The organism is Psychrobacter sp. T6-1, from assembly GCF_052258445.1.
Genome location: NZ_JBQQFC010000001.1, coordinates 1 through 57,671, shown reverse-complemented (window position 1 = coordinate 57,671; position 57,671 = coordinate 1). Strand labels below are relative to the sequence as shown.

Genomic DNA, 57,671 nt, shown 5'->3' with positions numbered 1-57,671 from the left:
CAACGGCATTATCCATATATATTCACCTCAACTTGTCGTAGGTTAAGCTCAACTGCAACTTTCTCTAAGTCAGCGGATAACGCTTTTAGCTCATTAATGGATAATGACGACATGGGATGCATAGCCTCCTGATCTGGATGTTCATGACCATATAGGGCGCAGATCAAATGCTCAGGGGACCTATTCGTTAGTAGTGAGCGTAATTGATGTCTAAGCCAGTTGTCTTGGTGACTAAAAAAGTGTTTTATCTGATAGCGAACCTTACTAGGTTTAATACCGGTAAAGCCTTTGGGATTTTGGCTAAATAGCTGAATGAGTGGCTGACTAGAGTTCAAAATTTTATTTATAGGAAATTGGTCATTGGGATATATAGAATTATGCATGACCGCAAATTGCTTGATATATTTAATATAATTTTGAATCGCTGTGATTAAGAAATCACTAAGAGGAATAAGCCTTCCCTGCCCTTGTCCCTGACGCTCTTCTTTATCCGACACCCATAACAGCCTTTGCCTAAAATCAAATTGATTTAAAAGCCCAGGCGCATGCTTTACGGGTCTAATCCCAGTCTGAATAAAGATGATGTGCCATAACCAGACACCATAAGCATTAAACTGCTCAATATAACGGTCCTGCCTTATGCTTACGTTCCGCTTTAATCGACCGTTATAACTCTCAGTTGCTTCAGCAAGCTCATCAAAAAATCTTTGGCAGATATCAATATTTAAAGTCATGTCACTACCAATATATTTTTTATAACGATTGCTTTTCGTGCTAGACATACTAAGCTGTCGTAGCTCACCTTGGCTGTCCGCAGTACAGTATTCGGTCAATAGTTGTATGGCGCTGTAGTAAGTCTTCTCTAAGCTTATTGTCTCAATACTGGTGTAGTACAAGGGCGAGCTGTGTTTCACATCAACTCCAGTAATCATGTCGGCATGTAATGGCTCTTGCAGCTCATTCTTTATAACTGTATATAAACAAGCGTCAATATGCTGATTTGATAACACCGGTAGCTCTAGTTGCACTTTCAAGCTTGCCAGCACTTCAGACACTTCATCGCCATCCACCGAAAACTTATTTTCAATAACTGCTTGTAGCCTCGCTGGCAGAGGTAATTTAAATTCATTATCATGGCTTTGACGATGTGGCAATAAGTGGCTTCTACGATTTGAAGTTACGTTAATAGTATTACTCATAGCATAACTATCAGCAGCCGAACCGCTTTCATGACTCAACCACTTGCGCTGACTTTTATCCAATGCCAGCTCATAAATCACGTCTTGGACCTTCCGACCACTTAGCATTGATAGTAATATAACGGCATAAACCCGACGCTGTTTATAGCTGACAACGCCAAAAAGCTGCCACACCCGAGCAAATAACATCTGATAGCTCAGTAGACTTAGTTGACGTAAATTAGTAGGAAAATGAAACTGGTTACGGCGGGCATGTCGATATTTATTTTTTAGCTTCCATTGCTGCAATTCTGAGGATTTAGCGGTTGTACTGGAAGGCTTAAAATCATTATCTAAGAGCGCAGGCGGGTCATCATCAGCAATATTCTCAGCGTCCGATACGTTATCATTTTTATGGGGTCTACCAAATATTGTGACTCGTATTGGCTCATCAGCACTATTAAGGTATCGCTTATTAGTGTGTTCTTTACTAAGCTCATTGTTTTGTGAGCTGGTATAGGTTTTACTTACAAACGCTTTGTTCTCTGCAACTACTTCATAGGCAAGTCTTATTTGACCAATTTTACCAGCCAACTTTTGATTAACCACTTTGCCTGACTCTTCATCACTTCTTATCTTAGCTTCATATACGCGTAATGCTGCTAGTGCCTTCGTCAGTGAAACATGTTGAGCATGGATATCAATCAGTTTTTTAACAATCTCAGCTTGTGGGTTATTAGGCTTCAACCCCATCCTTAGACGCACACTTAGCTGACCGACTTTTACAGAGTGTTCATCCTTACGTATAGCAATCATAATGATTATTTGCAGATATGCACTCATAAACTGCCATGCTTCATCATCCCTACGTGCTTGACCATACCTCTGGTAAAACAAGACCAGCATATAAGTGACTGCCCAATTCTCAATTTTTTTCTCTTTGACGACTTTCCTGGCGATAGCTTCACATTCAGACGATGTAAATACTGGCATATCTAGGCTGGCTTGCTCACCAATATGTAGGCAGAGGCCTGGATTAATATAAAGAGTATTAATAATCAGACTTTGTATTTTTATAAAGTACGGTGAATCAAGTGGCACTAGACGATCTAAAACCGTTTGTAATTCGCTGTTATCAAACTGCTTTATATTCATTAGGGTGCACCACTCAACCAGCTCATACTTTGAGGAATACCTAGAACTCGATCTTCTAGTGCAAACTTACATTGGCGATATTCATAACTACTCTGGCTAATACCTGCAAAATGGCAATACTCCTTTACAGTCAGTTGCCTAACCCCCATGAGCTGGCATATCACACTTTGAGGTGCAGTGCATTTAAGTGCTTTAAACAAATCAGGATGGTGAATACCTTTCAAGAACATCAAGTTTATAACCTCCATCCATGCGAGCTGCTGAACATCTTTAATACTTTCAGGGATTATTAAGCATGGGTGATCGCTATCATTCTCGAACCTTAAAACCTGATCGACTCTTTGGAAATCATTAAAGAAATAAAAAGCATCGTCCCCTCCATCAACCAAGCGCAGGGGTGGACGGTAGAAATTATCCAAAAACTTCATATTGATATAAGTCGTTTTAGGTCTCAATCTCTGCCAAACACATAAAGCGGCTTTAGCATACGGATGTACATACAAATCATCCTTACTAGGATTGGCAAGTTTTTGCCCAACCTTAAGTTTATTATTTTTCATTAATTATAAAATAATAGTGAATATAATTCATGTTATCAAATAATCACTTAGGTGTCAAACGCTTTAGTATTGTGGAGCTTAATATCATAAAATAATCGTTATTATTAAATAGTTAGAATTATTACAGGCACGAAAAAACCTCTTAAGACTATAAAGAATATAGCTTTAAGAGGTTGTTGATTTTTATACTTTTATTAGCTGAGAAGGTTAAACTTGGAGTTTTATCCTATCGTCTATTTGGACTGCATCGTCGTGAAGATACGTCAAGACAAGCAGATCATCAACAAGGCTATCTATCTGGCGCTAGGCGTGGGACTTGATGGTAAAAAAGAGCTGCTTGGTATGTGGCTCTCAGAGAATGAAGGGGCTAAGTTCTGGCTGGGTGTTCTCACTGAGCTACAAAACCGCGGGGTACAAGATATCCTCATTGCCTGTGTCGACGGCTTAAAGGGCTTCCCCGATGCCATTAACACTGTTTATCCAAATGCTCAGGTTCAGCTTTGCATTGTTCATATGCTGCGTTATTCAATGAAGTTCGTACCGTGGACGGACAAAAAGGCCGTAGCGGCTGATTTAAAGGCAATTTATGGTGCGGATACTATAGAGATAGCAGAGGCCAACCTTGAGCACTTTGATGAAGTATGGGGTAAAGAGTACCCGCATGTCATCAAGTCTTGGCGCAATAACTGGGAGGGCTTAACGGTGTTCTTTGGTTATCCTAAAGATATCAGAAGAGTGATCTATACCACCAATGCGATAGAGTCGCTAAACAGTGTGATTCGAACGGCGGTGAATAAGCGTAAGGTGTTTCCCTCTGATCAGGCAGCGTTTAAAGTGGTATATCTAGCAACACAGCAGGCATCCAAGAAGTGGTCGATGCCGATTCGTAACTGGACGTCTGCTTTAAATCGCTTTATGATTATGTTTGATGATCGTATCAGTAAGCATTTAATCTAAACGGCAGTTACACAGAATCTGGGATGGGTTCGGAGAAGGTTCTGGTTGATGCCATGGTCTCGAGCGATACTGGCAATTGATCGACCTGAACCTTCAGCTTCTTGTACTAAAAGTTCTTTAAACTCAGCACTGTAAGTTCTTCGTTTGGGTTTGTTAGGTGGTTGTGTTGTCATGTTAGTGTCCACGATTATTAATCGTGGACACTATCTCGCATTTTTTAAGTGAGGAAAAGATGGGATGGTCGGATGCTTACCTTGAACTATAGTATATAGATGCCTCATCACCAGACAACAATCCTTCAACAGCTTCTGTTACATAGGCCATGGATTCCAGTGGTAAAGCTTGCACACTCTGCATCCCTAAAAATAACCCTTTAGTATCATGAGCTTTTGCAAGTTGACTAACAAGCTTGTGTGTAGCTACTTTTATCAAATCTGATTCAGATTCTCCTGCTGATATATTTTAGCAGTTAATCTCTATTTCTAATTGTTCTTATTTTTCGGGGGGATTACCGCTCCTTTAGTAACACATCATCATCGATATGATCATCAGCAGAATTAAAACCTGTGAGATAGATCATATTGTCAATAAAGATCAGTCCTAGTGTCTGGGAGACACTTGCCCGAAGCGCAAGACGTAAGGCTATGGCTATAGTGGAATATGATTTTATCATCGAGACCTGAGATACGGGTTTGATGCTTACTAACGAGTACAGGCTCAAAGCTGCCACCGCGGTCTCTTGGGGTGGAGATCTCAAGCTCGCCTGTGTCGCTACGGACTCTCTTTTTAGTGTGCCCATTGCGCTTATTAGGCTTGTCTGCCTTTTCATGCTTGGGGTAGCCGAGATGCTCTTCCATTTCTGCTTCTAGGGCAGTATCGATAAAAGATTGCATGAGCTGCTTCTGGAAGTCTTTGATGTCATCGAAGCTTTTCATACTGCTGGCCATTTGTTCAGCCAGTTTCTTAATGTCAGATTGGTTAGTCATTGCTTATTCTCCTGTTAGTGGATTATAAGCAGTTACACAGTTTTTAGGAAAGGCTCTGTTATTTTTTCCTTAACTTAGCACTAATGAGTTTACGCCGATGCTCTTGCGCAGCGTTATAGCGATGAGCTTTCGCCAGCTCGATCTCTTCATGAGTCTGAATTAGATCAGACCGCATGATGAGCGCTTCATCCATATTGATCGTATCGACAGTCATAGCATTACCTATGAGAATTGAACGTAATACTTTATTTGCATTACTCTCAGCAAGACTTTCAATCACAGCAACGCATCTATCAACGTCTGCCAACTGTAGCTTGATGAACATCTGAGCATCGTAATAAGACTTAGAGTATCCCTTACTCACTGCCACACACCATAACGCCACTAATGCCTCAGGGCTGGCGACGGGTACATCAACCATACCAAATATCTCTTTAGATATAGGCTGATTAAATGTAAGACCTTTAGGGGTGATTTGGAATGAAAATGCGAGAGGATATTTTTTAGTCTCATCACTATCATCTTTGACAGCAATGATTAACTGTTGGTAGGCATTCCATATAAAATCAATTCCATGCTCTTTAAGGACGCTTTCAAGTTTACAGCAGTCATTTTCAGAGATCATGAAATTAATATTGGTGGTCGCACGAGGAGGTGCATACTCTGAGTATGCAACTGTGCCAATAATCACATACTCAATGTTTTCTTCTGACAGAACATAAATGAGCTGTTTAAATAATTTTTGGTATTTATTCATTCGGCTATCTGATTCAAACAATCTTAGAAATGCCATTGACTCACTCATATCATATCTACCCGCCAAGTTTTATATCAGTTATTGTCAGTTGTTAGTCATCATTTTACAGAACTTCTAATAGGATTATTTTCTCGCTTTATCATCACATTAAACCATGCATCTTTACAGTCGGCTCTTTTATCGGCCGACAACAATATATCGCATTCAATCACTTGCGGTATTTTAGCAACAATGGTTGCCCAACGTGCTTCATTCATATCACAAAAGAAGCGCTCATTATCTATTCGCTCCCCTTCACCATATTTAAATGATAAATACATCACTCCATCATCAGTTAAGGTTTCTAACAATGACTGTATAATGCAAGGTAGCTCGAAAAAAGGTACGTGTAGCAATGAAGCGCAAGCCCAAATGCCAGTGAACTTATTTTCCCAAGCCTGATTTTCAATACTGCTAAAATCTAAGTGAACCCAAGTAATTCTGCTCGACATATGATGTTGCCGAGCCCACTGAATTAACTCGGCGCTGGCATCTATCGCTGTTACTTCATAACCTTGTTTAGCAAAGTAATTTGCATCCCTACCTGAGCCACAGCCCACGTCTAAAATACGTTGCGTATCTCTTTGAGGGAGCTGATTAATAAATAGCTCGTATAAATCATGCATATCTATGCTTACCGTTTGCATGGCAAATTCAACGGCATTTTCATCATAATAATTAAGAGTACTTTTGGAGACTTGTTTGGTCATAAAGTGGCATATCTATTTGTCAGGCTCTAAGCTGTGGTAGTGCATCAGGATTAATTGGCCGCAACTTTATGCTTGGTTGTGGCGACCAGACCAAATCTTCATGTTCTACCGCTATTTGATAAGCCCACTGGCTAATCGTCTCTGAGCGTTGCTGATTGGTTATAAAGCCTAGGGTTTTTGCTTGCTGTTCAATCGTATAACCGTATTGCTGATTGCGTTTTAACCACTTCTCATAAAATAACTCTTCAGCAAGATAATCACGTTTGCTGTTGTTGCACCTATGATCAGTGAGTACAAAGTTGTGAGTGGTATCAATGGGGTATTTCGACCAAGGAATGAAATGATCGACCTCGATATTATTTTTTAAAGCTTTATGGCAATAGAAGCACTGCCCTTGTTGGGTGTCAATCAATATGGACTCTAATACTTTTAAGTTTTGTCTTGATTGATGAAATAGAAATTGTTGCAGGTCAATATCATCGCTAAAGTAAGGTTGATTGTGACGGTTTTTACGCACAAACTCAGTCCAGTATTGTTGGCAGAGTTTATGGATTATCTGACTGAAACGGTTAAAGCAATATGCGATTCCAGGCATCAATACTATCGCGTTTGCTTTAGGATTATAAACATATAAAAATTCGCGACTGACCTTATCTTGGGCACTTTGTAAATACTTTGCAGGATTGTTCTTAATGGTCTGAGCAACCTCTTTAATCGTTGACTGCCACTTTTTAATACTACGCTTTCGAGCTACACCTATGCTGGTAGTTTTAGTCTCTTGTTGCAACTTCAGTATGCTAGTAATAACCTTAGCTTGACCCCCTACATTACTCTGTTTCAATACAGAGTCATCATCTTGATATGAAAACGGCAGCGTTTGTGTCCAGTAAAGCTGTACAAACTGCTCAGCTAACTCTTCATATGACATACTGCGCTCGCTATTATCACTAATAGCTGATTCTATAGAAAGGTTTGTAATCGCCATTAATAAAGCGAATTTATAAGTAGAGGTGTAAGAGCTAGACTCAAGTAACCATTGAATGCGTCTTAGAAAGTTAAGCTGAAAATCGGCTGTAGGCACTATGAGTATCCTTTAAAACATATCAGTATAATATAATTTTGCAAAGCCTTCATAGGCATGGCGACTGGCACTTTATAGAATCTTATAAAGCTATTCATCTTACTAAAAATTAAATTGAACGGTAACTATCCTGAGTATGTCGGAAACATTTTTACTTGAGTCAGGCAGCTTAATTCTATTTATTAGGTGTCTTAAGTTTGGGAGGGTTACCTCTTCACGACGATGCAGTCCAAATAGACGATAGGATAAACACTGCTCAGTGGCCGGTTCTGCCAAGCGGTGATGTCGTCTAATATATTATCGGTGACTCTTGAAACTAAGCTGCTTGAGATGTCGACATCGTAGAGCTCTTTAATGCTCTCTACAATCTCGGTGGTGGTTTGACCCTTGGCGTATGAGCGAGGATAAGCAAGTGTGTGGGGCACACTTGCTCGAAGCGCAAGACGGAAGGCTATGCCTGTAGTGACGATATGATTTTATCATCGAGACCTGAGATACGGGTTTGATGCTTGCGCACGAGCGTAGGTTCAAAGTCACCATCACGGTCTCTTGGGGTGGATATCTCAAGATCGCCTGTGTCACTGCGGACGGTCTTTTTAGTGTGCCCATTGCGCTTATTAGGTTTATCGGCTTTCTCATGCTTAGGATAGCCGAGATGATCTTCCATCTCAGCCTCTAAGGCAGTGTCGATAAAAGATTGCATGAGCTGCTTCTGGAAGTCTTTGATGTCATCAAAGCTGTTCATGCTACCAGCCATTTGCTCGGCCAGTTTTTTGATGCCAGATTGAGTAGTCATTGCTTATTCTCCGGTTAGTGGATTATAAGCAATTACACAGTTTTTAGGAAACCCTCGGCTAGGCAACGATTTATACAAGAAACCTATTTATAAAATCTTTTTATATCAAATCAATCTTTCTCATTGAGACCTAACATTTTCAATAGCACTCATTAATCTGCGATTCGTTTCAAAGGTATCAATGAACATTATAGAATAGCTAGAATCTAAAGAATCGATAGTTTGCTTTAGCTCTGTACTCATATTTATTACATCCCAAAAGGGATGGATAATAACAAATGCTTCAGAGCTAGCCGTGCTAGAGTTATGTAGTACAACCGGAAGGTTTAATGGGCCTATGCTGACAATTTCACTTTTATATGGATCTAATCGTTGAATATCCTGTGCAGCATTTTTGGCAAGCTCAGGCCAGTCTTCAAGCTCAGGATAATTAGTAAAATCTCCATCCAAACCTACTCGATGTGTACGATCAAATAAGCATCTTAGGAAACTAAGCCCTAACCGCCAATCTAGTAGACCATGATACCCCCTATTGCCATAACGTTGAATACAACGATAGCAGGAGCGATGACATTCTTCACGATGCGTACTTTCAAAAAAACCACCAACCATCGGGTCGGATAGATTGTTTAACATCGAGTCTATAAGCTCTACAATCAGCGGAGGTCTTTCCTCTATATTTTTTGTTAATCTTTGACAGAAGCCCGCACCATTTACCAACATATCAGCTATCTGCAACATGGGCTTTTCTTCACGAAGTCTAGGCTCAAGAGGTTCGAACTCATCTGGTGATATATCTAAAGCTAGAGAAGCTCTCTGAACTATAAGCTGTGTTGCGCTAATAGCTGCAGCTCTCAAGCTTGTCCCTGAGCGTTCTGATTGAGACCCAAGTCTATCCATAGATAAACCATTTGGAATAGACAACATGCTAAGATTTAGAGCATCTGTGCGCTTTCTTGAAAACAACTTTACTTCTTGTACTTCAGGTAATTCAGGTTGTATCTGCCAATATGTAGGATGTTTTTGAGCTTTATCCAATAATATTGCTTGATTCGGAATCCCATTAATAGTTAGCTTAGAGATCCCTTGGCAATACACTTTATTTTGAACTCTTTGGACAACCTCATAGCTTTTGGGACTTCCATCTAAATCTAAAACACCTCTATTTCTTCTGATAATATAAGCTTCCTTACCACTGGCAAGCGACAGGTTTGTTCCTGCGATCTTTTGCATTTGCATAGGTGCAATGATTGCTCCTGTTTCCCGACGTATCATAGGTCGGGGTGGCTCGGTGCCGTCAGATACCTTCGGTTGAAAATCTGTTCTAAAAGCTCTCGGTGAATAGTAGACGCTAAAAGCTTCTTGTGGAATTATTTGTTTGCAATCATCACATTCGATTTTATTATCATTTTGCTTAAGCAGTTTTAGGGCTCCACAAGCGGGACAGTCGGCAATGCTAACTTTATCATTCCACCACTCTTTTTGAGGCTCAGGAATAAGTTTAGCTCCGCCGCGCCCTGGTTGAACAAAACCTAATTGATCAGTAAAGCCAATGCTCTCATGAACTTTTTTATCTCGGATTACTGTTTGTCCTGGAGAGAACTCATAAATAGCCATATCAATTTCGCGATCAACAGAATCCCACTCACACTGATTATCACTAACTGACTCTAAATTTAGATATAAGTTTCTGACTCTGGTGGGCATGCCAAACATTGGTAACAAGCCATTCTCAGCTAAGAACTGTGCTAAACCCATTTCACGGGTACTACCCTCTTTCGCCAAATCATCGATTTCATCAATAAGTTTATCAGTTGTTAAATAAGTTAGAAGATCCTGCTCGCGACTTGCCACTCCTTGACCTAAAGTATGGGCTAATTTCTTAGCGATTGACTGCGTCTGTCTAAGTGCAACCATTAAACGTTGTTTCCAATCTTTGGCTTTGTCATAATAGTCAGTCGTTAAGATAAACTCTCCGTGTATATCAGATGGCATACTGTCACCTGGATAACTGCTATTATCTTCTTCTCTTAGTTGTTTAAAGGCTTCTGTCAACCAAGCCTTTCTCAATAAGCGCAAGCTAATATCAATGTGTTCCACTGTTAAAAAAGGTGGTGGTGGCGCATCTCCTGTGATTGCGTCAGGATGTCGAAAATAGTGAAGATCATGACTACGACCACGGCATAGTGTCATTGCTAGAGAGAATGCTTGTTTACGCCGTCCGGCACGCCCTACACGCTGTTGATAGTTAAAACGTTGCGGCGGCATATTAGCTTGATATACAGCTTGTAAGGCACCAATATCAATACCAACTTCCATTGTTGTGGTAACGGACAGCAAATCGATTTCTTGAGCTTTTTCTTTGATAGGATTGCTATTATCATCAATTAAAATACCTCGAAAACGCCTTAATCGCTCTGCAGATGATTTTGTTTGACCCGTTAACTCTTCACAGTGCAATCTAAATACAGAGTGATCATCTGAAAATGTTTTATCTAATCGTTTAGATATATAGTTACGTTCTCTAAGCTGTTTTGCATTGAGATTTGGCTGGGCAGGCAAGGGTTGATGACAGCGCGTGCATACTCCCGTACCGCGATGTAGATGAGCTCTACTACATGTGGTACATTCATAAACTGGATCATCAGGTTCAGTAAGTTGAATATATAAACGCTCAATTCGTATAACACCACCTGAATGTCCAAGCTTTTCCATTTTTCTTAAAGTATCAGTCATTTTATCTTCACTGATATTAGAAGACTGTATAAAGCCCTTTACTCTTTTACTACTTATAGAGCCACCGTTTACCCACTCTTTAATTGAGTCCGGTTTAACCCATTTGTTAGCTAATACACGATAGTTATCGGCAAAAACTCTTAAGATCGCATTAAGTTCATCTGAGTTTTGCGTATGCTGAGCCTCAAAACAAGGATAACCAATCCCAGTTTCTTCCAAAGCAAAATAGTTACGAGCAAAAATAACATCTTCAATCAAGGTTTGCTGTGCTTTTGCCACAGCATTTTTTGCATCAGTAACTTTTGTACCTTCAATTTTATCATTCCAATAAATTGTTCCGTCTTGCCTCTCTTCAAAATAACTATACCATTCGTTATAATTAATTTTTTCGACGCCTGTATCATCTGTAGGATGTACGCCGATAGTCGCCATTCCTGCTAATAGAGGCTGAGCTTTGAAGTCCGATTCAATAATCCCTTTTTCGTTCGCTTCTAGAATTGTTGCCAGAGCTATACGATTTGAGTGTCCAAATTTATCCGCCTCTTCTTTTAAAGAGTTTAACTTTAAGATACTAGCTAAATCACGTTCCTGTAATGCCTTATTCATTTGCTCCTCAATACTTTCAAGGCTCATAAGCGGCTTTCTATTTATTAAGGCATCGACTAAAATTCTACGTCGTGTGTCATTATGGTGATGGCGTTCGATGTCAACGGCTGCCTTAGCTGCATCTTGTCGACTATCAGAAAATGCAACTGCCTTAGGGCTATTACCAGCTTGTTTGAGTATTTCAAGAACTTCAGTGGCAAGTAGTTGTGATGTTTTAGCAAAACCTGTACGAAAACTACGAATAGGTGACTGACGATATTGTTCACTGCGACGTGAGTAATCTGCTCCACACGCAGGGCAGCAATTGGGCGCTGCAGTCTTTTTCCGTTGCTTGTCTTTAACAGATACATTAATCAAAGTAAAAACTTGTCCTGGAATAAAACCTTCAGGGGTAGCGTTTACTGAGCGTAACTGACCGTTGTATGGGTCTAGCGACATAGGGATCCATGACTCTTTGTTATTATCGCCTTGCTTTACAGGTGCTCTGGAAGGCCAAAATAGAACGAATTCTTCGTGACTAAGATCTTCAATCCCAGCACCAACGCCAAACTCTGGAAGCTTTTCAAGATCTTGGGTTTGGGGGAGGATTTCGATTGGTGAGTTTGATGTATTACGAGAAGCCTTTCCCCGTAATCCGCCAATAAACTCTGTATTACACCCCTCGCATAAAAATAATTCAAATAGCCGCTGAGAACCTTGAAAAGTATTGATATGACTAGTACCGCTTTCAACTGAAACACCTTTATAGGCAAGCTGATCTTGTTGAATTACGGGAGTGGCAAATAAACCTTCTAAGCTTCTTAGAAATAAGTGCTCCCTAAAAGAAATAGCCTCTGAACCGTCTATATCCCCTAACCCCCTGAGGATCATTAAACCACGCAATGCTTTATGATTTTGACGGTCCCCAAAAATTTTTTCTGCCAAAGTTGATATTGATCGAGCTTTAGTTTTTCCCTCTTCATCTGTACAACTAATTGCGAGTCTTGCCGCAACCTCATTCACCATGCCACTAGTTGTGCAAGATTGAGGTAGACCTAAGGTTATTTTGCAAGCACTTAGTAGTTCCTCTAAACGTTCATCTTCATCTAACTTATTTTTTAGCTGACCTAGATAACGACCATCTGGGGCTAGATAATCTACCACTGCCGTAAATGGTCTAGCATCTATATGCTGTTGAGTAATTGGTTTAGGTATATCAGTGATGCCTGAAATAACTGCCTCTACCCAATCCTCAGGTTTTTTGGCTCCTTCACTGTGACTATCTACATAAGTTCCAAACGGCCCAAAGAAATCATAAAGATAGCTCAAGCTTTGATCGCCTTCAGTACCATCTAAGGGCAATGAAGCACTAGACGCTAGTATGCGCAGCTTATGGCGATACTGTGTACGATCTAATCCTAATCGGTTGATCAAAACACGAATGAGAGCCGCCATTTCAGTTCCTGTTGAGCCGCGTATCAAATGCAATTCATCTAAAACTAAGAAGAAATAAGCTTCAGGATCTGTTTCAAGCCACTGTCTGGTTTTATCAAAGATTTGAGCATCAACCTCTCGCGATAGCATAGCATTGAGCATTGAGACATTAGTAATTAGCAAGTCTGGTGGCGTTTCTTGCATATCCCATCGCGTAATGAGTTCTGACCCTATAGGAGATGGAAATAAATAACGTGTTGCATCAGTCTCAGGGTTATTTCTGTCGTACTCCAATGCTTTTCCTTGATCATTAGCCAATGTCGTTAGCATGGTCTTAGTACGTTTCAGACGGCGTTTAGCAGCATTTGTCTCTTTTACATCTCCTTGTTTTCTTGGGTGGTTCAAATAACCAGGAACAGGGCTAGCACTGGTATAACGTCCAAAAAATATTCGATTACCATTTGCTCTTTTATCTAATATCTCTGTAGCCTCTGGCGAGTCTAACATTGTGCGTAAGCGTACCATCTGGTCTTCTACTAACGCATTCATTGGATACAAAATTAATGCGCGCACTGCTTGTGGTCGATTACTGGCCTCACCTTTGCGGTGGTACTCAAACCTATTGCTCTCACGCCACCATTGGTATTGTAAGTAATCTGCTGCTGGGGGTGCCCACTGCGTTGCTTCTGCAGTCAACTCAGCTAAAATAGGTAATAAAAATGACTCTGTCTTGCCAGAACCCGTACCAGATGTAACGATACCAGGGTGACCATTCTTTAATCCACGTTGCAGCATTTGCATTTGGTGAGAATAGGGTGAAAACACACTTTGTCGTAACAATCCGCCTGCAGCTGGCTTGCCAGGAAAAAGTCCAGAAAATACCATTTCAATGATAGCTCGGCGCTGCTCACGATTAAATTTCTTTAACGGGTTATGCTGTTCCTGGTCGTCTAAACAATTTTCTAATGCAATATCGGCTGTTTGGTAGCGCAGAATAGGTTCGATAAAAGGCTCTGGCATTAAATTGCCTGGCTGCCGCAATAAACGCTGTCTTTCTTGACTTAAATCTTCACGACGCAATCGATAAACCGTATCTAAGTAAGAAAGATAAAGTTCTAAAATGTTATAGTAAGCCCCTATTGGATCTAGCATATTATTCTCTTATATATTTAATAAATCTTTTAGCCACTCTTGACCTTTTTCAAGCACTTGGGAGCAGTCCTCGCCAGCTACCGCTACCTTTTGATAAGCAAGCTGGGTACAGCTTTTAGGAACAATTGAAAGCTGTCGTGATGACTCTTTGTTATATTCAATCTGACTATTAAGCTTAATGGGGGTACTAAACCTTGATAATTCTAGCCACGTCCGCTCATGATCAATAAAATTGTCATCGATAGTAGCTACAACAAGTAGATTTCTTGGTCTTTCAGAGCTATATAAAACGCTTATTAGGCTTGGCAACCATAAGTCTATGGCAGTTCGTTGTAAACCATCAAGCCAAACTAAATAATATTGATTTAAGTTTGCTGCTGCCATTGACCATGCTCTTGCAAAACTAGTTTTGGCTCCTTGGTTTGGTTGCACCCATAAATCATCTAAGTTTAAAACATTTGGACCTAAGGAAACCCGAAAAACCTCACTACCTGTCACAATTTCTGCGTATTTAGACATGAGAACTTCTGCAGATGTGGGTGGTAAAAGAACCAGATCACCTGAGCGTAAAACGCTATCAAATGTAATGAGCTCTAACAATGATATGGCTGTTTTCTTTGCAACTTCTTGTAGTTTAATATAGAACTCCGAATCATCCACATATGGCACATCATCTCTTACCAACCCTCTCGACCATGGTGGTGACATAGAATCTATAGGTTTAACCAACTTTCCTTGACGATCTAAAGCTTTTTTGAAACGCTCTACAAGAGATGTATTTTCTTGGTTATCTAACTCTTTAATGTCACCAAGTGTTTGATTCAGATTATTAATTTCTGTCAGTAACTGTTGGCTCAAATCTGAAATCTTTTTCTGTAGCTCATCTTTAGCTATTTTCTGATGTTCTAATACGTCATAGTTTTCTTGGATGCTCTTTTCTAAAGCCTCTTGTTGTGATACCAGGTCTGCTAAATCTGCTCTAACCTCTTGTTCAATAATAGGTTGCATCTTTTGGCGGTAGGCATTACTTGCCGCTTGGTGAGCTATCTCCAACTTCTCCTGAAAAGGTTGCATATTTGATAAAGTATCGACTACTTGTTCTGGCTCTATTAACGACCTTGTAACCCTTTGCTTATATCCTTCCAACCATTTACGTGTGTCAGCCCAGTCTTCTTGTTCTACAATGTTTAGCGCCCGATCTAATAAGCTAACTAGATCCGCCCGTTGCTTTCTAGTAGTAGTTTTTAGATACTCATCATAATCCCTTAGTTTAGCCAATAAGTCATGTAATATATCGACGTCTAGCTTCCATGTTATTTCGCGAATGAAATCGCCAACAGTCACATCAGGTATTTTTATAAACTGCCCTTCAAAAGTATCTCCATCAAAGATTGCACTGTTAAAAGAATAAACCTCCACGTTTCTTGTTTTAGCCACATAACGACCATTACGAGGATGTGATATGACTTCAACAAGGGCACATTCTGTGTCAGATAGTGCAACAATAACTTCACTTGGCTCTGCATCAATGGCATCAATACTTCCTAAGCCAAACTCTACTAACTTATAGCGTATTTCTTCTGAATCCATATGCCTGCAATCAATAACGACTACAGGCTTCTCCCATTCCTCACTAATATAATGATCATGCTCTTTATCAGAGGGATAATTGTTGTGCTCACTGATTTTTGGATTCAATTTAGCCGTAAAAGTAATGAATTGACCTTTAGTCACAGCCACATCGTGTAACGCGGGAACGAATACCTTACCTACGGGCGCTAAATCACTGGTTAAGGTCTGTTTTTCCCACTTACCATCTACTGCCTTTGCAATACCAATGATTCGTGTGTGAGGTCGAGGAGTATAGTCAATTTGACCAAGGTACCGTTGTTCTGACATATTTTTTCCTATTTTTAAGTGTAGCTTATGCGGCTACCGCGATGGCGCTGCTTAGCAATTGTGAGAATAAGGTTTTTCGGCTCAAATTTATGATTACTTTGAATAGCCGCACCAAATATTATTCGTAATTGACTCAACTGTTCCTCACTCACGGCATATTGATACTGTGAATATTTAGATATAATGGCAGGTCCAGACTGTAGACCAGTTAATCGCCGTAACCACTTAGCGATAGGCAACGGTAAGTGGCCATTCAAACTTTGCCGTTTTAACAACCCATCATTGTAAATAAACACTGACTTTTTTATTCGTCGTGCATACTCCAAAATTGCAGTATTGCGTTGTGTTGTAATGAAAATCTGCTTTTCATCAATCGCGTACACATCTCTATCATCATCACGTACAAACCTCACTAGCCTTTTATCAGTAGAGATACTTTGTTCTAACGGAACAAACAGTCCTGGCTCAGCTTTCCAAATGCTAGACAACTGACGTCCCATAACGGACCTATTTTCTACTGGCCAACACTTTGGAGCTGGTTTTGCGACAATATTTCTACCAATTTCAATGCTCCAATTAAGCTCTTTTGCTAGTTTCTCAATGTTATCACCATACAAGCTTATAATAGGAGCTGCCCACTCTAACTGAGCATTAATATGTATCTCAACATTCTGTCTTATAGCTTCAACTTTAAGTATTTCTAGCTCTCTATTGGCAATAGCACCTTCAACGATTGCGGTCAAACCGCCTGTTAATACAATTTTTGGCGCTTGTACACGCCAAACACGTCCCCGCCATCGTCGATTCAGATCTTGCTCAAGCCAACCTGCTTCCTCTAAAGACCGTAGCACATCCCAGACCATATATTTAAGCTCAGATCTTTTAGGTAGAGCTGTCTGCAAGATAGCAATAACCTCTGACTCTGACCGAGGAGCTTGTGCACGAGCGTATAGAGCCTCCAATGCGTCGCACAAGCGATTCGGAAATACGCCCGTCGAAACCATATGTTGAGTTTCAATTATTGGTGTGCCTGATTGATAATCAAATTCTACCGACGCTTCAAATCCATCTTTTCTTTGCGACCATAAATCATTGAGTGGGGCACTATCAAAAAACTGAATTCTTTTCGATGTGACTTCGTCATAGCCACTTGTTTGTGTTAAGTGCCATTCTTTGTTTATTAAGTCATCATCGATAATCGTAACGATGTTGTCCTCAATTTGAACTTTTAATGTTGGGTTTGTGCTAAATTCACTATTGGGTTTAATTTTGACAAGTGGTAAGTATCCTAAACGTGCCAGCCATTTACCACGTCCTAGTGGGATTCCTCCTTCAAAACTTAACCCCTTCTCTGATGTGTTTTTCCCCGCTACACCTTGATTATAGGTTAACTCTAATACAGCTTGTAGCGGCATACTTTCAGAAAAACACCACTCTCTAGTAATATGACTAGGATGTTGGAACTGCTCAATGATTTCTGTGCGATTAGTTAGAATAATAGCTGTGTCTTCTGAATCAGGTTGTCTGTCATCCTGTGTCCATAGTCCACCATGGCGTTCTAATAGGACAATACATCCATTATCTAGTAAGGTCTTAACTTGCTTTGGTATCCGATACAGTTTTAAAAACTCTACAAAGCTCCCTTGCCAAAAAGTCTCTTCTAAATCTTGGCGGCGATTTCCTTTTGCTAAAACCACCTCTTCTAACTCATCACCATCCCACCCACCAAACCTGACCGATACCGACCATAGTAAAGTATGGCTTTTTGAATCTTCTCGACTGATTTCAGACAAAACACTTAGTATTAATTGCCAGAAGTAGTGGCTTCCTATAGATTGATCGCTTTCATAAAGTATTTTTAGCGCAGATAAGTCTTTTTGTATTAACGCTGGTAGCTCCCAATAATAATCTTCATTTAGCTCAATTAGCAAAGATACCGGGCTTTCAAATGCCCTATAACTTAGTTTTTTTAATACATCTTTGAGTCGTTTTCGATCATCACGAGAAGGGTATGCCAACTTCACGGCATAGCCGATAACGGTCATATTTCCTATATCTTTAGGTAAAATAATTCTTCTATAACTCTTACCTTGCTGGATTTGACTATCTATCCATTTCGTTAAAGCCAGCCATAAACTATTAATGCCGCTTACACCTTGCTCAGCACCTTGATTGTCAGCAAGTAAAGCGCCTAATCTTTCTCGATATTGATTACTATCCCCTGCATTGGTCGTCGTAGCAGCGATTAAACAAGATAATATTAAAAAATGAAAATGATGATATGCTCTTACTCCTTGAACCTTGTTTACTTTTTCTCCTAGAAAGCTCCTTACTGATTTTCTAGTAAAGATTGACATGAATGCATTTTGAATTTCTTCATCGGAGTATCCATTCATACCTATTGCATCTGCTAAGCCCGCTGGAGTTACATCCAAATTAATTATCTCTGAATCGCCATACGGCCCTTCTGTACTTAAATAGTGGTGCTGTAGAGATGTGATCCACTCTTTCTCTGTCAAACTAGCCAGAGTCTTTTGTATTGGCTTTAGCACCATGACTTGTCCTTACATGTTGTTTGATAAATTCGCAACGTTCACTTACATGCTACTGTATTTACGACATATCTCTTTGGCAGGTAATCCTAAATCTGCTTCTTTTAAGACTGATACTAAATCGATTCATCTTCGTACTCGCGGTGAACAGCAATATAGTGATAAATTTGTACAGCTAGCAAACTACCAAAAATCCTTTTGGATTATCTAGACTGAAAGCGTTTAAAATCAGGATATAGTCGCCTAGTAAGCTCATAAATCTCATCCTCTGCCTTCATCCCTCGCTTATCAGGGTTTGGATAAGCCGCAGCAGTAAGTATCAATCGGGGTAGCTCTAAGTGGTGAGAAAACACCCTCGCAAGCTCTTTTCTTAAAAAATCAAGCCAAAACGAAACCGTCTGTGCAGGCGTATGAGGATCTGGCGTACTATAAGTAAATAAATCTGCGTTAAGACAATATTCCATACGGAACGCAGCTGCCATACAATCATGCAACCACTGCAAAGTTCTATGATCAAAACTATTCAGCTCATCTCGCAAGTCGCTCAGTTCTGTACGGACATCAACTACCCTTTCGGCATGGCGATGCTTATCGATAGCAAAGTCAATGATGATTCGTAATGCTTCTCCGTAGCTGTCATGCTGGATCATTCCTATACGAATAGAATCTCCTTGAAACTCAGTACCCACTATCATCGTTAATCCCTGTTGATAAACTTATAGCGTATTAAATTAATAAGCAATAAAACACTATATCCACCCTATTTTTCAGAACACTTAAGCCTTCAAATACGATAAGATAGCGCTATAATTGCACATTAGCCTGCTAATTTACACCCGTAATTCATCGAAAGAGACCTCCATGGCATTTAACCAAACCCAGTTTTTTGAAGATTTAGAAAAATTAACCACCAAAGTCATTGATAAGAATAAACAAGACGACTTTATCTTTGATTTTCTAAAGCTACTCGATGTCTCGAAAACCACGATAACGGCACTTAAAAAGAACGATAGCCGTTTTAACGTTGCCGCCAACCCTGAAGCTGGTGAGGTTGCCAATAAGCATCGCATCTACTTCAAGCCTGTCGCTGAAGGCCAAGACCTTGCTAAAACCCTAAGTGAGGTGATAAGCAGTCCAATCATTAATCAGCACAAAATCCGTATGGTAATGGTGACAGACTTCAATACAGTACTGATTAACGACACTAAGTATGATGAGACGCTTGACTGCGACTTTACCGATCTTTATAAAAACTACCACTTTTTATTGCCACTTGCCGGCCTAGAGCGTGCGCGTGAGTACTCAGAGCACCCAGCCGATGTGCAGGCGTCAGAGAAAATGGGGCGTTTGTTTGATCATATTCGTAAGCTCAACGAGTTTAATACTGCTGATGACTTACATGCGCTTAATATATTTTTGACGAGACTACTGTTCTGCTTTTATGCCGAAGATACGGGTATCTTTAAGCCAGATCAGTTCCATGATGTGATCGATGGCACTACCAATATAGATGGCAGTGACGTCGATAGCGTCTTATATGAGCTGTTTGACATTCTCAACTTACCTGAGTCTAGCACCGAGCGCGATGCCAAGCCCACTCACCTAAGTGCATTCCCCTATGTGAACGGTAGCTTATTTGAATATCCCTTTGCCATCCCGGAGTTTGATGCACGCACCCGCCGTATCTTGTTAGAGTGCGCACGTTTGAGCTGGGCCGAGATTAACCCCGATATTTTCGGCTCCATGTTTCAAGCGGTGATTGACCCTGAGCAGCGTGGCAGCTTAGGACAGCATTACACCAGTGTTAGCAATATCATGAAGGTCATTCAGCCGCTATTCTTAGATGAGCTACATGAAGAGCTAGACGCGGTGAGAGCATTAAGTCATGACAATCGCCATAAGAATAATAAAGCCGAACGTTTAGATGCCCTACTTAAGCGTATCAGCCAAATCAAAATATTTGACCCAGCGTGCGGGTCAGGCAACTTCTTGATCATTGCTTATAAAGAGTTACGCAAACTAGAGATCGATATATTAAAGGCACAACGCGATTTACTAGGCTCTAATGACAATCTATTAGGTCTAGGCTTTGATAGTGTGGTCAGCTTAGATAACTTATACGGTATCGAGTATGACGACTTTGCCAGTCAGATTGCACGCTTGTCACTGTGGCTCGCTGAGCATCAGATGAATGTGCTGTGTGAGCAGGAATTTGGTGTCTCTCAGCCGATGCTACCGCTGAAAGACAGTGGTCATATCATTTATGGCAATAGCTTGCGTATCGACTGGCAGGACGTCTGTCCGAATAATAGCACGGATGAGATTTATATTATCGGTAATCCGCCGTTTGGGGGCACAACCAATAGAACTGACGAACAAGCTGAAGACATGAAAATTGTTTTTGGAAAAAAAGTTCTTAAATATTTAGATTATGTGTCCTCTTGGTTTTGGAAAGGTTCACAGTATATTGCTAACTCTAATGCCGAGCTTGCTTTGGTATCTACTAACTCAATTGCTCAAGGTGAGCAAGTAGCCATGCTATTCCCTGATATTTTCAAATTAGGTATCCATATTCGCTTTGCTTATCAAACGTTCCCTTGGACTAACAATGCTAAGCACAATGCGGCTGTACATGTGATTATTATTGGTCTTTCTACTCAAGGTCGCAAAAATAAAACAATATATAAGCTTGTTAATAAATCATGGCATAGTGAGAAAGTAGAAAATATTAGCCCATATCTCGTATCAGGAAGCAATATTACTGTAGAGGCGTTAAGAAAACCCATTCAGCCAAGAACTAAAATGATATTCGGTAATAAACCTACTGATGGTGGATTTTTATATCTAGATGAAAGTGAGAAAAGTAATTTTGAGTTCAACGAACCATCTTCAAAACAATATATAAAACAAATTTTAGGAGCAAAAGAATTTTTACATAGCCAGCAAAGGTGGTGCTTATGGTTCGAGGGTGCTGACTTAAAAAGTCTGGTTAAATATCCTTTAATCAAAGAAAGATTAGATGGAGTGAAAAACTTAAGAGAAAATAGCGATGCAGAATCAACTAGGGATTATGCCAAATATCCACATTTATTTCGACAAATAGCTCAACCTAAAGAAGGCAACTATATTCTTGTACCTAGGGTTTCCTCAGAACGTCGTAAATACGTACCAATGGGTTTCTTTGACCATACAATAATATCATCAGATGCTAATCAAATGATCCCTAATGGCACGCTATTTGATTTTGGCATTTTAAACTCTCTTTCTCATAATGATTGGATGCGATTGGTTGCTGGTCGCCTAAAAAGTGATTACCGATACTCTGGGACTATCATATACAACACCTTCCCCTTCCCTGACGCCACAGACGATCAGAAACAGCATATTGAAACCTTAGCAGAAGAAATCTTACTCGCTCGCGCTAACAATGCTGGCATGACTCTCGCAGAGTTATATGACCCTGATAAGATGCCTGATGATTTAAAGCAAGCGCATAGCACGTTAGACGACGCGGTGGACAAGCTGTATCGCCCGCAAGGCTTTGCCAATACCGAAGAGCGTTTGGCGCATTTGCTGGCACGTTATGAGCAGCTTATCGAAGCGGAAAAGCAAAGTAAGACGAAAAAGAAAGCTAAGTAGCTTATTTGGCATTAACATCCATACCAAAACAATATCAAACCCCTTATAAAGAGCGTTCTATTATGTTTTCCAAAATCTTATCAAGTGCAGCAATTGCTGCCCTACTCGTGTTTTCTGCGGGTCAAGCATCAGCTGCGTCGCAAAGTGACCTCATATCGCTAAAAGGCAAAAATGGTCAAGACCTTCCTGAAGGCGATATGTTTATATTGTTTGCATGGATGGAAGATGGCTGTATCGGTGATGGTCCCATTTATAGCTCTATCAATGAACATCATAATAAATTCATTGATAAATCGATGAAAATGAAGACCCTTGCAGAACCGAATGCAAATGATGATATTTATGAGTTTTCTATAACACCTAGATCTCAATGGACCCCTGGTTATAGCCCACTCATAAAGGATATCAGCATGCATACTAATTATGAATATACTGAATACCATATTAAATTTGCAAATGGTGTCAAATACCGTGAACAACCTATAACAGAGTATCAATATAAGTTTAGACCTGAGTCAGAAGGTGGTGCACACGTCCTGAAGTTTGCCAAGAATGCAGATATGCAAAGCGTGTGGAAACACTTCAAAACACGTCAGACATCACACTGGATGGACGGTGTCTTTGATCAAAAGGCTGAGTTTGATCGTAATGATAATACGATAACTTGTGTTTATTAGTTTCACACTATTGCTATGACAAATGAGCTTTATTTTTACGACGCTACAGACTTACAAGCATCTCTACCTATGATGAATCGACTATGACTGCCACTGTTAATATCCTAAATCAAAATTACGCCCGCACGGGTCAAAGTAAACAGAACAACGAGCTTGGCATGCGTGAAATGCAGGCGCGTGCATTTGAGAAGCGTCATAGCCAGTATTTGCTTATTAAGTCGCCGCCTGCCTCTGGTAAGTCACGTGCCATGATGTTTTTGGCACTCGACAAGCTGATCAATCAAGGTATCAAAAAGGTCATTATTGCCGTCCCAGAGATGAGTATCGGTAAATCCTTTAAATCAACGCCGCTGAGCGACTTTGGATTCTTTGCCGATTGGGAGGTGGCAGACCGCTATAACTTATGCTTAAGTCTCGCTCAAAGTGATACACGTAAGACTGCGATATTCTCAGAGTTTATTAGCCAAGATGTAGATGACAGCGCCCTACCCCAAGTATTAGTCTGCACCCATCATAGCTTTCGATATGGTTTTGACAAAGTGATTGAAGATGGCGGCAGTATTGAGCTATTTAACGATGTGCTGATCGGTATTGATGAGTTCCATCACGTGTCAGCGGATGACTCTAATCGCTTGGGTGCCATACTAGATGGCATTATGACACAGACTAGCGCGCATATTGTGGCAATGACGGGTTCATATTTCCGTGGTGACTCAGTACCCATCTTGTCAGACAACGACGAAGAGAAGTTCGATAAGGTAACTTACACCTACTACGAACAGCTGAATGGTTATGAATACTTAAAATCATTAGGGCTCGGCTATCACTTTTATAAAAAATCATTTTTTGATGCCTTAGATGAATGCTTGGACACCAGTAAGAAGACCATCATTCACATTCCTAACGTCAACAGTCTCACTGCTGAGACAGACAAGTATGAGACCGTTGGCCGTATCATAGATGTCATTGGTGAAGTTGAGTCTCGTGATGATATTACTGGTGTTATGACAATACGCGCACATGACGGTAAGCAATTGCTACTCGCAGATCTAGTGACTGATGACGCTATGCGGGCGAATACTCAGGCTTACTTAGCAGATATTACCTCTCGTGATCAGATGGATATCATCGTCGCCCTTGGGATGGCAAAAGAAGGCTTCGACTGGGAGTATTGTGAGCACGTATTAACGATTGGCTATCGCGGCTCACTGACCGAGGTGGTGCAGATCATTGGACGCTCGACACGAGATAGCCAAGGTAAACACCATGCTCAATTTACCAACCTAATCGCTGAGCCAGAAGCCGATAAGTCGACTGTGACAAGCTCTGTTAATGACTTATTAAAAGCCATTACGCTATCGCTACTGATGGAACAAGTGCTCAAACCTAACGTCAACTTTAAACGCCGCAGTGAGATAGACCTATTAGGGACGCAAGACTTGCCGGCAGGTACGGTTATCATTGACGACAGCGTCAACCCTCCGTCTGATCGAGTCATGGATATACTAAACCAAGACCGTGATGAGATATTGGCCCAGCTCACTCAGAACACTGAGACAGTCAAAAAGTATATTGCCGCCGAAACCAATAATGTCGAGACTGAAGCGGTATCAGACTCCGTCATCCCAAGTATTATCCGTAGTAAATACCCAGCGCTAGACACTGATGAGGTACGGCAAGTACAAGAAGGCGTCATGCAGTATATGGCCATCAACCGCCAAGGCGGCGTGGTTGAGGGTAAGGATATTCCTGAGGATGCGGTCATCGAAAATGAACGATTTTTCGTTGAGCAAGGCACTGAGTATGTCGATATCGCTACTCTGAACGCTGAACGGAAAGGTCAGCTCAACGAAAGTGACATCATTAAAGAGCGCCACTTGCCAGCTGGCGCAAAAATTTACAACCCTAGCACCAAATCAAGTAGTAATAGCGACTCGAACCCTAGCAACGGTTTTGTCAAAGTCGGCAGTAAGTTTGTCAATGTAAACAACCTTCCTATCGATCTTGTGCGCTCCGTCAATCCCTTTCATGATGCGTATGAAGTTCTCTCTAGGACAGTGGACAAAGAAGTACTGCAAACCATCAATGACGTCGTCCATGCCAGCCGCTCTACTGTCACTGAGGAAGAAGCGGTCCTGATGTGGCCAAAGATCGTTGCATTTATGAAAAATAAAAATCGTCAACCTGATAAAAACTCAGAGGACGCTATCGAGCGACGTATGGCTGAGGTTATCACTTATGTCAGAAACCAAAAAGCAAAACGAGACGCCAATAGTCATGATTAAACTCGATGAGATCTATCAAAGTCGTGAGTACAAAACGCTAGACGATATTTTTATCAATGACAGTACTGGTCTACTTGATGATATTAAGCCTACTACCAAAAGCGCAGATACTAATAGTGTTTTAGCGCAGCAGTTTGACACTATCAACCTTTTTATCGATCAACAGGGACACGTGCCTAGTAGCAGTGCCAACGATATTAATGAAAAGATACAAGCTCGCCTGTTAGCGACCATACAAACTAACCACGCAGACTCGCGAGAACTGCTAGCTTTAGATAGACATGGTTTATTAACTGCTCAAAGTGCGGCCTCTACCCTATCTGACGACAAACCCACACTCTCAGACAAAAGTATAAGTAATAAGAATAATGAGTCTGAAAAGACAAATAGCGCTGGCACTGAAAAAGCTGAGCCGGTAGTTGAGGTTGTTAGCGAGCCTCCTGTGATTAATAGTCTAGATGATATTTTTAACAGTGACGACCTAGGGATTTTTGACAATATTCATTCTGAAATCCTAATCAGTGATCATAAGGCTAATACACGTGCCAGCTATGATCAATATAACGACGAAGATATAGCCAGCCGGTTCAAATGTAAGGACTTTTATAAATTTGAAGCGACGTTTGAGCGTATATCTAAAGCCATTCAAACGGGTGCTTTTACTAAAACCAACTTTTCATCAGTGAAAGATATCAACATTGGCAGCGTCTTTGTTTTAAATGGCATGCTTTGCTATGTGGCTAATATTTATAAAGCAGAGGCCAGAAAAAACACCCGTAGCCAAGAGAGATTACGCTTAATATTTTCTAATGGTACAGAGTCCAATATGCTCACTCACTCATTGGCTACCGCGCAGTATAAATACGAAAACAGCTATCAGCTGTTAATTACTGATCCCGACTGGATGGACGATGAACTGGCCAAAAACTTTGGGGACGAGCGACAACTTACCGGTGTCATTTATGTTGCTAAGCTGACTGAGACCCCAAGTGATTTAGCGCACTATAAACATCTGCACAAAATTGGCTTCTCAACCCTTACAGGAGAAGCGCGTACTAAACACTCGATTAGGGATACCGCTTTCTTGCAACAGCCTGTAGATATCATAGCTGAATGGCAAGTCTATGATGCCAATGCTCGTAGTGTGGAAAGTGTCTTGCATGCCTTCTTCTACGATCAAAGAGTCAAGGTATCTTCAAAAGCAGCAGATAATAATCTTTACAAGGCGACAGAGTGGTTCAATGTTCCCCTTGATGAGATTGAAAAAGCAATTAACCTAGTTATCGCTGGTGACATTAAAAACTATCGTATGGATGGTGCGGCTGGCAAGGTGGTTATGAAGTGATGGGCTCTTGCAGCACTAACTTATATCCATATGTTTAAAAGTTATCAGATGTGATTACCTATAATATTACGGGTCTATAAATAGTATTTATAGAAATACTGATTATCAACCACAATATGAAAATACTATGGTGATAATTCATCTAAGCCTGTTTATATAAAGCTAGCACTACAACTTGCTAATCATAATATTTGTCAGGTGGCTTTGTGAAAATCGGGGTTTGATAATAATAAAAATAGACTGACAAGCATATTTGCCATATTAAATAAATTTGGGGTTAATTTCCTCTATCCGATAAGGAGTCTATTGTGAGTTTTCAAGGCCTATCTGCTAAGTATCGGCGCTTATATCAAGAGCATGCAGGATGGCGATTGATGCGAGCAGACAATGCACCGCACATAATGGCGTTTATCTCTGATCTATTCAGTGAACGTAGCGAAGTGCCCTATAACCGAGCTAAATTACTATTAGAGGCGCAAATTGAACACAGTCGTAATCTTGGTATTTGGGAAACCCAAACCAACGCTACTACTTACCTTAATCAATGGATAGCTCAGGGCTGGCTTCGTGAACTTGATGATCTATTGACCAAAACTGATGCAACAGAAATGGTGATACGCTTTTGTCATGGGCTAGAAGAACGTAGTATTGGTGTCAGTGCCTCACACTTGCGTATCGTACAAGAAGCTGTTCGAGATTTTGTGGTCGTTACCAATGAAGATACTGATAGCCGAGTTAAGTTACTTGAAGAAAAAAAAGCAGCCATTCAGCGTCAAATAGACGATTTGCAGGCAGGTGTGGTACATACGTTGAGCGACAATGAACAGCGTGAATATATCCGTGAAATATACCAGCTTGCGTCACAACTCACCGGTGATTTTAGGTTATTAGAAGAACAAATACGTAAGCTTGATAAAGACATTCGCATACAGATGATCGACGACGCTACTTCAAGAGGCAATCTGCTAAATGAAGTTATGAAACAAGAAAATGTGTTATCAGAGACCGAAGCTGGCAGTGCTTTTGAAGGGTTTTTTCAACTATTATGTGATTACAACCGTGTCACAGAGTTTCGTGAGCAATTGCAGTATGTCTTACAAACACCTGCAGCAAAGCATTTAAGCTTACATCAACGTCAGTTTTTAGCGGATTTGATAGCAGAACTGAGCCGTGAGAGCGAAAGAGTACTTCGCATTCGCAGACGTACCGAACAAGAATTAAGAGCCTATATTGAAAGTGGCGCAATGAGCGAAAACCGTACCGTAGGCAAACTCATCAACAAGCTTGAGCAGTTGGCGGTAACCTTACGTAATGAAGAGTGCAACTTAAAATCAAACACCTCATTGTCATTGTCTGTGGGTAAGATTGAGTTGTCATCTCCAGACTCAATCAGACTAAAACAACCCGATGAGCGGCTACAAATGGGCCTCACAACACCTCATATTAATAGCCGTGAGCCAAGCGTCAAGATGCTTGCGAGTCTAAACTCAGTTAAAGTGCAAGAAGTGGCCATAAAAGTAAAGTCTATGCTCATGCAAAACAGTCCACAAACCATTTCTCAGCTTATTCATCAACTACCCATTAGTGAAGGGCTTGAAGAATTAGTTGCTTACATTCGTATTGCCCGTGCTGTAAAAGCTACTGAGCTTGCATCAGTGGAGGAAGTTATCATTAATGACAATCAAGGCAATATGTTACGTGCCAGCATACCAACAATGCTACTAACGCCTTCTTTATTCCCTGAAAATATTGAAGACTTATCGCTGTAACCATACCTTCTAATAAGACTAATTATAAAAAACTAATGACAACGGACTGAATATAGAGGATTAGAATGAGTGTATCCAATCATTTTTTTGACATGGTCATTGGTACCAACAGTGACACTGCCGTTAGTAGTAATCACGATAAGAAATCTACATCAGCGAGTAAGAACGAAACTATTAGTCCTGATAGCGAAAGTGTTAACGATGAGTCTGCGATTAAAAATACTATGCTAGACCCTATGCCTGGCGATGCCAGTCGCGTCTTAGTACATATCATGCGCCATGGGGTTATTTTTCATGCGCAAAAACCTAATTTATATCATTCATTATGCCGATATCAGTCGATGATTCAGCGCCATTTGTCTGAGGTCTACTTAACCTTAGTTTTAGATGAGCGGCAAGGTATTGCTTTTATTGCTCGTTCTGATAGTGAGACTGCAGGCAACAGCCAAGATAGCTTTGATTCAGCAAGTACAAGCCACCCTAAAGACCTGTTAGCAGATGAGCTTATAGATAGTAATGATGATGAGCACACTCACTCGCTGATTAGCAAACGCACACTGAGCTTATATGACACCTTGATATTGTTAATGTTGCGAAAATATTATCAAGAGCGCGAAACCAGTGGCGAACAAAAAATCATCATCGACATTGAACGCCTGTCATCGCTACTCATCCCTTTTTTACCATTAACTGATCATACCAGCCGAGATCTTAAAAAATTGAGCGCGCGACTCAAAGAGCTTAGCCGTCGCCATTTATTAAGTAGCATTCGCGGCAATGATGATCGTTACGAGATAACGCCTTTGATTCGTTATGTGGTCAGTGCTGATTTTTTAGAGAGTATGCTGGGTGAATATCTGCGCTTGGCACAAGGTACAACAAATACAGAATTAGAGTCACCTACTTTTGAAAATGACGATTTCGAAGATAAAAAATATTCTCAAGATGACTCCTTAAACAATCAATCTACAAACAAAGTAAAATCCGAAAAAACTTCCAATAATCAATCTGTAGATAATCAGTCCGATTTATTTGGCGAATGAGGATGAATATAATGCAACAATCATCAAATGACGCGACTCTGAACATCACGCCACTTAGCCAAATACGCTTAGCCAAACTGTCTGTATTTAATTGGGGGTCATTCCATGGGTTACATACGGCAAATATCGACGTGGAAGGAACCCTCATCACAGGAGATAATGGCTCAGGAAAGTCCACCTTAATTGATGGATTAATGGCACTGCTCATGCCTGCTGGTAGAGCGACTTTTAATGTCGCAGCAGCACAAAATGACAAAAGTGACCGCTCACTAATCAGCTACATGCGTGGCAGTTTTGGCTCAGCGCACGATGGTATCAACACTAAGGTAAAAAGTAAGCGCGATAAAGGTGTTATTACAGGACTATCTGCTGAATATCTCAGTGACGATGGTCAAAAAATGACTTTATTGGCACTATTTTGGACGACTGTCGCTAGTAACTCGTTAAGTGATGTGAAAAGACTGTATGTCGTCGCTCAAAAACAGTTGCCACTGTCAGAGGTCTTAGATCAGTTTGCTCAAGGCAATGTCCGTAAATTAAAACAATGGTTAAGCATGCAGCCAGAAGTAACTTGCTGTGATGATAATTTTGGCGACTATCAAGAGCTGTACCGACGCATGCTCTATATGGACAACCCAAACGCGCCGGCCCTTCTCTCGCGAGCGCTGGGTCTAAAAAAGATTGATGACTTAACTGAGCTGATTCGTACGCTGGTACTTGAGCCAAGTGGCGTTCGTGATGACGCCAAAGAGATTGTGAAAGAATTCGGTGACTTGGTTGCCATTCATACTCGCCTGCAAGATGCCAAAGAGCAAGTTACCCACCTTGAACGCTTACCAAAGCTTGCTGATGATATCGTAAAAACACAATTAGTTATTAATGACACTTCTAAGCAAAAACAAGCGCTGCCGATCTATTTTGCTCAGTGCTACGCCAAACTATATCAGCAAAAGCAACAGCAGTTGTCACAACAGCTAGAGCAATTAGAGCGCGATCTTGCGCAAATCGAACAACAAGAGCGTGATGCTACTGAAACAGTAAACCGCTGCCGTGATGAATATATGAACCTCGGCGGCAATCGCATTGATAGCCTAAAAAAAGACATCCAAGCTACTAAAGATACCCTTAACCGCACCAATGCGAACGCCTCTCGTTACCAAATACTATGCCGTAACCTAAGTATTAAAACCACTTTAGATGAGCAGACTTTTCACAGCAATATTACTCAAGCCAATAATATTCAAGAGCATCTCGCTGAGCAAGAAGCAGACCGTGAACGTGAATTTGGTGACTGCGCCATTGCTTTAAATGAAACTGAGGAACACCATCGAGAGCTATCAAATGAGATTGAAGCACTTAAAAGCCAACCTAACTCAAATATTCCACCGAAGTTTAACCAACTAAAAGACGCAATTTCCCGTAGTTTAGGCATTGATCCTAATACACTCATGTATATCGGTGAATTGGTCGATATAGAAGAAGATGAACAAGATTGGCAAGGCGCTATCGAGCGAGCACTTGGAGGATTAAAAACCACATTACTTGTACCAAAAGAGTATTACTCGCTTGTTACTAAATGGCTTAATAGCCAGCACACAGGATTACATGTCCGTGTACAAGTAGTATTGGATAATCAACAAGCTAAGAGCCATACTGCATTTAAAGCTGACGGTTTTTTATGTAAGCTAAAATGGCGTACTCACTCTTATCGTGACTGGCTCAAAACATTTTTATCTCGTTATGATTTGCTGTGTGTGGCTAACACCGAACAGCTCGACCGCACTGCTTTTTCAATGACTCGGCAAGGATTAATTCATAAAGAAAAAGGCCGCTTTGATAAAAAAGACTTGCAGAGTATTAATGATAGGCGTCATTGGCAACTGGGCTTTAGCAACAAAAACAAGCTCGCATTGCTGCAAGTAGAAATAGAGCAGCTCAAAACAAAGCTGCAAGAAGATAGTAAACACTGGAAAGATGCACGCGCAGCCATGCGTAGTGTCAGTGAGCAAATATCCTCATGGAAGAAGTTAGAGGAATTTGAATGGTCACAAATCAATGTACCGTATTGGCAACAAAGACTGGAGCATGAGGAACATGAGCTAAGCGCTATTGAAAACGCCCAAGGCGATTTAAAACAAGCTAAAGTACGCTTTGATAATGCTGAAGAAGCTTTATCTAAAGTCGCTCAAGATAAAAAAGAGAAGGTGCGTCAAAACGGTGCAAAAGAGCAAGAGTTATCATCTGTGCAAAAGGAGCTTGATAGATCTAAGAGATTAGCTGAAGTAGAGTTAGATGAGCAGGTAAAACAGCAGCTAAAGGCGTTGGTTGGTAATATCGAGCTTGACAATTCTAGCTATCAAACGCAAATAACCAAACAGCTTGAAGAAAAAATAAACGAAAACCAAAGTAGGCTCAACAAATATACTCATACAGCTATCGGCATTATGAGTAGCTATAAATCAAAACCACAATGGCAGGCTTATACGGTTGAATGGGAAACAGGGCTGAATGGTATGGATGACTATATCGCCCATTTGAACCAATTAAGCAATGAGGGATTACCTGAGTTACTGGATGAATTTAAAAAACGCTTAAACAAACATGCCACTCAATCGCTGGCACGTCTAAGTAATCACTTATCTATGGTGCATGACGATATTCGTCGGCGTATTGGACATATCAATGAGGTATTAAAGAAAACTGAGTTTAGGCAAGACTCTCATCTTAAGCTCAGTTTAAAACGTGAAAACTTCTTGCATGTACAAACCTTTAACCAAAAACTCAATCAGGCCCTCTCTGCGGTGAACGACGATAACCATACAAGAAGGTTTTACCTACTTAAAGAGGTCATCGACATATTGGATAAAGCTACTAGCTCCACTTCGAGTACTACCCTTGAAAGTTTACGTTTATTAGACCCTCGCTATCAGCTGGCATTTTTTGCTGAAGAAATTGATAACGATACACAAGAGGTCTTGGACGTGCTCAGCTCATCAAGTGGCAAATCGGGCGGCGAAAAAGAATCTTTTGCGGGTATGATTGTTGCAGCAAGCCTCGCTTATGTGTTAACGCCCGATGGCTGTGATATGCCAATATATAGTACTGTGTTTCTGGACGAAGCTTTTTCAAATACTGCCGAACAAGTTAGTCGCCGCGTACTAAAAGTATTCAAAAAGCTAAACATTCATGTCAACTTAATCACCCCATTTAAGAACCTAAATTTGGCACGTGAATCTGCCAGAAGCTTACTGATTGCTGAGCGTAACCAAGAACATCATGAAAGCCGATTATGCGAAGTTACTTGGAAAGAAGTGGATAACATCCTGGCAAAGAATAAGCTTGAACAGTTCTCCCAAGACAACCAAGAAATTGCAGAATTAGGTATTGAGCTTCATGACTAAAGAGATGATAACTACAGAAACACCAAATTGGGGTTTGATGCCTGCAGCCGTCATCACACAACTAAAAAAGCGAGAGTGGGACAATCTACCACGCCTTAAAGCCCGTTTAAAAAATGAAAGAGCCTTCCCTATTGTCATAAGCCTAAAGCCTCCCAAAACAGGTAATGAATTACTCAACCATACACTGCATTTCCACGAATTTGTGCAAGCGTGGCGTAATTTTGCTTTCGCTGATATGGTGCAATGGCAGCATAATAGCTTTCGACATTTTTCTGAACAGACCCTTCCTATCACTTTAACTATTCCTAATATTCAAGCACTGTCTGAAATATTAGGCGCATCGGCACGCCAGCAGCTTAAAGACTGGCAAAAAAAACTAAGCTACCTTCATACCGAAATCGCTAAAGGCATGACAATGTCATCTGCTAACAGTACAAATAAGATTGCAGATAGCTGGCATGAGAATTTATTTTTTGCTCTCATTGATATGTTAGAAGTTGTTGATAACTTGAGTGCTGATGATCTAAAGTTACTGGTCGCGCTTATACCGCAATTAAAAAAAGGAATGGGTGCCGGGCTATACTTGCGCGCTTTGCCAGTATGTTACGTTGATACCAAGTTTATAGAAACCTATCACAAGCTTATCGAGACCTTATTGGAAGCTTTTTATCCTGGGCAAATCAAAGAACAAGGCTTAGCTTATTGGCTCGGATGCTTGGATAAGCCTAAAGGCTGGTTAATGGTACGACCTTTGTGCCCTGATACAAGATATGCTTTATCTGGCTTGCCTATTTTAAGATTACCGATACATGTTCTACATAGCCAAGCGCTGCCTGCTAAACATATTTTAGTCGTAGAAAATGAGCAATCTTGCTTAGCACTCCCAGAAACAGAAAACACGATTGCAGTTGCAGGGGGTGGTAAAAATATTAATTGGATGAATGCTGGCTGGTTACAGAAAAAGACAGTAGCGTACTGGGGCGATATTGACTCTGAAGGTTTAATGATATTAAGCCGCGCCAGAGAATACTGTCCAAAGTTGACCGCTATCATGATGGACGACCAAACGATAAAACAGTTTATCAATCGTATGGTAGATGAGCCGGACTCTATAAATCATGAGCCAACACACTTAACTCATGACGAGTTAACATTATTTACAGAATTGCGCCGAGGAATATATGGCTTTAAGAGATTAGAACAAGAAAGACTTCCAAGCGAATATATTAAACAAGCATTGGAAAAGTGGCTCGATAAGCCTACTCCATATTCTTCATAATTGCTATTTAGCTTAAAAGATCAATTATTTGAGATTTCGCTACGATTGATAATATCTTTGCTAATTTATTTCCTTATCGTAGTTATGTCTCAAAATACTTAGCCTCTAAAACTACTGAAGTTACTCATACTGATCTACTCTCCCCGTAGCAATTTTTTATTTTTAGAAATTGTAACTGATATGTAAGTTTAAAAGTAAACATAAGCAAAAATTAGAGTTTTTGCTTATATCCACACTTTATAGTAGTTTTTTTTCATTGCTATTTATATTTATTTAATTCTAATCATTGTATTGTTGAATGACATTAACAAAGATGAAGATTTAACTATGTATATTAAGAAAAAGAAATGGGCTGATTACACACATGATGAGCTCACATTAATGAAAGAAACTGTAGCGAATGCATCTGCTGACACTCCATTTTCGCCTGAGTACGCAGCGGCCTATCTAAACAAATCCGTGAACACTCTGCAGTATATGCGCTGTCATAAGTCTGATGCAATAACGTACAGTAAAACTGGTGGCCACATTGTATATCGGCGTAAGAATTTGGATGCTTATCTGGATAAATGTGAGAAAAAATGTACATCTAATTTTTGATTAGTGACAATAGTTACTCTTTAGCTCTTTCATGAATAAACTCATATTTCATAAACTTATTTTAAGGTTAGAAATAGGCATATAAAAAAGCTACTTACATTTAAGTAGCTTTTTTATTTCAAGTCAGAGAGCCACACTAACTACAGTAACGTTTAATTAATTGTAAATAACTTATAAAAATCAAGTTGTAAAGAAAAAATCCTCACCGACCAACTCACCATCCTCTAGGTAATATACACCCGAAATATTTAACCTTTTTTCAGTTGATTTGGTACCTCCGTACATCGCAATCTTCTCTGAAAGTATTGTCCAGATCACTCTACATCCAGTGCTTTTTTGCAGCTCTTCTAATGCGTCCTTTTTCACCATTAGGTTGTTACCAGATTCATTACCATAAAAAGAAGCGTCGAACATCACTAATTCATCATGCTTATCAACCCATGAACCAGAGAACTTATCATTTTTTAGACTCAAAGTTTCGAATAATAATCTAGCAGGTGCACTGATGTTATAGCCTAAATCACGATTTTTTATCCCTTCTGAAATATGACTTTCTGAACAAACGTAAACTTCACCTAAACTATCTTCATCTGAACCAACTCGGCGTTCATATATGTTTTGCCACCCAGAATTACCATAATATTCATTATCATAGATTTCAAGTAAAGGTGACCAGTAATACTCTAAGTTGAATATATCGTTATACCTCTCTACAGACTCAGGCATCCATCGACCCATAAAGTTTTTATTCTGTATATTTGATACGACCAGATCAAAGTCTTCATTTTTTACCAAATATGCGTTGATCATATACCATACACGTTGATATGAGCCAGAATGGTCACCATCACCTAACTTCTTATTAGGCTCAAATTCAATATGCCTATCTAGGGATAACCAGTCTTCGTTCTGAAAATGGTTTAAGATGACTTCTTTTGAATCAATTAAATCATTTTTTGAAACTACCCAATTTTCAAAATCATCACTCCACCCATTGTAATTAGGGGGAGTTATAAGACGGATGTTAGTTGAATCAGGAGGTATGAATGTAGGGTCTATATCTCTAAAAGAAGGCTCTACAGAACCGTTGTACCATATGTATTTCTTATCATCTTTCCAACGTGTTGATGGGTCTGTCATTTCAAAGTTATCCGCTACTCTAGCTACCACTTCATACATTGCCATCCACTGATATTTTTTGCCAATTCGTTCAACTCTATTTTCACCACGACCTGTATAGGGAGTGTTTCTATCAAATTCACCATGTTTTTCTGCATCATAACCAAATTTATTAAAAATTATTTCTACAGCATAATTGCTAAGCTTATCAATATTTATATTACTCCAGTTACTAAAATTAGACTGAAAAACGTAACGCCCAAAATCACCGTACCAACCTGTACCTCTACCATACTCTGTCGTCATTGAGTCTATAATTTTATCTTGAGCAAAACGATGTTTAGGAATGGTTTTATCTTCATAATCATTCGCGTACTCATTGTCAATGTCTTCATTACTAGGAATAGTTTTAGGAAACACACTTTTATATGATGGTCTAGCTAACTTCAGCTCACTTTCGCTAAAACCTACTAAATTATGACTATTAGCATATTCAATGATATTTCGAGCAAAGTCTCTTACAAGAACATTAGGATACACCTCTTCTTTAGCGAAAATATTGCTAAGGATAAAACTGGATATCTCATTTATTGATTCATGGCTCTGTGACGATAATATTGCACCATACACTGAAGCTAAAACACGCTCAAACACATAAGGATCATCTACTTCTTGAAAGGTTGATAGCAATTGAACCGCAACATGAATATGGTTTTGTAGAAGGCGAGTCAATGCTATTGTGGCATTGTCTCGTAACTTAATGTTTGAAGTTTGCTAAGAGTATGATGTGAATATCGCACAACCGCTAAGAGTATGATTGTTTATCCCAACCGTAGACTGTATCAATAGAACGTAAATAACATTTCACCCTCGGAGAAAGCCTATCAAGAGGATTACCAGTAAGATTGATACATCTCAAACTATTCAGCTGTGTAAAACTATCTGGCAGGTTTCTAAGATTACAATAAACAAGCTCAAGCTTAACAAGATTATTAAGCTCACCAATACTATTAGGTAGCTTGCCCAATTTACAATAACTGATAAAAAACTCAGTCAGACTCTTAAGTTGCCCTATGATTTCAGGCAGCTCTTTGAGGCTACAATGGTTAATATAAAGCTTCTCTAGATTAGTAAGTTGACCTACGCTATCAGGTAGCTTGTCAAACTTGCCATGACTAATAAAAAGCTCAGTTAAGCTAATAAGCTGCCCTATGCTATCAGGTAGGACTTCAAGCTTAGAGTGATTAAAATTGAGCTTAGTTAAGTTAACGAGCTGTCCGATGCTATCAGGCAATACTTTAAGTTTACAGTTGATAATATTAAGCTCAGCAAGGTTAATGAGGTGTCCAAAGCTATCGGGTAGCTCCGTTAGTTCAAGGTGAAGCAGGTCAAGGTGAGTTAAGCTCAAAAGCTGGCCTATGCTATCAGGTAGCTCTTCAAGCTCACAATGAGTAATAAAAAGCTCTGTAAGACTGCTCAGTTGTCCAACGCTGGCGGGCAACTCTTTAATACGACAACGATTAATATAAAGCTTGTTGAGGTTGGTAAGCTGTCCAATACTACTAGGTAGGTCTTTGAGATCACAGTTAATAAGATCAAGGTCATTTAAATTTTTGAGTTGCCCTATGCTGTCAGGCAAGTGCTTGAGCGGGCAATAACTAATAAAAAGCTTAGCGAGGTTAATAAGCTGCCCTATGCTGTCAGGCAGTTCTTCAATCTCACAGTGAACTATATCAAGTACCGTAAGCTTAGTAAGCTGTCCAATGCTGTCAGGTAAACATTGAATCTGACAGCGACCAATGAACATCTTAGTAAGGTTATGAAGTTGTCCAATACTATCAGGTAGCGCTTCGAGTTCACTTTGATCAATAAAGAGTTCAGTAAGATAACTCAGTTGCCCGATGCTCTCAGGTAATGCGACAAGTTTAGAGTGACTAATAGACAGTTTGGTTAGATTAGTGAGCTTACCGATATTGGGCAGTAAATGACTTGAACATATGCCACTGATAGTTATATCTACTAGATTTGTAAGGTTGGTAAGCTCATCGGGTAGATAGGCTATTCTATAGACGTCTTTTGAGTGTTGCTCATCATGTTCAGGCTCTAAGATCTCTAGCTTTTTTAGGGCTAACAGTGATTCTTTATTACGAGGAATTTCAGAATGCTTGAGCTCAAACTCATCTGCCCACGCCCATATTTTCTCAATCCAGTTGTCATTAGTATTTAATGTTTTATTAGAAGTATCAGACTGATGAATGTCCTGATGGTAGTTATTATTGTTTGGATTCATAGCTTTATTCCTTATAACAACTTGAACTATTTTTCTTATGCCAGAATAACGTTAGTATCCTGACATAGGTTTATGCAGCCCTATGCTACACATAGTCGAGATAGTCTTTAGCTAAATAGTCTTTAGCTAATTTGCAAGGGGTTTTTTACCATTCATGATCTGCAGCACAAAGGTTCCGGACATTGTAATCAGTAGGAAACCATGGAAGGCCTCCATCGCGGTCATAAATCGAAGATGTCCGTTAGGCATGAGGTCACCTCGCCCAAGCGTTGTGTAGTTAACTAGCGAGAAGTAAAAGTAGTCCATAAAGGTAAGGGAGGCACTGCCGTTGGATGAGGACGAGACGAGGTCACCAACCTGAAAGTTATGCACAGCAACCCAAAAGCCAGTCGCATAAAGCAGTGCCTCAAGGATATGAGCCAGCACGATTGAGGCAACTGCGACCCCAAGGCAGTGTCCCGGATGGCGCGACGGCGTCACAAACTGTGACGAGAATTTTAATACGCCATAATGTATTGCTGTGCAGACAGCGATTAGAATCGCTGCCATTATAATTGCCAGAATCACTTTTTATCCTTTTTGAGGAAGGAACGACATTAAAGGAAGATTACCCTATTTATTTTAACTAATCCTGTATAATTTTTTCACTATAGCTAACGACTACGCATAAGCACTAGAGTCTATTCAGATAGGTCATTACGCAGTCATTTGAATCAGTCAGCATATGTAGTAACAATCCTAGACCAATTATTCTATAGGGCTTTGGTAGAAATAGCATAGCCGCATAAACTGCCATTGCATAGTAAGTATGTAATGGATGAAAATTAATACTACAGCGATCAGGTAAGAAAACAGGTGTTGCTAGCAAGTGATCTAAATCTACCAGCATGGTTGCTAAAAGAATCAAATATACTCGTTTGTAATCATCACGAAAAAAAGTATAGGCAATAATCAACGGCATGCCAAAATGCAGGAAGTAGTGGATAACGGTTTGGATCATCATCTTTCCAATTCAGCATGATGTTTTATTGATAAGTTGGTATGCAGAATAATTAAACTAGTAAACGTTACTTAAGAAGCCAAAGCTACATGTTCATGCTATGTTCAGACTTGAAAAACAGGCGCAAAGCCACCCCCTGGTGTGCGAAAGTTAGTCGCTTGGCCTTGATAGATACGCCCAGCAGTTAGTAGCAGCTGTCCTGCATAGGTATAAAGACGTATATCTACCTTTCTAGTCGTCACCACATCATCAATCTTTATTGATCGCTCTGTAGCAGGGATAAAGGTCTGCGCAATATAGCTTTCATCTAAAATAGTCTCGAATACGCGGCGGGTAATCTTGCTGCCACGGTAAACGCCCTTACTACCATAACCAGCTACTGGCTTAAAAAACAATTGTCTCCGAGTACGCCATAATTCTGCTGCATCCTCTTTTGTAACCATTCTGGTAGTTGGTACTGACTTTTTTAGATATTCTGCATCATCATCACCTAGTCCCCACGACTGCAAAGTTTGCGTATCGGATAGTAAAGTCAGGTTGCGCTTATTAGCGAATATAGCATGGGCATGCGGATTGGGGGTTACTACTACCGCACCCTCTAAATAGGCACTTTTAAGCACGGCGTGGTTGGGGTTTTCAAAGGCGAAATCGACTAACCGATTATAGATCATATCAATGGGCTTGCTATGAGCTGTCAGTACACCATCAGCATAGTTAAGCTCAGACGGATCGAGTATAACGGTATCAATGCCTTTAGCTTGAAGTAGTTGGCAGGCCAGCTGAAACTCCAAATACATGAACTGGCTTTTGGGCTCATTATCCACAATAGCAATGCGATTGGGCATGCTAGTTGCCGATTGTCGCTGCCATTCTTGTATGAACATATTAGCGACCGCTTCTTCAAACCCATCAAGCATTTTAGTAGTAGCAACACTTTGCTCTGAGGGGCGACAGCAGTGTTTTTGTGCGCGGGCAAGTGCTACGTTTAAAAATGCGCCTCCAGCATTGGTATTGATCTCAATAAGCTTGGGGTCATCGCTCCCTAAGTGAAAGTCATAACCCATAAAGGCCCCTATTGGCCCCGGATCGAAAGCCGAGATATTGGGTGCCCACGACAGTACTTGCTGTTGATATGACGGTAGTCTAGCAGTCGACTCAATAGCTGCGATGATTCGCACCATTGCTTCTATCTCTGTCTTAGGGACGAACACCGGTGTCGCTGAAAACAGCTTATTAAGCTCATTGGCTCCTAGTGGATTATCTCTTGTGTTTACTAATTGATCTTGCAGGCTGTTATTAAGCGCTTTACGATCTAAAGTACGGCAATAGCACTCTTGATTAAGCTGATTTGCCAGATTATCATTCGTTTTGTTTTTATTATTAATTAGGGATTCCATTTAAATCTCATTACTAAGTTGAATGTACTGATAGGGTTTAGGGGACAGCCAAAATAAAAAAAGTGTCTTAAATATTTAAGATAAGGTTATTTTTATAGTTACTTTACGAAATAGTCATTTTGCAAGATACTTAATTTGCAATATATCTAGTTTATAAATTAGCTACTTTGCAAGGTTATACGGTTTTACGCTCTTCTTTAATGAGTACTTTCGCTAAAAACAAACCTAACTCGAACAGTAGCCACATTGGAATCGCGAGCAATAGCATTGACACCCCATCGGGCGGTGTGACTACCGCTGACACAGCAAAACAACCGACGATGATATATCGGCGCTTACTCTCTAGACTCTGAGTGGATATGATACCGACCATTATCAATAATAAAGTAACCACTGGAATCTCAAAAGTGAGTCCAAATACCATAAATAACTTTAGCGCAAAGCTTAAATAACTGTCGATATCGGTCATAGGTATAACGTTTTGCGGAGCGAATAAAATAAAGAACTTCAATACGCCTTTGAGTACCACAAAGTAGGCAAAAGCGACACCAGAATAAAATAGGAATATCGAAGATATCAGCACTGGAATAGTGATTTTTTTCTCTTTTTTATATAATCCAGGCGCTATAAATGACCAAATTTGATACAGAATATACGGCATCACTACAAAGGCAGCAACGAAAATCGTCAAGCGAATAGGTGCCATAAAGTTCGAGGTAATATCAGTAGCAATCATAGTCGAATTCGCAGGCAGCTGCGCAACCAGAGGGTCTGATAAAAGATTGTAGAGCTCACGCGAAAACCCTACCAATGCTAAGAAGACGATCAAAACGGCTACGCATATTTTGATGAGATGCTTGCGTAATTCAATCAAATGCTCAGTAATAGGCATGTCGCTAAGCACATTCAGCACATTATCAGTCTCAACATTATGGGTAGCATCTGACGCCTTAGCATCTGTATTTGCTAACTTTCTTTGGCGACTTTTTTGGCGCTTAAATAAGCTCATTTATCCCCCTTCTCTATAGCTGAAGAAGAGGAAGTATCTGGCTGATGATTTTGCTGCTGAGGAGTGTTTGACTGATAGGAAGTATCTAAGCTTTGGTTTTGCGAGTTTTCAAACTTATCCATACTACCGCGCATCTCGGCTAACTCACGCCGCATGTCTGTCTCAGTCTGACGAATCTTTGCCAGCTCATCTTGCATCTGTTTTCGTGTCTCAGCCAAATCAAGCTCAGACTCTATATCAGACTGTAAGGTTGAAATCGTGCGACGCAATTTGGCATACCATTGCCCAGCGGTACGTGCGGCTTGCGGCAGTTTTTCTGGGCCCAATACGATTAAAGCAATGACGCCAAACAAGAGTAATTCGGAAAACCCAATATCAAACATAACAGTCACATATATTAATAGACTACTTAGTGCCGCTATTTATAAGCGGCGCGCTTCATACTTTAGGCTGGTCATCAGTGGAAATAGGGCTGATTTCCATATCATCAGCCTGATTACCTACACGCGTATTTAAATCATTACTTGCAGCTGGCGTACTATTTTCATGGCTAAGCACATGATTTTTGCGAGCATTCTCAGGTTCTTCATCTTTGACCGCTTCTTTAAAACCCTTCACCGCACCGCCTAAATCTTTACCTGCATTTTTAAGCTTGGCAGTACCAAATACGACCACCACTACGACCAATAAAATCAGCCAATGTGTAATAGAAAAGCTGCCCATAACGGTATCCTTATATTTTGTGATCTTGTTTAGACCAGTATGTGTCAGTGTGCTTTAGAACACTTTTTACCGTACCAGAATTATAGTTTCAAACGGCGCAATCGCAGCGCGTTAGCAATCACCGAGAATGACGACAAGCTCATCGCTGCCGCTGCTATCATCGGACTGAGCAGAAGCCCAAATATGGGATAGAGCACACCTGCGGCAATAGGAACACCAAGTGCATTGTAGATAAAGGCAAAAAACAGATTCTGTCTGATATTGCGCATGGTGGCGTGGCTAAGCTTATAAGCTTTGGCAATGCCCATTAAATCACCTTTTAGCAGGGTAATGCCCGCACTCTCCATCGCCACATCGGTACCGGTTCCCATAGCGATACCAACATTAGCTTGCGCTAGCGCTGGTGCGTCGTTGATACCATCACCCGCCATAGCGACCAATTTACCGCTGTCTTGCATTTCTTTGACGATACGGTTTTTATCCTCTGGTGAGACATCCGCATGAACTTCATCAATACCTAGTTTATTGGCGACTGCCTGCGCGGTTTTTTCGTTGTCACCGGTTAGCATCACAACTTTTAAACCTGCGTCATGAAGCAGTGAAATAGCCTCTTTAGTGCTTGGTTTAATAGGGTCAGCAACTGAAATAATACCAGCAGCTTTACCGTCTATAGCCACAAACATTACCGTTTCACCGTCTTTTCTACGGACATCAGCTTTAGTGGACAGCTCATTATCAAAACTATTTAGGCTTTCCATAAGCTTAGAGTTACCAATAGCGACTTTCTTACCATCGACCACGGCTTGTACGCCTTCGCCAGTAGTCGAATTAAAGTCAGTAGCTTTAGGAATAATGAGTGATCTTTCTTGAGCTGCTCTAACGATAGCTTCTGCTAAAGGATGCTCGCTAGCGCTTTCTACTGAGGCTACCAATGCGAGGAACTCGTCTTCATTTTGACCTACCTGCGCATCAATTGCGGTAAGCTCGGGCTTACCAGCGGTCAGTGTTCCGGTCTTGTCGACGACAATGGTATCGACTTTTTCCATACTCTCTAACGCTTCAGCATTTTTGATGAGGACGCCGTTTTGCGCGCCTTTGCCGGTACCAACCATAATGGACATCGGCGTCGCTAGACCAAGGGCACAAGGACAAGCAATAATCAGTACCGCAATCGCGTTAACCAAAGCATAGGTCATAGCGGGCTCAGGGCCGAATATCGCCCAGACAATAAAGGTTATGATAGAGCTGACAATAACAATAGGTACGAACCAACCCGCCACTTGATCTACCAAGCGCTGGATAGGCGCGCGGCTACGCTGGGCTTCAGCAACCATTTGTACAATTTTAGATAATACTGAATCTGCTCCAACATTGACCGCTTCGACTAATAGCGTTCCGGTGCCATTTACCGTACCACCAGTCACTGTATCTCCTGCTACTTTTGATACAGGGATTGGCTCACCCGTCACCATTGATTCATCAACATTACTATTACCATCGATCACTGTACCATCTACGGGTAGTTTCTCACCTGGTTTAACCCGTAGCTTATCGCCAGTGACGACCTCATCAAGCGAGACTTCGACTTCTTCACCGTTTTCATCGACACGTCTTGCGGTTGGTGGTGCGAGCTCAAGCAAAGCTCTAATCGCACCTGAAGTTTGGCTTCTGGCTTTGAGCTCTAATACTTGACCCAGTAGCACCAAGGTTACAATGACAGCTGCTGCTTCATAGTAGACTCCGACTTGACCAGAGGCATCTCTGAAACTGTCTGGGAAAATATCGGGAAAAAAGGTCGCGACAATACTAAAAATATAAGCAGCGCCTACGCCTATCGCAATCAAGGTAAACATATTTAGATTGCGGCTTTTTATAGACTGCCAGCCACGGACGAAAAACGGGGCGGCGCCCCAAAGCACTACAGGGGTCGCGAGCACTAACTCAGCCCATTGTAAGATCTTTGAGGAGATACCATACTGACTAAAATTAACTACGTTTAAGTCAAACATACCGCTCATCACATATATTAATAGCGGTACAGTCAACACGGTACATATCCAAAAACGACGAGTCATGTCGTCAAGCTCTGAGGTGTCCTCTTCACCGATAGTAAGCGTTTCGGGCTCAAGCGCCATACCACATATCGGACAACCGCTATTTCTAACGTCTCTCACTTCAGGATGCATAGGACAGGTATATACCGTGCCATCGTAATCAGCAGGTACTTTATCGTATTTACCGCCTTTAACAGATTTTACTCCGCTACTATCAGTATCCTTTCCATGACAACTGGCGTGACTATCATCTTTAGCAACTTCGTCTTCAGGTTTAAGAAACATGCCACATATTGGGCAGTCACTTTTTTCAACATCTCTTACTTCTGGATGCATAGGACAAATATAAATCGTGCCGTTATAATTTTCTGGTATCTTGTCGTACTTATTGCCTTCGACAGACTTTAACTCAGTACTATTATTAGCATCCGCTTTATGACAATGCGCATGACTGCCCTCATTACTGTTGGATTCAGCAACCTCGTCTTCAGGTTTGAGAAACATGCCGCATATCGGACAATCGCTCTTCTCAGTATCTCTAACCTCAGGATGCATCGGGCAGATATAAACCGTACCGCTATAATTTTCCGGTACTTTATCGTACTGACCACCTTTGATAGATTTTTCATCGGCAATATGTTTCATAAAACCACTCCTTGAAGACAATAAATATTGATAATAAGTACAACTCTTAAAGCACTATCATCAATCCTCGATTGCTATTCATCTAATCATTAATCTAAAAACCTCTAAAAAATAATTTCTATACTTTTCAATTGGAATTTAGTTTTTATCACGCAAATACTTGAGCAGTGCCATGATTGTTAGTACTAGTACTGCGAAAAATAGTAGGGTGAATAACAAACAGATAAGCATCATAACCCAGCCCATGCCATACATCATTGAGCCGTTCATCATGCCATGCATTGACCCATTCATTATGATTTCTCCTCAGTCTAAACTGTGATCACTCCAACTCTTCAATTAATTTTTACTCGAACCGAAGAGGTTTACTGACTGTTAATATATCAATATCTTTAGCGCACTTTGGCGAACCAACGATATAGTGGCACGAACAAGATGGCGAAATACCAACCGTAAAGATATGATTCTACAAGTCCAATTAGAAAACCTGTCCATGTTAACCACTCAAAGCCAGGTAGTAGAGGTGCCCAAGCTTCGTGCATCGCTATCTGTTCGGGTGCGAGTAAACCAAACCCTATGCATAATAGATAACTAATGAGTAGAAACAACGATACACTATTGCCAACAGGGGCAATCCTTAAAGTACTTGTTGTTAAGTTTGATTTGACCATCTTAGTAATCCTCACTATTGTATGATGTGGTTCAAGCTCAAGATAACCAATCGTATCTAACCATGCTAACTCTAAGGATTTGTATGAATTAAAGCTTTATCCTGTATTGATATTACTTTTTAACTCGTGCGGCGGCGGCAAGTTGACGCCATTGACCCCATTGAGGAATAAACATTGGCACTTGCTGTTTGTAAGCAAGGTAGTCTTTACCAAACTCTTCAAACATATGCCGTTCCTCACGTCGAGCTAACCATGTGTATACAAGCACAATCACTGGAAACAGACCGATTGAAAACAGAGTTGGCCAATGCACCACACCCTCACCGAACAGTGCAATAAACAACCCGGTGTACTGAGGATGACGTACGTAGGCATAGAGTCCATCAGTTACTAAACGATTTCCCCCTCGTGCTTTGTGGACTTGGCGCCAACCTTGAGCAAAAAGACCGACTCCTAAAAATGCAATAGCATAGCCGAGTAGCATTGAGATCATCATGCCTGTCTCACCTAAACCAACAAGGGTCGACCATAAGCTAGCGCTGACATATTGGCTGTCCAAACCAAAAAACCGTACTAATAAATATATAGTGAGCGGAAAGCCATACATTTCTGCGTAAAGTGCAATAATGAAAGCCTGAACTACACCAGCACCCGCCCATTCACGCCAGTTCTTTGGTGCGAAATAACGGTAAAAGAACCAAGAAATCAGAACAATAACAATTAGTGCGAGACCCCAAGTTCCAGCGTGATTAAATGACTCATTCATAGCTTACTTTCCCTGTTGTCTTTATGAATATCGTATTGCATGAAATCAATTCTTGAAGATAGTAAGCAGACGCTTAAATCTATGCAATTTTTAACCAAACAATTTTTCTGTAAACTCTTTGATGTTACTGTCAATGATGGTCTGCAAGCGTATCTTTTTCGATAGCTTTTTTCCTCGCTGAAGATTTCAGGTAAACCTGCTCAGCCACAGCAATCACTACAATAGTGACGACTGCTACGCCAAGTACGAATGGATCTGAGTTTAGTTTAATCCAGACAAAACCGCCGAGAACCAACAGGTCAAGAAGTATGGCCACTATAGGCACCCACATCACCGCCTTTATATCCTGACGAAGGTATCGCAAAACACCCCAATGAATGGCGATATCCATAATTAGATAGAAAACAATGCCAAGCGCTGCAATTCGTGATAAGTCAAATAACGTCGTAAAAGCTAAACCCAACACCACAGTATAGACCAACGTATGTTTTTGAACGCTTCCCGGCATTCCCAAATGACGATGAGGCACCAGCTTCATCTCAGTCAACATAGCAAGCATACGAGAGACTGCGAAGATGCTAGCAAGGAGGCCGCCAGCGGTAGCTACCATTGCGATTGCAACTGTGAACCATAGACCATAGTCGCCAAGTGCTGGGCGTGCGGCGGCAGCCAAGGAGTAATCTTTAGTTTCGATGATTTCGGCAAGAGATAGATTACTAGACACCGCGAAACCGACTAGAGTGTAAATAACTACGCATATTGCGATTGATATTACAATGGCACGGCCGACGTTGCGATGAGGATTTTTTACTTCCGAGCCACTGTTGGTAATCGTGGTAAAGCCTTTAAATGCCAGTATGCCTAGCGCCGTTGCGCCAAGAAAGTCACCAACAGTATTAGTGTCACCTAATGTAGAAGAATCAACTGCAAAGCTATCAGCTAGCCAGATACCAACCAACCCGAATATAAGAATACCGACAATTTTTATAATACCGATAACCGATGCAACCCCCTGAATCCAACGATTACCAAGTAAATTGATAAAGAACGCAGCAAGAATAAGCGCGGCGCCAAGGATGGATACCATGCGACCGCTGTCATCGCCACCGAATAACTGCATAGTGTATGACCCGAACGTCCGGGCCAAAAAGCTCTGCGCTATAACCATGGAGAAATACATCAGCAGGGCATTAAATCCAGTCGGTAAACGATCTCCGTATGCCTGATGCAGGTACATTGCAACACCGCCAGCCGACGGGTAAGCGTTAGAGATTTTGATATAAGAATAGGCACTAAAAGAAACAACGATTGCGGCGGCTAGAAAAGCAAGTGGGAAAAGCGAACCCGTCATCTGAGCCATCTGACCGGTCAGAGCGAAAATACCAGCACCGATCATGACACCGGTACCTAGCATAACTGTTCCTGATAATGTCAAACTATCCTTCTGATAGCGAGTCGTTCTATCTTGCTTCATACTTATTCGACCTTAATCTATTTCTTCGTAGAACTTCAGTTTTACAGGTTATTTTTGAAGTAAGGAGTAGGTATAGTTAGAATTAAAAGACGCGATATAGTAAATAGTTTTTAAAGAAGAGCTTACTTATTGGTATCATAATATATTATTCCAACTCATCAATAAGTGCTTGCATCTCACCGATTTCACGCTTTTGTGCTTCGATAATGTCATCAGCAAGCTGACGTACACGTGGATCTTCGATATCAGCACGCGAACTGGTCAAAATAGCAATCGAGTGATGCGGTATCATCGCCTGCATCCAATCCACTTGATCGACCGTTTGTTGTGATCTAACGCCCCATAAACCAAAGGCAAATAGCACGACACTAATCCCATAAACCATTAGATTGACCTTAGTCTTTTTATACATATTGGTCATAAAGGCAAGCATAATAATAGCCATCATAGCGCCCATATATAACGCCATATAAGCTCGGGTTTCACTAAAGTAAATATGATCCCACTGATAGGTGTTAAAATACATCATGATAAACATCACGACTGTCGATGTTAAAATCATGATTGTGAACTTTACATAAGGGTTCATTTGCTTCTGTTTATTATCCATATGGTTATTCATATTCTTATCCTTAATTTAGTAAAAAGGCACCTAAATAAAGAGGTGCCTTTTTTTAGAGCTAGTGTTATAAACTGTTGTTACTTACATGGTTAACACTAGAACCAAAACATCACACCAGCAGTCAGACTATTAGAATCAACGTCTTCGTCCTCTTGACGACGTAAGTCTCGCGCATCACCCAAGGCGCTCTCGTAGCTGAAACCAACATAAGGCGCGAGCTGACGACTGAATGTCTCATAAGCCAGCCTAACTTCAGCTTCAAACTCATTAAATCCTTTAGTAATACCGTTATCGGTATCATCTTTACTAAAGGCAGTCAGCTCCAGCTCTGGTCTGACCACCCAACGCTGATCTAAGCGCCACTCGTACGCTGCCCCAAGATCAAGCTGGACTTGACCATCAGTATATAGATAAGCTCTTGCGTCAGTCTCAACGAAGTACGGCGCCGTACCAGCAATGCCTGCCATGATTGCGGACTTATCGTTTTCAGTATTATAAGCAATACCCGCTTCTCCATTCCAGAAGATACCGAGCGGCTTCCAATAAGCGAGTGAGCTTAGACTATCGATCTCTTTATCATCGTTAGTTTGAGCACTACCTTCACTGCGTAGAGTGACACGATTACTATCAGTACCGTACCAGCCTTCAGCTTCAAAATCGATTTGGTCATTCTCAAACTGATAGCCCAAAGTTTCTACTGACACACCCCATAACGGTAAGCTACCCATCATTACCGGTTTACCATACTGTCCATAGTCAACACCATTTGAGTAGTCGGGACTACGAGCATTAGGAGGTGGTTCGCCGCCTTGCATTCCAGACATATCCATATTCATACTGCTATGATCCATACCTGACATGTCCATACTACTGTGATCCATACCTGACATATCGCCCGACATATCCATGCCACTATGATCCATATCTGACATGTCACCTGACATATCCATACCACTGTGATCCATATCCGACATATCGCCTGACATATCCATACCACTATGATCCATATCCGACATATCGCCTGACATATCCATGCCACTATGGTCCATATCTGACATATTGCCCGACATATCCATGCTGCTGTGATCCATATCTGACATATCCATACCAGACATGTCCATACTGCCATGATCCATGTTCGACATCTCAGCAGCGTTTGCTAAAGGTGACATTAGTAGCATCAAAGATGACATGCCAATAAACGGTAGACCTACTTTATATATTTTCATAATAAGGCTCATATTCGAAGGTTTATTAAACAACGGCAACTTCTCTAAACATCCCGGCTTCCATATGATAGAGCAGATGACAATGCCATGCCCAGCGACCAGCTTCTCCTGTGACATCAAAGCTAATTTTTTGCGCTGGTTGCACCATTATCGTATGTTTGCGAACTTGAAAATCGCCATCAGGCGTGCGCAAATCGCTCCACATACCATGCAGATGCATAGGGTGGTTCATCATAGTGTCATTGACTAAGGTAATACGCACACGCTCGCCCGGTTTGATATTGACAGGCGGCGCATCCTTAAACATGATGCCGTCGAGTGCCCAGATATAGCGCTCCATATTACCGGTTAGATGTATTTCAATCTCTCGAGTGGGCTTGCGCTGCTCGGCCATTATTTCATTGCCAACAGAATGCAGTTGGTTATAGGTTAAAACCTTACGATTAATATCACGCAAATTAATACCCGGATCATCGAGATTCATCCGTGGACTATCGACGCGCATATCTGTCTTAAAGTCATATTCGGTCTTAGCATGACGGGCATCATAGCCATTAGCACCCATAGCCCCCATCATATCGGACATAGTTAGCCACTCAACATCATCCATAGCAGGTATGGCAGCGCGAGCGCCTCTTTTAGTGGCAAGCGTGGTTGCGACAAAGCCGGTGCGATCGATGTTTTGGGCAAATATGGTATGCGCGTCACGGGTTGGGGTGACGATGACGTCATAAGTCTCGGCCACCCCGATACGGAAGTCATCGACATCAACGGGCGCGACATCAATCCCATCCGTCGCGACGACTTTCATTTTTAGGCCGGGGATGCGTACATCAAATATCGTCTGCGCGGAGCCATTGATAAAGCGTAGTTTGACAGGCTGTCCAGCCTTGACAAGTTGCGTCCAGTTAGCCGCTGTCGTTTTACCATTCATAAGATAAGTAAACGTGGTCTCACCAGATAAATCAGTAAAATCAGTCGGCATCATGCGCATCTGGTTCCACATTTTACGTTTATCATAAGCCGCCTCAAGATCCGTAGCGGCAATATCGGACAATAGCTTTTTAAAGTCTGGCAGATGATAATTATCAAAGTCAGCACGCTGCTTAAGTAGTTTTAGCAGATTATGCGGATCGCGATGCGTCCAATCACTAAGCAGGATAACGTGATCTTCCTCAATAGGATAGCGTTCGCGCCCTTTAGGTTCAATCACAATAGCCCCGCGCATACCGGTTTGTTCTTGGAATCCAGTGTGCGAGTGATACCAATAAGTGCCTGACTGTGTCAGTTTAAATTTGTACGTGAAGGTGCTACCCGCAGGAATACCATCAAAGCTGATACCCGGTACGCCATCCATCTCAAACGGCACTAAGAGGCCATGCCAGTGAATAGAGGTCGACTCATTCAGCTGATTATGGACTCGAATGGTGACCGTATCGCCTTCTTGCATCTTAAGCGTTGGCGCAGGCAGTGAGTCATTTATCAGCGTTGCCATGCTTGACTTGCCGTTGACCGTTATCATCTTCTCACTGACATAAAGATCAAATTCATTACCCGTTAGTATAGGTACAATGTGATCGGCTCTATCACTATTGACTACGACATTTTGGCTTTTAGTTAAAGCACTATTAGCCATCGTCGGTAGTGTGGATAGCATCGACGCGCCGAGCAAGGTGGATGACCCTGTCAAAAAACGCCTGCGGTTAAATCTGTTTTTATTCATAATATTGACCTAAGTTAATCCATGAAATGAGAGTTGAACTTATATATCTGATAACTTATTAATAGAACTACATCTGCTGCGCTGGCGACTCAATAGCCGCATACACTTGAGTGCTGCCATCCTTGTTCAATTGCATGACTTTATAGGGCATAAATTTATCTTGATATTCCATGCCCGGACTACCAACTGGCATACTCGGTACCGCAAGACCGATGGAATCAGTTGGCGGATTGGCTAGAAACTGTGCCATGTATTTGGCAGGAACGTGACCTTCAAAAACATAACCATTAGTAGTGACGGTGGTATGACAAGAGCGCATTTGCTGCGGGACACCGTAACGCTCTTTAAATAAAGATAAATCTGTAACGTCTTGCGCAGTTGCGCTTAGACCATGACCTTCGGCATAGCCTACCCATTCTTTGCAGCAGCCACAATTAGCATCTTTGTAAACTGTAGCCGAGACGTTTTGTAGAATTGTCGACCCAGTACCTGAATTAGCACTGACAGACATCATTTGCGGTTGTGGTTGCTCTATTTGAGCACTTTTGGTGGCAAGCGTTGGCTCAGTTTGAGTAGAATTTGAAACACTAGTATCGGGCTGACTACAAGCCATTACTGTTGACGTTGCTACTAGTAAAAGAGCAGAAGCTGATACCTTTTTATGTCCATTGCCCATTATATTTATATAGCGTCTCATAACTTACTCCTAAGCGTCTGCTTATCTGTTGAACCTTCTAAAGATTTATACCCTATAACTAAGTGTAGTATAGGCAAAGTTTAAATCCCAAAAGGCAGCACTATTTAGCACTGCGCTTTTATAAAGGAATATGGAAGAATTAATGCTGCATTCCAGATCCATCATCCGACATATTCATATCACCGTCAAATGACATGTCCATCATATCGCCATCTATCCTAGTGGTTAGCATCGTGTATTGGCTTTCATCTAATTCAGGTAACGATCTAATGAAGGCTACCATTGCCCACATTCTAGCGTCATCATGGGACGCGCCCCACGCAGGCATTCCAGATGCCATAATACCGTGCTTAATTGCCCAAAAGCCTTGCTTTGCACCGTCTTCTGTTTGATAACGTTTGACAATATCAGCCTTGGTAAAGTTGGGCGGCTTTGGATACAAGCCCTCACTAAAGTCAGTTTGTGCCACTCCCGGAGACAAGTGACAGCCTGCACACATATCCTTATAGTCCGCGCCACCAGAACTGATTAGCTCAGCCTTCTCTAAATCTGGTACCACAATATCTTTACTGGCATTTTCTATGGAACGATTGCGAGCAGTTTCTAAAAAGCTAAACATCATTGGGCTATGCTCTTGGTCAGCTCCCACATTGACAACGCCACTAGTAACAACCGCAAACACGCTAACGATTGCCACAAATACGGTAAAGAGCGCACCCAATAAAAATTTCATATGTTTTCCTAACAATTTATTTCCGTTAAGTGTTGACTGCTATTTAACAGAGCTAAAATTTTTAAGATTTACTGTCGTTAGTAACGCAGTGTTTTTGGTACATTTGCTTCATTTTACCCATGTTAGCCATCATCGCTTTCATGGCAGGATCGCTCATGTCCATCTTGCTATGATCCATTTTTCCCATCATATCCATATGCTTTTGCATTTTTTCACAGTTCATTTGATCTTTTTCAGCATGCATTTTAGGATCATGTGCTAGAGCTGAGGTTGAAACGACTAGAGCGACGGCAGTGGCTACGATTGCTTTAGGTAAAGACTTTGATTTAAAGAGTGACATGGTTAATCCTTAATTGATTTAGTTGAGGGTACATAAAGCTTTAGGATATTAATTCAGTCTAAAGCATAACTTATTGATTCTGACAGAGAGATGACAGCAAGATGACAATATTGTCATCTTGCTACTTTTATATTTTAATGCTGCACGTATTCATTTAGTATGGCATCAGCATTTCTATCACGATCGCTACCATATTTTTTTATAAAATACTTTTCAGACTGCAGATGTTGATCTTGATGCTGAACTTGGCAAGCGACTCGTGCATCAACATAGCTTTTCATTTGAGCATCAGACATCTGTGCGTTATTGTGATCTAGATTTCTGGCAAACGTAGTTAAGTTATCGCAATTATCGATAATTGAAGTGCTTAGATTGGTAGTATGCGCATTAGCTGCTGATATACCGATAAGCATCGAAGCGGATAGCAGCACCACTTTTTTGAATGAACGATAGCTTTTCATATAACATCCTTAATAAATTATTAAATATTGAAACTAATTACCTGTAGTAATAATTCATAGTAGCTACTCGTATCAAGAATGAGCCGCTATGTACTATAGGTATAGATTAACAAACGAAGACTGACTATTTGATGACGAGCGCATGACATCTTTGTCAGATACCAGTCCGTTTTGTCATTTATATTGATTTGGGTATTATAAAATCATAATTATATTGAAGGATTACTATGAAAGTACTACTAGTAGAAGATGAATTAAAACTCGGCGAATATGTAAAAAAAGGCTTAAGTGAAGCAGGCTTCATTGTTGATCATCAGCTGACAGGTTTAGATGGCTACCATGCTATGATGACTGAAGAGTTTAGCGTGATACTCATGGATGTTATGCTGCCTGATGTTAGCGGTTTTGAGCTAGTACGTAATTACCGAGCGGCTGGCAAGCATACGCCAGTGTTATTTCTAACCGCAAAAGATGATTTAGATGACAAAATCAAGGGGATTGAGATTGGCGGTGATGATTATCTGACCAAACCTTTTGCCTTTGCAGAGTTAATAGTCAGGATAAAAAGCTTATTACGACGCGCCAATCAAGCCGACTATAAAAGTACGCTCATGCAAATAGCGGATCTCAAAATGGACATTGCCAAGCGCACTGTACATAGAGGAGACACGCCCATTAAACTAACCGCAAAAGAGTTCTCCCTATTACAGTTTCTATTAGAGCGCCGCGGTGAAGTATTACCACGCTCAATCATTGCTTCACAAGTATGGGATATGAACTTTGATAACGATACTAATGTGATTGATGTGGCAATAAGACGTCTGCGTATAAAAATAGACGATGAGTTTGATACCAAGCTAATTCATACTGTGCGTGGCATGGGCTACCGATTAGATGCTGTCGACGTTTCAGCTAGTAATAAAGCTGCCAGCGAAACGGAAGATAGCCAATATGATAAATAGATTGGACAATCGACGCTTACCCTTACTATGGCGAACTGTGTTTTTATTGACGATATTTGTCGTTTTATCGCAGTTGATAATCTATATCTGGGTACAGCACTCTGTTAAAAGCCATTTTGAGCAAATGGATGCTGAAATCATTACCCACGCAGCCTTTAATCTACGTAAGCGCGTAACAGAGGCGGATAACCAAATAGCCTCTCAGACACTACCTAAGCCTCAAAGTCCATCAAACACTCAACAACCGCTAAGCTCGAAAGCTTCTTCAAATCTACTTCCTACAATAGCCACAGAAAATGATGATCACCTGCATTCATCAGCGCTAGATTACGATCTAAAAACTATCATTGCTGATAAAGAGGGGCGATTGCTATCTAGTACTCCCAAAAACTTTGCTAATGAATTAAGTGCCGACTTTAACCTATTATCATTACAGCAAAATCATGATGACAGACAGTTTGTAATAAATATTAAAGACAGACGTTATCGAGCTATGGTTATTGGAGACGATGACATGCTTGCCCTTATCGCCTTACCCATTGACGTGCATCATCAGTATTTATTACAGTTTAACCGTCAACTTAGTCTGATCCTATTTGCCATCACACTACTGTTGGTTTCAATAGCAGCCTTAAGCGTGTATTGGGGTTTTGCCCCTTTATCCACTATCGTGCAAAGGATGAAAGGTATTCATCCTGAAAGATTGAGCGAAAGAGTAATAGTTAGTGATATGCCATTAGAGCTAAGACCTTTAGCAGAATCCTATAACTCGATGATGGCTAAGCTTGAAAGCAATTTTGAGTCGTTGTCGCGATTTTCAGACAATATCGCGCATGAGCTACGCACGCCAATAGCGACGCTGATTACGCAAACGCAAGTCATGTTAAATAAGCCTAGAGAGGAAGAGGAATATGTCGAACAATTACATCAGCAACATGACACCTTAGAGCAATTATCGGCGATGATTAACAACATGCTACTGCTAGCAAAAACCCAAAAAGGACTGAGTGATTCGCAAGTGACTACTGTAGATACTGAGGTCCTAATCAATAAGCTGTTAGATTACTTTGAAATGATTGCCGAGGATCGTAAAATAACTTTTGTAAAATTAGGAGATTTTAAGGCAGTATTAGGCGATGAAGGTTTATTACAAAGGCTATTTGCTAATCTGCTATCAAACGCGATCTACTACGCCGCTAGTAATAGCGTCGTCACAATATCAGCCACTGTCAACACTCCAAATACTTCCGTTAATAATTATAAGATGCTTGAAGACGATCAAAGTAACACTCAAACCGCGAAGCAATCTTGGCTAGAGATAACTTTTACTAACCTTCTAGAAAAACCTCTAAACCAAAGCGAAGCAGATCGATTGTTTGAGCGCTTTTATCGTCATGATAAAACTAGCCAGCACCATTCAGGATCAGGTTTGGGTTTATCTATCGTTCAGGCTATTGCTAATGCTCATAAAGGGACGGTCAATATCACTAACAAAGATGAGTATTGTTTTGAAGTTACTGTAGGATTATTGATTGCTAAGTAGCATACACCTCAATATCCTAGTGTTCAAAATATTAATAATATGTAGACCTACTATAGGTCTATTTTATTTTGATAAGTCGAAAGGCTCTGAATGCTATTATTCATATAGTGTATAAGGCTAGATTATGAAGTCTAATTTTCTTAGGTGATGTTGTTGATATGGGGGTTTGACCTGTTCGGTAAACCATGTTTTAGAAAAATTATCTCCACCAAACCAGAATTGAACCATGCCAGAATTTATAGGTTTTTGCAGTTTATTATTAAGCTCAAAAGCACCCCAAAACTCGACCTCAACAGTCATACCTTTACCTGAGGCAAGCGCTTTACACTCTTCTGCGAAGTCATTCCATCTGTCCTGAAGGTATTTTTTATCTTTTATTCTTGGGTCTGCTCTATCAAGAGGACAACAAACATAATACTTCACCAGTTTCGGGTGCTTTGTGATAGCTGTCTCAAACGATTTCTTAATCTGCTTGAACTGACTATCTTGAATATCAAAGAAATACTTAGCCTGCCAGCCAATTTCATTGCCATTGTCTAAGGTTAGATAAGACTCAACACCACCGTCGGGAGCTTTGACTCTAATATATTGACCATTTTCTTTGTTCTCGTTGTAAGCTAATTGGCAAACAACCTCTTCAAAGGCTGTGTTTTGTGAGTGCTCATAGCTTTTTATATCTTTCCAATCTATAGTATTTGCTAGCATAATTTTTGCATACCTAATTCGATAAACGGTTATATCGAAGGCTGAGTTACTTGAGTCGTATAGCAATGCCTGACAGTCTTAAACTATCGTAATAGCGTCTTTCAAATTTAAAGAATGACACGCAACCAATTGTGCTATGCAGTCGCATTTTATTGAGCCAGTCCAGTATTGGCAGTTGTAGGTGTTTAGCCACTAACTTCTTGACGGTATTGACTCAGCTATTCCTGCAAGGTGAGTTTGACTATACCCAGTGAATCAACAACATCAGGTATTTTATGCTTTTGATCAATCACTAAGCTAATAGCTTCTAATTTGAATTCTCGGGTATATTGGTTGCGTTTGGTGGCCAAACTACTTTTCTTCTTTGGGGTAGTATAACCTTGTGTGCTGTCCAATTTAATTATACCACTACACTAAGGCCGTTAAAAAATCGCAGATAACAGCTTTATCTAAAATCTGATGCTTTGTAACTAGAAGTAGCAATACGAAAGTTGCATACATTGATCTCAGCAGTATATTTTCATCATTTCTATAAAAGTAAGTGTACTTCGCTATTCACTTTTTTGATACTTTGAATGAAAGAGTCGTCCTTTATTGTTAGGTGCTATAAGATAGATTTTACGAGTCATTTAATTCAAGTTTATTCGGGTCAGCAGTCTATTTGATACTATTTTGATACTCTGCATATATTGTTAGATATAACTCTTTATTGATATCTATATTTCATTTTTATCGTTAGACCTTATTATTAAAGGTTTTTATCTAAAAAACATAGCTACTCGTTGATAGATGTTGTGTATTATTGTTGTAAGAAAAAGGACTCATAATCCTTTGGTCGTAGGTTCAAGTCCTACTGGGCCCACCAAATTTAGATTGTATAAAACCCCTTTAAA

At 40.7% G+C, this 57,671-nt stretch carries 44 protein-coding genes and 3 pseudogenes (1 of these 47 running past the window's edge); 12 read left to right on the top strand and 35 right to left on the bottom strand.

Annotation, left to right across the window (positions count from 1 at the left end):
* The 3 genes in view from ACTXGO_RS00230 to ACTXGO_RS00220 are tightly spaced (each overlapping or abutting the next) and all read right to left on the bottom strand, a layout consistent with a single transcriptional unit that may run on beyond the window.
* Nucleotides 1-16, bottom strand: the beginning of a protein-coding gene (locus tag ACTXGO_RS00230; RefSeq protein ID WP_443541579.1) for a site-specific integrase. Its footprint begins 3,245 nt before the window's first position; only the first 16 of its 3,261 coding nucleotides appear in the window; its start codon is at nt 14-16; the stop codon falls past the left edge of the window.
* Nucleotides 9-2,333, bottom strand: a complete 2,325-nt coding sequence (locus ACTXGO_RS00225) for a hypothetical protein (protein ID WP_443541581.1) — start codon at nt 2,331-2,333, stop codon at nt 9-11. The genes ACTXGO_RS00230 and ACTXGO_RS00225 overlap by 8 nt, the downstream gene beginning before the upstream one ends.
* A complete protein-coding gene (locus tag ACTXGO_RS00220; RefSeq protein WP_192992165.1) occupies nt 2,333-2,893 on the bottom strand; it encodes a hypothetical protein in 561 nt (186 codons plus the stop codon). The genes ACTXGO_RS00225 and ACTXGO_RS00220 overlap by 1 nt, the downstream gene beginning before the upstream one ends.
* Before the next feature lie 198 nt (nt 2,894-3,091).
* On the opposite strand from ACTXGO_RS00220, the gene ACTXGO_RS00215 reads away from it, so the two are divergent.
* A complete protein-coding gene (locus tag ACTXGO_RS00215) occupies nt 3,092-3,850 on the top strand; it encodes an IS256 family transposase (RefSeq protein ID WP_443541725.1) in 759 nt (252 codons plus the stop codon).
* On the opposite strand, the gene ACTXGO_RS00210 is transcribed toward ACTXGO_RS00215, so the two are convergent.
* The 10 genes and pseudogenes from ACTXGO_RS00210 to ACTXGO_RS00165 form a co-directional block, all read right to left on the bottom strand.
* On the bottom strand, nt 3,847-4,023 hold the full coding sequence (locus ACTXGO_RS00210; protein ID WP_443541584.1) for a transposase: 177 nt from the start codon (nt 4,021-4,023) through the stop codon (nt 3,847-3,849). The two genes, ACTXGO_RS00215 and ACTXGO_RS00210, sit on opposite strands and share 4 nt — an antisense overlap.
* A 459-nt stretch (nt 4,024-4,482) precedes the next feature.
* A pseudogene (locus ACTXGO_RS00205) lies at nt 4,483-4,836 on the bottom strand (transposase); the annotation flags it as partial.
* Nucleotides 4,837-4,894: 58 nt separating this feature from the next.
* Nucleotides 4,895-5,641, bottom strand: a complete 747-nt coding sequence (locus ACTXGO_RS00200; protein WP_443541586.1) for a hypothetical protein — start codon at nt 5,639-5,641, stop codon at nt 4,895-4,897.
* A 50-nt stretch (nt 5,642-5,691) separates the two neighbouring features.
* Complete coding sequence (locus tag ACTXGO_RS00195) at nt 5,692-6,342, bottom strand: class I SAM-dependent methyltransferase (protein ID WP_443541588.1); 651 nt, start codon at nt 6,340-6,342, stop codon at nt 5,692-5,694.
* Nucleotides 6,343-6,361: 19 nt separating this feature from the next.
* A complete protein-coding gene (locus ACTXGO_RS00190; RefSeq protein ID WP_443541589.1) occupies nt 6,362-7,423 on the bottom strand; it encodes an HNH endonuclease domain-containing protein in 1,062 nt (353 codons plus the stop codon).
* A 212-nt stretch (nt 7,424-7,635) separates the two neighbouring features.
* A pseudogene (locus tag ACTXGO_RS00185) lies at nt 7,636-8,219 on the bottom strand (transposase); the annotation flags it as partial.
* A 120-nt stretch (nt 8,220-8,339) separates the two neighbouring features.
* Nucleotides 8,340-14,126, bottom strand: coding sequence for a DEAD/DEAH box helicase (locus ACTXGO_RS00180; protein WP_443541591.1), 5,787 nt, complete (start codon nt 14,124-14,126; stop codon nt 8,340-8,342).
* A gap of 9 nt (nt 14,127-14,135) precedes the next feature.
* Complete coding sequence (locus ACTXGO_RS00175; RefSeq protein WP_443541593.1) at nt 14,136-16,025, bottom strand: hypothetical protein; 1,890 nt, start codon at nt 16,023-16,025, stop codon at nt 14,136-14,138.
* A 14-nt stretch (nt 16,026-16,039) separates the two neighbouring features.
* Nucleotides 16,040-18,580, bottom strand: a complete 2,541-nt coding sequence (locus ACTXGO_RS00170; protein WP_443541595.1) for a hypothetical protein — start codon at nt 18,578-18,580, stop codon at nt 16,040-16,042.
* A gap of 200 nt (nt 18,581-18,780) precedes the next feature.
* Nucleotides 18,781-19,272: a hypothetical protein gene (locus tag ACTXGO_RS00165; RefSeq protein WP_443541597.1), complete on the bottom strand. Its 492-nt coding sequence runs from the start codon at nt 19,270-19,272 to the stop codon at nt 18,781-18,783.
* A gap of 166 nt (nt 19,273-19,438) precedes the next feature.
* Between ACTXGO_RS00165 and ACTXGO_RS00160 the strand changes: the two genes are divergently transcribed.
* From ACTXGO_RS00160 to ACTXGO_RS00120, 9 genes are all read left to right on the top strand, one after another.
* On the top strand, nt 19,439-22,216 hold the full coding sequence (locus ACTXGO_RS00160) for a DNA methyltransferase (RefSeq protein ID WP_443541599.1): 2,778 nt from the start codon (nt 19,439-19,441) through the stop codon (nt 22,214-22,216).
* Nucleotides 22,217-22,221: 5 nt separating this feature from the next.
* Nucleotides 22,222-22,893 (top strand): hypothetical protein, encoded by a 672-nt coding sequence (locus tag ACTXGO_RS00155; RefSeq protein WP_443541601.1) that lies wholly within the window; start codon nt 22,222-22,224, stop codon nt 22,891-22,893.
* Between the two features lie 83 nt (nt 22,894-22,976).
* Nucleotides 22,977-25,178, top strand: coding sequence for a DEAD/DEAH box helicase (locus ACTXGO_RS00150; protein WP_443541603.1), 2,202 nt, complete (start codon nt 22,977-22,979; stop codon nt 25,176-25,178).
* Complete coding sequence (locus ACTXGO_RS00145) at nt 25,132-26,523, top strand: GIY-YIG nuclease family protein (protein ID WP_443541605.1); 1,392 nt, start codon at nt 25,132-25,134, stop codon at nt 26,521-26,523. Before ACTXGO_RS00150 ends, ACTXGO_RS00145 begins: the two co-directional genes overlap by 47 nt.
* 308 nt (nt 26,524-26,831) lie before the next feature.
* Nucleotides 26,832-28,292 carry a DUF3375 domain-containing protein gene (locus ACTXGO_RS00140; RefSeq protein ID WP_443541607.1) on the top strand — a complete coding sequence of 487 codons (1,461 nt, stop codon included), beginning with the start codon at nt 26,832-26,834 and terminating at the stop codon, nt 28,290-28,292.
* A gap of 65 nt (nt 28,293-28,357) precedes the next feature.
* Nucleotides 28,358-29,335: a DUF4194 domain-containing protein gene (locus ACTXGO_RS00135; protein ID WP_443541609.1), complete on the top strand. Its 978-nt coding sequence runs from the start codon at nt 28,358-28,360 to the stop codon at nt 29,333-29,335.
* Between the two features lie 11 nt (nt 29,336-29,346).
* Nucleotides 29,347-32,736, top strand: a complete 3,390-nt coding sequence (locus tag ACTXGO_RS00130; protein ID WP_071001766.1) for an ATP-binding protein — start codon at nt 29,347-29,349, stop codon at nt 32,734-32,736.
* Nucleotides 32,729-34,015, top strand: a complete 1,287-nt coding sequence (locus ACTXGO_RS00125) for a Wadjet anti-phage system protein JetD domain-containing protein (RefSeq protein ID WP_083328828.1) — start codon at nt 32,729-32,731, stop codon at nt 34,013-34,015. The genes ACTXGO_RS00130 and ACTXGO_RS00125 overlap by 8 nt, the downstream gene beginning before the upstream one ends.
* A gap of 327 nt (nt 34,016-34,342) precedes the next feature.
* Nucleotides 34,343-34,615 carry a helix-turn-helix domain-containing protein gene (locus ACTXGO_RS00120; protein ID WP_201611666.1) on the top strand — a complete coding sequence of 91 codons (273 nt, stop codon included), beginning with the start codon at nt 34,343-34,345 and terminating at the stop codon, nt 34,613-34,615.
* A gap of 180 nt (nt 34,616-34,795) precedes the next feature.
* On the opposite strand, the gene ACTXGO_RS00115 is transcribed toward ACTXGO_RS00120, so the two are convergent.
* The 20 genes from ACTXGO_RS00115 to ACTXGO_RS00020 all read right to left on the bottom strand — a co-directional run bounded on the left by ACTXGO_RS00115 (nt 34,796) and on the right by ACTXGO_RS00020 (nt 53,568).
* The gene (locus ACTXGO_RS00115; RefSeq protein ID WP_443541611.1) at nt 34,796-36,466 is read right to left on the bottom strand and encodes a hypothetical protein; all 1,671 of its coding nucleotides are present in this window, start codon (nt 36,464-36,466) and stop codon (nt 34,796-34,798) included.
* Between the two features lie 73 nt (nt 36,467-36,539).
* Nucleotides 36,540-38,024: a leucine-rich repeat domain-containing protein gene (locus ACTXGO_RS00110; protein ID WP_193005964.1), complete on the bottom strand. Its 1,485-nt coding sequence runs from the start codon at nt 38,022-38,024 to the stop codon at nt 36,540-36,542.
* 126 nt (nt 38,025-38,150) lie between these two features.
* Complete coding sequence (locus tag ACTXGO_RS00105) at nt 38,151-38,591, bottom strand: two pore domain potassium channel family protein (RefSeq protein ID WP_192992009.1); 441 nt, start codon at nt 38,589-38,591, stop codon at nt 38,151-38,153.
* Nucleotides 38,592-38,697: 106 nt separating this feature from the next.
* Nucleotides 38,698-39,024, bottom strand: a complete 327-nt coding sequence (locus tag ACTXGO_RS00100) for a DUF6122 family protein (RefSeq protein WP_025645701.1) — start codon at nt 39,022-39,024, stop codon at nt 38,698-38,700.
* Between the two features lie 104 nt (nt 39,025-39,128).
* Nucleotides 39,129-40,421, bottom strand: a complete 1,293-nt coding sequence (locus tag ACTXGO_RS00095) for an ATP-grasp domain-containing protein (RefSeq protein ID WP_286708074.1) — start codon at nt 40,419-40,421, stop codon at nt 39,129-39,131.
* Nucleotides 40,422-40,596: 175 nt separating this feature from the next.
* A complete protein-coding gene (gene tatC / locus ACTXGO_RS00090; protein ID WP_025645697.1) occupies nt 40,597-41,430 on the bottom strand; it encodes a twin-arginine translocase subunit TatC in 834 nt (277 codons plus the stop codon).
* Nucleotides 41,427-41,813, bottom strand: a complete 387-nt coding sequence (tatB, locus tag ACTXGO_RS00085; RefSeq protein WP_192992010.1) for a Sec-independent protein translocase protein TatB — start codon at nt 41,811-41,813, stop codon at nt 41,427-41,429. The genes tatC and tatB overlap by 4 nt, the downstream gene beginning before the upstream one ends.
* Before the next feature lie 55 nt (nt 41,814-41,868).
* Nucleotides 41,869-42,153, bottom strand: a complete 285-nt coding sequence (tatA, locus tag ACTXGO_RS00080; RefSeq protein ID WP_011959992.1) for a Sec-independent protein translocase subunit TatA — start codon at nt 42,151-42,153, stop codon at nt 41,869-41,871.
* Nucleotides 42,154-42,233: 80 nt separating this feature from the next.
* The gene (locus ACTXGO_RS00075) at nt 42,234-44,852 is read right to left on the bottom strand and encodes a copper-transporting P-type ATPase (protein ID WP_443541613.1); all 2,619 of its coding nucleotides are present in this window, start codon (nt 44,850-44,852) and stop codon (nt 42,234-42,236) included.
* 138 nt (nt 44,853-44,990) lie between these two features.
* Nucleotides 44,991-45,146: a hypothetical protein gene (locus tag ACTXGO_RS00070; RefSeq protein ID WP_156770962.1), complete on the bottom strand. Its 156-nt coding sequence runs from the start codon at nt 45,144-45,146 to the stop codon at nt 44,991-44,993.
* 98 nt (nt 45,147-45,244) lie between these two features.
* The gene (locus tag ACTXGO_RS00065) at nt 45,245-45,523 is read right to left on the bottom strand and encodes a DUF5676 family membrane protein (protein WP_025645689.1); all 279 of its coding nucleotides are present in this window, start codon (nt 45,521-45,523) and stop codon (nt 45,245-45,247) included.
* 112 nt (nt 45,524-45,635) lie between these two features.
* A complete protein-coding gene (locus ACTXGO_RS00060) occupies nt 45,636-46,289 on the bottom strand; it encodes a methyltransferase family protein (RefSeq protein ID WP_443541615.1) in 654 nt (217 codons plus the stop codon).
* A 130-nt stretch (nt 46,290-46,419) separates the two neighbouring features.
* Complete coding sequence (locus tag ACTXGO_RS00055) at nt 46,420-47,763, bottom strand: APC family permease (RefSeq protein WP_220455939.1); 1,344 nt, start codon at nt 47,761-47,763, stop codon at nt 46,420-46,422.
* A gap of 145 nt (nt 47,764-47,908) precedes the next feature.
* Nucleotides 47,909-48,385, bottom strand: coding sequence for a DUF305 domain-containing protein (locus ACTXGO_RS00050; RefSeq protein ID WP_201572229.1), 477 nt, complete (start codon nt 48,383-48,385; stop codon nt 47,909-47,911).
* 95 nt (nt 48,386-48,480) lie between these two features.
* Nucleotides 48,481-49,614 carry a copper resistance protein B gene (locus tag ACTXGO_RS00045; RefSeq protein WP_319052022.1) on the bottom strand — a complete coding sequence of 378 codons (1,134 nt, stop codon included), beginning with the start codon at nt 49,612-49,614 and terminating at the stop codon, nt 48,481-48,483.
* Between the two features lie 25 nt (nt 49,615-49,639).
* Complete coding sequence (locus ACTXGO_RS00040) at nt 49,640-51,337, bottom strand: copper resistance system multicopper oxidase (RefSeq protein ID WP_319052020.1); 1,698 nt, start codon at nt 51,335-51,337, stop codon at nt 49,640-49,642.
* A gap of 67 nt (nt 51,338-51,404) precedes the next feature.
* Nucleotides 51,405-52,034 (bottom strand): DUF411 domain-containing protein, encoded by a 630-nt coding sequence (locus tag ACTXGO_RS00035; RefSeq protein WP_025645678.1) that lies wholly within the window; start codon nt 52,032-52,034, stop codon nt 51,405-51,407.
* A gap of 139 nt (nt 52,035-52,173) precedes the next feature.
* Nucleotides 52,174-52,767 carry a c-type cytochrome gene (locus tag ACTXGO_RS00030; RefSeq protein ID WP_093068419.1) on the bottom strand — a complete coding sequence of 198 codons (594 nt, stop codon included), beginning with the start codon at nt 52,765-52,767 and terminating at the stop codon, nt 52,174-52,176.
* 61 nt (nt 52,768-52,828) lie between these two features.
* Nucleotides 52,829-53,107 carry a hypothetical protein gene (locus ACTXGO_RS00025; protein ID WP_093068416.1) on the bottom strand — a complete coding sequence of 93 codons (279 nt, stop codon included), beginning with the start codon at nt 53,105-53,107 and terminating at the stop codon, nt 52,829-52,831.
* A gap of 134 nt (nt 53,108-53,241) precedes the next feature.
* Nucleotides 53,242-53,568: a hypothetical protein gene (locus tag ACTXGO_RS00020; RefSeq protein WP_093068413.1), complete on the bottom strand. Its 327-nt coding sequence runs from the start codon at nt 53,566-53,568 to the stop codon at nt 53,242-53,244.
* A gap of 227 nt (nt 53,569-53,795) precedes the next feature.
* Here ACTXGO_RS00020 and ACTXGO_RS00015 point away from each other — a divergent pair, with 227 nt between their 5' ends.
* Complete coding sequence (locus ACTXGO_RS00015) at nt 53,796-54,530, top strand: heavy metal response regulator transcription factor (RefSeq protein WP_025645672.1); 735 nt, start codon at nt 53,796-53,798, stop codon at nt 54,528-54,530.
* Nucleotides 54,520-56,073, top strand: a complete 1,554-nt coding sequence (locus ACTXGO_RS00010) for an ATP-binding protein (protein WP_443519830.1) — start codon at nt 54,520-54,522, stop codon at nt 56,071-56,073. The genes ACTXGO_RS00015 and ACTXGO_RS00010 overlap by 11 nt, the downstream gene beginning before the upstream one ends.
* Before the next feature lie 117 nt (nt 56,074-56,190).
* Here ACTXGO_RS00010 and ACTXGO_RS00005 read toward each other — a convergent pair whose 3' ends face one another.
* Entirely contained in the window at nt 56,191-56,778 is a 588-nt protein-coding gene (locus ACTXGO_RS00005; RefSeq protein ID WP_443541617.1) for a hypothetical protein, read from the bottom strand.
* A 242-nt stretch (nt 56,779-57,020) separates the two neighbouring features.
* Nucleotides 57,021-57,128, bottom strand: a pseudogene (locus tag ACTXGO_RS16330) (transposase); the annotation flags it as partial.
* Nucleotides 57,129-57,671 lie beyond the last annotated feature (543 nt).

Coding starts and splice junctions, on each gene's coding strand:
- ACTXGO_RS00225 (WP_443541581.1), bottom strand. CDS start 2,333: ATGAATATAAAGCAGTTTGATAACAGCGAATTACAAACGGTTTTAGAT.
- ACTXGO_RS00220 (WP_192992165.1), bottom strand. CDS start 2,893: ATGAAAAATAATAAACTTAAGGTTGGGCAAAAACTTGCCAATCCTAGT.
- ACTXGO_RS00210 (WP_443541584.1), bottom strand. CDS start 4,023: ATGACAACACAACCACCTAACAAACCCAAACGAAGAACTTACAGTGCT.
- ACTXGO_RS00200 (WP_443541586.1), bottom strand. CDS start 5,641: ATGAGTGAGTCAATGGCATTTCTAAGATTGTTTGAATCAGATAGCCGA.
- ACTXGO_RS00195 (WP_443541588.1), bottom strand. CDS start 6,342: ATGACCAAACAAGTCTCCAAAAGTACTCTTAATTATTATGATGAAAAT.
- ACTXGO_RS00180 (WP_443541591.1), bottom strand. CDS start 14,126: ATGCTAGATCCAATAGGGGCTTACTATAACATTTTAGAACTTTATCTT.
- ACTXGO_RS00175 (WP_443541593.1), bottom strand. CDS start 16,025: ATGTCAGAACAACGGTACCTTGGTCAAATTGACTATACTCCTCGACCT.
- ACTXGO_RS00170 (WP_443541595.1), bottom strand. CDS start 18,580: ATGGTGCTAAAGCCAATACAAAAGACTCTGGCTAGTTTGACAGAGAAA.
- ACTXGO_RS00165 (WP_443541597.1), bottom strand. CDS start 19,272: ATGATAGTGGGTACTGAGTTTCAAGGAGATTCTATTCGTATAGGAATG.
- ACTXGO_RS00160 (WP_443541599.1), top strand. CDS start 19,439: ATGGCATTTAACCAAACCCAGTTTTTTGAAGATTTAGAAAAATTAACC.
- ACTXGO_RS00150 (WP_443541603.1), top strand. CDS start 22,977: ATGACTGCCACTGTTAATATCCTAAATCAAAATTACGCCCGCACGGGT.
- ACTXGO_RS00145 (WP_443541605.1), top strand. CDS start 25,132: ATGTCAGAAACCAAAAAGCAAAACGAGACGCCAATAGTCATGATTAAA.
- ACTXGO_RS00135 (WP_443541609.1), top strand. CDS start 28,358: ATGAGTGTATCCAATCATTTTTTTGACATGGTCATTGGTACCAACAGT.
- ACTXGO_RS00130 (WP_071001766.1), top strand. CDS start 29,347: ATGCAACAATCATCAAATGACGCGACTCTGAACATCACGCCACTTAGC.
- ACTXGO_RS00125 (WP_083328828.1), top strand. CDS start 32,729: ATGACTAAAGAGATGATAACTACAGAAACACCAAATTGGGGTTTGATG.
- ACTXGO_RS00120 (WP_201611666.1), top strand. CDS start 34,343: ATGTATATTAAGAAAAAGAAATGGGCTGATTACACACATGATGAGCTC.
- ACTXGO_RS00110 (WP_193005964.1), bottom strand. CDS start 38,024: ATGAATCCAAACAATAATAACTACCATCAGGACATTCATCAGTCTGAT.
- ACTXGO_RS00100 (WP_025645701.1), bottom strand. CDS start 39,024: ATGATCCAAACCGTTATCCACTACTTCCTGCATTTTGGCATGCCGTTG.
- ACTXGO_RS00095 (WP_286708074.1), bottom strand. CDS start 40,421: ATGGAATCCCTAATTAATAATAAAAACAAAACGAATGATAATCTGGCA.
- tatC (WP_025645697.1), bottom strand. CDS start 41,430: ATGAGCTTATTTAAGCGCCAAAAAAGTCGCCAAAGAAAGTTAGCAAAT.
- tatB (WP_192992010.1), bottom strand. CDS start 41,813: ATGTTTGATATTGGGTTTTCCGAATTACTCTTGTTTGGCGTCATTGCT.
- tatA (WP_011959992.1), bottom strand. CDS start 42,153: ATGGGCAGCTTTTCTATTACACATTGGCTGATTTTATTGGTCGTAGTG.
- ACTXGO_RS00075 (WP_443541613.1), bottom strand. CDS start 44,852: ATGAAACATATTGCCGATGAAAAATCTATCAAAGGTGGTCAGTACGAT.
- ACTXGO_RS00070 (WP_156770962.1), bottom strand. CDS start 45,146: ATGAATGGGTCAATGCATGGCATGATGAACGGCTCAATGATGTATGGC.
- ACTXGO_RS00065 (WP_025645689.1), bottom strand. CDS start 45,523: ATGGTCAAATCAAACTTAACAACAAGTACTTTAAGGATTGCCCCTGTT.
- ACTXGO_RS00060 (WP_443541615.1), bottom strand. CDS start 46,289: ATGAATGAGTCATTTAATCACGCTGGAACTTGGGGTCTCGCACTAATT.
- ACTXGO_RS00055 (WP_220455939.1), bottom strand. CDS start 47,763: ATGAAGCAAGATAGAACGACTCGCTATCAGAAGGATAGTTTGACATTA.
- ACTXGO_RS00050 (WP_201572229.1), bottom strand. CDS start 48,385: ATGAATAACCATATGGATAATAAACAGAAGCAAATGAACCCTTATGTA.
- ACTXGO_RS00045 (WP_319052022.1), bottom strand. CDS start 49,614: ATGAAAATATATAAAGTAGGTCTACCGTTTATTGGCATGTCATCTTTG.
- ACTXGO_RS00040 (WP_319052020.1), bottom strand. CDS start 51,337: ATGAATAAAAACAGATTTAACCGCAGGCGTTTTTTGACAGGGTCATCC.
- ACTXGO_RS00035 (WP_025645678.1), bottom strand. CDS start 52,034: ATGAGACGCTATATAAATATAATGGGCAATGGACATAAAAAGGTATCA.
- ACTXGO_RS00030 (WP_093068419.1), bottom strand. CDS start 52,767: ATGAAATTTTTATTGGGTGCGCTCTTTACCGTATTTGTGGCAATCGTT.
- ACTXGO_RS00025 (WP_093068416.1), bottom strand. CDS start 53,107: ATGTCACTCTTTAAATCAAAGTCTTTACCTAAAGCAATCGTAGCCACT.
- ACTXGO_RS00020 (WP_093068413.1), bottom strand. CDS start 53,568: ATGAAAAGCTATCGTTCATTCAAAAAAGTGGTGCTGCTATCCGCTTCG.
- ACTXGO_RS00015 (WP_025645672.1), top strand. CDS start 53,796: ATGAAAGTACTACTAGTAGAAGATGAATTAAAACTCGGCGAATATGTA.
- ACTXGO_RS00010 (WP_443519830.1), top strand. CDS start 54,520: ATGATAAATAGATTGGACAATCGACGCTTACCCTTACTATGGCGAACT.
- ACTXGO_RS00005 (WP_443541617.1), bottom strand. CDS start 56,778: ATGCTAGCAAATACTATAGATTGGAAAGATATAAAAAGCTATGAGCAC.